Source organism: Vibrio sp. MMH1-50 (assembly GCF_022347645.1).
Lineage (GTDB): Bacteria > Pseudomonadota > Gammaproteobacteria > Enterobacterales > Vibrionaceae > Vibrio > Vibrio harveyi.
Genome location: NZ_JAKRGG010000006.1, coordinates 57,672 through 115,342, shown reverse-complemented (window position 1 = coordinate 115,342; position 57,671 = coordinate 57,672). Strand labels below are relative to the sequence as shown.

At 43.7% G+C, this 57,671-nt stretch carries 48 protein-coding genes, 1 other RNA gene and 1 pseudogene (2 of these 50 cut by a window edge); 30 read left to right on the top strand and 20 right to left on the bottom strand.

What is annotated here, in order from left to right; genetic code table 11:
* The 3 genes from MHO32_RS06925 to MHO32_RS06915 form a co-directional block, all read right to left on the bottom strand.
* Positions 1 to 1,050 carry the 5' portion of an FUSC family protein gene (locus MHO32_RS06925; protein ID WP_239210993.1) on the bottom strand. The gene continues 993 nt to the left of window position 1, outside the view, so only the first 1,050 of its 2,043 coding nucleotides appear in the window; it begins with the start codon at positions 1,048 to 1,050; its stop codon lies beyond the left edge, outside the window.
* A gap of 99 nt (positions 1,051 to 1,149) precedes the next feature.
* Complete coding sequence (locus MHO32_RS06920; RefSeq protein ID WP_172580391.1) at positions 1,150 to 2,043, bottom strand: LysR family transcriptional regulator; 894 nt, start codon at positions 2,041 to 2,043, stop codon at positions 1,150 to 1,152.
* A gap of 295 nt (positions 2,044 to 2,338) precedes the next feature.
* The gene (locus tag MHO32_RS06915; protein ID WP_239210990.1) at positions 2,339 to 2,842 is read right to left on the bottom strand and encodes a hypothetical protein; all 504 of its coding nucleotides are present in this window, start codon (positions 2,840 to 2,842) and stop codon (positions 2,339 to 2,341) included.
* A 232-nt stretch (positions 2,843 to 3,074) separates the two neighbouring features.
* Here MHO32_RS06915 and MHO32_RS06910 point away from each other — a divergent pair, with 232 nt between their 5' ends.
* Positions 3,075 to 3,305, top strand: coding sequence for a helix-turn-helix transcriptional regulator (locus tag MHO32_RS06910; protein ID WP_038890699.1), 231 nt, complete (start codon positions 3,075 to 3,077; stop codon positions 3,303 to 3,305).
* A gap of 975 nt (positions 3,306 to 4,280) precedes the next feature.
* Here the strand turns inward: MHO32_RS06910 and MHO32_RS06905 are convergent.
* From MHO32_RS06905 to smpB, 5 genes and pseudogenes are all read right to left on the bottom strand, one after another.
* Positions 4,281 to 6,578: a tetratricopeptide repeat protein gene (locus MHO32_RS06905; RefSeq protein WP_239210989.1), complete on the bottom strand. Its 2,298-nt coding sequence runs from the start codon at positions 6,576 to 6,578 to the stop codon at positions 4,281 to 4,283.
* Positions 6,579 to 6,906: 328 nt separating this feature from the next.
* Positions 6,907 to 8,610 carry an AIPR family protein gene (locus MHO32_RS06900; protein WP_239210987.1) on the bottom strand — a complete coding sequence of 568 codons (1,704 nt, stop codon included), beginning with the start codon at positions 8,608 to 8,610 and terminating at the stop codon, positions 6,907 to 6,909.
* A gap of 339 nt (positions 8,611 to 8,949) precedes the next feature.
* Positions 8,950 to 10,168 (bottom strand): annotated as a pseudogene (locus MHO32_RS06895) (tyrosine-type recombinase/integrase).
* Positions 10,169 to 10,358: 190 nt separating this feature from the next.
* Positions 10,359 to 10,726: a transfer-messenger RNA gene (gene ssrA, locus MHO32_RS06890) on the bottom strand.
* 68 nt (positions 10,727 to 10,794) lie between these two features.
* Complete coding sequence (gene smpB / locus MHO32_RS06885) at positions 10,795 to 11,280, bottom strand: SsrA-binding protein SmpB (RefSeq protein ID WP_005440253.1); 486 nt, start codon at positions 11,278 to 11,280, stop codon at positions 10,795 to 10,797.
* A 118-nt stretch (positions 11,281 to 11,398) separates the two neighbouring features.
* Here smpB and MHO32_RS06880 point away from each other — a divergent pair, with 118 nt between their 5' ends.
* Complete coding sequence (locus MHO32_RS06880) at positions 11,399 to 11,842, top strand: SRPBCC family protein (protein WP_005447659.1); 444 nt, start codon at positions 11,399 to 11,401, stop codon at positions 11,840 to 11,842.
* Entirely contained in the window at positions 11,832 to 12,188 is a 357-nt protein-coding gene (locus MHO32_RS06875) for an RnfH family protein (protein WP_005447657.1), read from the top strand. Before MHO32_RS06880 ends, MHO32_RS06875 begins: the two co-directional genes overlap by 11 nt.
* Before the next feature lie 135 nt (positions 12,189 to 12,323).
* Here MHO32_RS06875 and bamE read toward each other — a convergent pair whose 3' ends face one another.
* The 4 genes from bamE to nadK form a co-directional block, all read right to left on the bottom strand.
* Entirely contained in the window at positions 12,324 to 12,683 is a 360-nt protein-coding gene (bamE, locus tag MHO32_RS06870; RefSeq protein WP_005447656.1) for an outer membrane protein assembly factor BamE, read from the bottom strand.
* Positions 12,684 to 12,932: 249 nt separating this feature from the next.
* Positions 12,933 to 14,597: a DNA repair protein RecN gene (recN, locus tag MHO32_RS06865; protein WP_005447655.1), complete on the bottom strand. Its 1,665-nt coding sequence runs from the start codon at positions 14,595 to 14,597 to the stop codon at positions 12,933 to 12,935.
* 168 nt (positions 14,598 to 14,765) lie between these two features.
* Complete coding sequence (locus MHO32_RS06860) at positions 14,766 to 15,953, bottom strand: DUF3103 domain-containing protein (RefSeq protein ID WP_005447654.1); 1,188 nt, start codon at positions 15,951 to 15,953, stop codon at positions 14,766 to 14,768.
* Between the two features lie 242 nt (positions 15,954 to 16,195).
* Positions 16,196 to 17,080 (bottom strand): NAD(+) kinase, encoded by an 885-nt coding sequence (gene nadK / locus MHO32_RS06855; RefSeq protein WP_005447653.1) that lies wholly within the window; start codon positions 17,078 to 17,080, stop codon positions 16,196 to 16,198.
* Between the two features lie 145 nt (positions 17,081 to 17,225).
* On the opposite strand from nadK, the gene grpE reads away from it, so the two are divergent.
* The 4 genes from grpE to dnaJ all read left to right on the top strand — a co-directional run bounded on the left by grpE (position 17,226) and on the right by dnaJ (position 23,087).
* On the top strand, positions 17,226 to 17,822 hold the full coding sequence (gene grpE, locus MHO32_RS06850; RefSeq protein ID WP_005447652.1) for a nucleotide exchange factor GrpE: 597 nt from the start codon (positions 17,226 to 17,228) through the stop codon (positions 17,820 to 17,822).
* 421 nt (positions 17,823 to 18,243) lie between these two features.
* Positions 18,244 to 19,518 carry a dicarboxylate/amino acid:cation symporter gene (locus tag MHO32_RS06845; RefSeq protein WP_005447650.1) on the top strand — a complete coding sequence of 425 codons (1,275 nt, stop codon included), beginning with the start codon at positions 18,244 to 18,246 and terminating at the stop codon, positions 19,516 to 19,518.
* 301 nt (positions 19,519 to 19,819) lie between these two features.
* On the top strand, positions 19,820 to 21,736 hold the full coding sequence (gene dnaK, locus MHO32_RS06840) for a molecular chaperone DnaK (RefSeq protein ID WP_005447648.1): 1,917 nt from the start codon (positions 19,820 to 19,822) through the stop codon (positions 21,734 to 21,736).
* A gap of 202 nt (positions 21,737 to 21,938) precedes the next feature.
* Positions 21,939 to 23,087, top strand: coding sequence for a molecular chaperone DnaJ (dnaJ, locus tag MHO32_RS06835; RefSeq protein WP_005447647.1), 1,149 nt, complete (start codon positions 21,939 to 21,941; stop codon positions 23,085 to 23,087).
* Positions 23,088 to 23,219: 132 nt separating this feature from the next.
* Here the strand turns inward: dnaJ and MHO32_RS06830 are convergent, their stop codons facing one another.
* Positions 23,220 to 23,654 (bottom strand): type IV pilin protein, encoded by a 435-nt coding sequence (locus MHO32_RS06830; protein ID WP_017818911.1) that lies wholly within the window; start codon positions 23,652 to 23,654, stop codon positions 23,220 to 23,222.
* A 103-nt stretch (positions 23,655 to 23,757) separates the two neighbouring features.
* On the opposite strand from MHO32_RS06830, the gene MHO32_RS06825 reads away from it, so the two are divergent.
* The 6 genes from MHO32_RS06825 to tadA all read left to right on the top strand — a co-directional run bounded on the left by MHO32_RS06825 (position 23,758) and on the right by tadA (position 29,315).
* Positions 23,758 to 24,273: a GspH/FimT family pseudopilin gene (locus MHO32_RS06825; protein WP_009697707.1), complete on the top strand. Its 516-nt coding sequence runs from the start codon at positions 23,758 to 23,760 to the stop codon at positions 24,271 to 24,273.
* Between the two features lie 9 nt (positions 24,274 to 24,282).
* Positions 24,283 to 24,909, top strand: coding sequence for a PilW family protein (locus MHO32_RS06820; RefSeq protein WP_239210985.1), 627 nt, complete (start codon positions 24,283 to 24,285; stop codon positions 24,907 to 24,909).
* Entirely contained in the window at positions 24,909 to 26,153 is a 1,245-nt protein-coding gene (locus MHO32_RS06815; protein ID WP_239210983.1) for a hypothetical protein, read from the top strand. The genes MHO32_RS06820 and MHO32_RS06815 overlap by 1 nt, the downstream gene beginning before the upstream one ends.
* Positions 26,143 to 26,553: a type IV pilus modification PilV family protein gene (locus MHO32_RS06810; protein WP_005447635.1), complete on the top strand. Its 411-nt coding sequence runs from the start codon at positions 26,143 to 26,145 to the stop codon at positions 26,551 to 26,553. The genes MHO32_RS06815 and MHO32_RS06810 overlap by 11 nt, the downstream gene beginning before the upstream one ends.
* Positions 26,554 to 26,842: 289 nt before the next feature.
* Positions 26,843 to 28,402: an AbgT family transporter gene (locus tag MHO32_RS06805; RefSeq protein ID WP_005447634.1), complete on the top strand. Its 1,560-nt coding sequence runs from the start codon at positions 26,843 to 26,845 to the stop codon at positions 28,400 to 28,402.
* 379 nt (positions 28,403 to 28,781) lie between these two features.
* Positions 28,782 to 29,315 (top strand): tRNA adenosine(34) deaminase TadA, encoded by a 534-nt coding sequence (gene tadA, locus MHO32_RS06800; RefSeq protein ID WP_005447631.1) that lies wholly within the window; start codon positions 28,782 to 28,784, stop codon positions 29,313 to 29,315.
* Positions 29,316 to 29,400: 85 nt separating this feature from the next.
* Here the strand turns inward: tadA and MHO32_RS25750 are convergent, their stop codons facing one another.
* Complete coding sequence (locus tag MHO32_RS25750; protein ID WP_005447629.1) at positions 29,401 to 29,535, bottom strand: hypothetical protein; 135 nt, start codon at positions 29,533 to 29,535, stop codon at positions 29,401 to 29,403.
* A gap of 284 nt (positions 29,536 to 29,819) precedes the next feature.
* The gene (gene mltF, locus MHO32_RS06795; protein WP_050907655.1) at positions 29,820 to 31,424 is read right to left on the bottom strand and encodes a membrane-bound lytic murein transglycosylase MltF; all 1,605 of its coding nucleotides are present in this window, start codon (positions 31,422 to 31,424) and stop codon (positions 29,820 to 29,822) included.
* Positions 31,425 to 31,748: 324 nt separating this feature from the next.
* On the opposite strand from mltF, the gene purL reads away from it, so the two are divergent.
* Positions 31,749 to 35,660, top strand: coding sequence for a phosphoribosylformylglycinamidine synthase (purL, locus tag MHO32_RS06790; RefSeq protein WP_005447626.1), 3,912 nt, complete (start codon positions 31,749 to 31,751; stop codon positions 35,658 to 35,660).
* 232 nt (positions 35,661 to 35,892) lie between these two features.
* Positions 35,893 to 36,195 (top strand): DUF3622 domain-containing protein, encoded by a 303-nt coding sequence (locus MHO32_RS06785; protein WP_005447624.1) that lies wholly within the window; start codon positions 35,893 to 35,895, stop codon positions 36,193 to 36,195.
* 89 nt (positions 36,196 to 36,284) lie between these two features.
* Here MHO32_RS06785 and MHO32_RS06780 read toward each other — a convergent pair whose 3' ends face one another.
* The 3 genes from MHO32_RS06780 to MHO32_RS06770 all read right to left on the bottom strand — a co-directional run bounded on the left by MHO32_RS06780 (position 36,285) and on the right by MHO32_RS06770 (position 40,384).
* Entirely contained in the window at positions 36,285 to 36,707 is a 423-nt protein-coding gene (locus MHO32_RS06780) for a hypothetical protein (protein WP_029789190.1), read from the bottom strand.
* A gap of 179 nt (positions 36,708 to 36,886) precedes the next feature.
* On the bottom strand, positions 36,887 to 39,073 hold the full coding sequence (locus MHO32_RS06775) for a TonB-dependent receptor domain-containing protein (protein ID WP_005447620.1): 2,187 nt from the start codon (positions 39,071 to 39,073) through the stop codon (positions 36,887 to 36,889).
* 240 nt (positions 39,074 to 39,313) lie between these two features.
* Positions 39,314 to 40,384, bottom strand: a complete 1,071-nt coding sequence (locus MHO32_RS06770; protein WP_005447618.1) for a succinylglutamate desuccinylase/aspartoacylase family protein — start codon at positions 40,382 to 40,384, stop codon at positions 39,314 to 39,316.
* A gap of 330 nt (positions 40,385 to 40,714) precedes the next feature.
* On the opposite strand from MHO32_RS06770, the gene MHO32_RS06765 reads away from it, so the two are divergent.
* Complete coding sequence (locus MHO32_RS06765; protein ID WP_005447616.1) at positions 40,715 to 41,254, top strand: DUF3332 domain-containing protein; 540 nt, start codon at positions 40,715 to 40,717, stop codon at positions 41,252 to 41,254.
* Between the two features lie 98 nt (positions 41,255 to 41,352).
* On the opposite strand, the gene MHO32_RS06760 is transcribed toward MHO32_RS06765, so the two are convergent.
* Positions 41,353 to 42,825 (bottom strand): aminoacyl-histidine dipeptidase, encoded by a 1,473-nt coding sequence (locus MHO32_RS06760; RefSeq protein ID WP_009697714.1) that lies wholly within the window; start codon positions 42,823 to 42,825, stop codon positions 41,353 to 41,355.
* Between the two features lie 1,033 nt (positions 42,826 to 43,858).
* Between MHO32_RS06760 and MHO32_RS06755 the strand changes: the two genes are divergently transcribed.
* From MHO32_RS06755 to pgpA, 14 genes are all read left to right on the top strand, one after another.
* Positions 43,859 to 45,148 (top strand): NCS2 family permease, encoded by a 1,290-nt coding sequence (locus MHO32_RS06755; RefSeq protein WP_005447607.1) that lies wholly within the window; start codon positions 43,859 to 43,861, stop codon positions 45,146 to 45,148.
* Between the two features lie 342 nt (positions 45,149 to 45,490).
* Positions 45,491 to 45,955 carry an oxytetracycline resistance phosphoribosyltransferase domain-containing protein Tet(34) gene (gene tet(34) / locus MHO32_RS06750; protein ID WP_005447605.1) on the top strand — a complete coding sequence of 155 codons (465 nt, stop codon included), beginning with the start codon at positions 45,491 to 45,493 and terminating at the stop codon, positions 45,953 to 45,955.
* A 90-nt stretch (positions 45,956 to 46,045) separates the two neighbouring features.
* A complete protein-coding gene (gene frsA, locus MHO32_RS06745) occupies positions 46,046 to 47,293 on the top strand; it encodes an esterase FrsA (protein ID WP_009697716.1) in 1,248 nt (415 codons plus the stop codon).
* A 118-nt stretch (positions 47,294 to 47,411) separates the two neighbouring features.
* Complete coding sequence (crl, locus tag MHO32_RS06740) at positions 47,412 to 47,801, top strand: sigma factor-binding protein Crl (protein WP_005447601.1); 390 nt, start codon at positions 47,412 to 47,414, stop codon at positions 47,799 to 47,801.
* A 122-nt stretch (positions 47,802 to 47,923) separates the two neighbouring features.
* On the top strand, positions 47,924 to 49,063 hold the full coding sequence (gene proB / locus MHO32_RS06735; protein ID WP_005447599.1) for a glutamate 5-kinase: 1,140 nt from the start codon (positions 47,924 to 47,926) through the stop codon (positions 49,061 to 49,063).
* Positions 49,064 to 49,080: 17 nt separating this feature from the next.
* A complete protein-coding gene (locus MHO32_RS06730; protein ID WP_005447597.1) occupies positions 49,081 to 50,331 on the top strand; it encodes a glutamate-5-semialdehyde dehydrogenase in 1,251 nt (416 codons plus the stop codon).
* Between the two features lie 127 nt (positions 50,332 to 50,458).
* Positions 50,459 to 50,908 carry a transcriptional regulator NrdR gene (gene nrdR / locus MHO32_RS06725; protein ID WP_005424846.1) on the top strand — a complete coding sequence of 150 codons (450 nt, stop codon included), beginning with the start codon at positions 50,459 to 50,461 and terminating at the stop codon, positions 50,906 to 50,908.
* 7 nt (positions 50,909 to 50,915) lie between these two features.
* Positions 50,916 to 52,040, top strand: coding sequence for a bifunctional diaminohydroxyphosphoribosylaminopyrimidine deaminase/5-amino-6-(5-phosphoribosylamino)uracil reductase RibD (ribD, locus tag MHO32_RS06720; RefSeq protein ID WP_239210981.1), 1,125 nt, complete (start codon positions 50,916 to 50,918; stop codon positions 52,038 to 52,040).
* Between the two features lie 11 nt (positions 52,041 to 52,051).
* On the top strand, positions 52,052 to 52,705 hold the full coding sequence (locus tag MHO32_RS06715; RefSeq protein WP_029789187.1) for a riboflavin synthase: 654 nt from the start codon (positions 52,052 to 52,054) through the stop codon (positions 52,703 to 52,705).
* A 152-nt stretch (positions 52,706 to 52,857) separates the two neighbouring features.
* Positions 52,858 to 53,967, top strand: coding sequence for a bifunctional 3,4-dihydroxy-2-butanone-4-phosphate synthase/GTP cyclohydrolase II (ribBA, locus tag MHO32_RS06710; protein WP_005447594.1), 1,110 nt, complete (start codon positions 52,858 to 52,860; stop codon positions 53,965 to 53,967).
* A gap of 169 nt (positions 53,968 to 54,136) precedes the next feature.
* Positions 54,137 to 54,607, top strand: a complete 471-nt coding sequence (gene ribH / locus MHO32_RS06705) for a 6,7-dimethyl-8-ribityllumazine synthase (RefSeq protein WP_005440184.1) — start codon at positions 54,137 to 54,139, stop codon at positions 54,605 to 54,607.
* Positions 54,607 to 55,074 carry a transcription antitermination factor NusB gene (gene nusB, locus MHO32_RS06700; protein WP_005440182.1) on the top strand — a complete coding sequence of 156 codons (468 nt, stop codon included), beginning with the start codon at positions 54,607 to 54,609 and terminating at the stop codon, positions 55,072 to 55,074. The genes ribH and nusB overlap by 1 nt, the downstream gene beginning before the upstream one ends.
* 78 nt (positions 55,075 to 55,152) lie before the next feature.
* On the top strand, positions 55,153 to 56,118 hold the full coding sequence (gene thiL, locus MHO32_RS06695) for a thiamine-phosphate kinase (RefSeq protein WP_239210979.1): 966 nt from the start codon (positions 55,153 to 55,155) through the stop codon (positions 56,116 to 56,118).
* A 57-nt stretch (positions 56,119 to 56,175) separates the two neighbouring features.
* Positions 56,176 to 56,679 carry a phosphatidylglycerophosphatase A gene (gene pgpA, locus MHO32_RS06690; RefSeq protein WP_005447591.1) on the top strand — a complete coding sequence of 168 codons (504 nt, stop codon included), beginning with the start codon at positions 56,176 to 56,178 and terminating at the stop codon, positions 56,677 to 56,679.
* 88 nt (positions 56,680 to 56,767) lie between these two features.
* Here the strand turns inward: pgpA and dxs are convergent, their stop codons facing one another.
* Positions 56,768 to 57,671 carry the final stretch of a 1-deoxy-D-xylulose-5-phosphate synthase gene (gene dxs, locus MHO32_RS06685; protein WP_188015369.1) on the bottom strand. It continues 962 nt past the right edge of the window, so only the last 904 of its 1,866 coding nucleotides appear in the window; the start codon falls outside the window, past its right edge; its stop codon occupies positions 56,768 to 56,770.

Sequence of the window (57,671 nt, the reverse complement as noted above, 5' to 3'; positions counted from 1 at the left end):
AGACAGCTCGAATGGTTGCACTTCAAAGGAGCGTTCATAAGCGGGCTCATTGAGCTCAATACGACGAGAAATATGCTTTACCGCGTATGCCCAGTAGCGAAAGCGAGGTTGGTCTTCTAGCTTCACCGCCTCAATCAAATCATGGGCTTCCTGCTCTAGTGAGCTCAAGTGTTCCATCTCTTCATGCGTATTATGCAAAAGCTGCTTGGCTTTGTGTCTTAATCTTTGCTGGCAGTGTTGGCTCCAAACCAAGAGCAGATCTCGTTTCGGTTTATTGGATTGAAATTGCTTAAGCAGATCAGGGTTGCTGGTATGGCTGCTCAAGACGACTTCAAATGTATCGAGCGCCAAAAACAAAGCCTGACGTAGAGAGTTGGCGTCTTCATGTTTCGAGCGAAAAGATTCTGATTGCAGCGCTTGTTGGAACAGTTCAATCAACTGATATTTGATGCGTCGTTTCGGAGCATCGGTTTCGCTTCCAAGTAAGAAAGCTTGGCGATATTGAATGTAGTCCGCTAGCGTCTCGTAAATCGCAGAAAGACAAACACGCAGCGCGTAATGTTTCCATAAGGCAAACCAAAGCCAACTGAACAGCGCAAAAGTGAGTGGTCCCAACACCAACATAGGATAGAGACCAAGTACCGCGCTGGAATTATGTAGTGACAAGCTCACGACCGCGATCAGTAAGCTCGACATGCCAAGACGTCCCCAAAACGGACCATTCACTGCTGTACTTGCCAATATTGCTCCCATCGCGCCGTAAGTCAGCCACAGCGGTAAGCCCATATTCAGCAGAGCATAACTGATGACGAGCGTAATGCTCCATGTAAAAGCGGTAATCGCAAAGCGTGTCCAGCGTCTAGGACCGGCAGTGTCTAAACCGCTGATCAATGCTGCAGGCATGGTCATTAAAGCTGTCATGGCGAGATTGATTTGGTTGAATAGCACACCCAATCCCATGAATAGGACAATCGCGCTGGTGGCACGCAAACCAAGGTTGACAGAAGGGGAGTACCAGATTTTACGCAGAAAGGCAGGAGATAACGTCATAAGCCCTCATTACAGTTGGCAACACCTTCAGTGTAACGCGAATATCTTTAGATGTGCTGGCTTCAACCACAGTTTGAAAAATTGAAGCAGAGTCGTTATCTAACCGACGCCTTCTCCAAGTTGAGTAAATAGCCAATCTTTGAACTGCGAGACTTTTCGCGCCGCTAGACGGTAGTTCGGCACAAATACGTAATAGCCATAATGGCTATGCATACGCAATTGTTGGATGTGGTAGACCTCATCTCTCGACATCGCCTGCTGCACCATAAAATCAGGCAGGAGGGCAAGACCTTTACCAAGCTTTACCGCTTCATAAGAGAGATAGAAATGCTCATGACCGACAGGGTGATAATGAATCGCGCTTTGCAGAGATTGCTCTAGTTTGAACTGCTCCCACAACTGCGGGCGCGTTGTTTGAGGAATAAAAGCGAAATCCGTAATGGATTGTTTGTCATTACACGTTGAAGAACTTGATGAGCCCGTTAGCAGCAGCGTTTCTTGACGCAGCAATCGACCATGTTCGTAGTGACTAGAGAGAGGAAGGCAACGGATGGTGATGTCGCTGTCTACATCTAACTGATTTATTGGACCATCACTGGTGCGAACTTTAACGCGGATGTCAGGATGGGTTTGATGGAATGCATCAATGTTCGGCACCAACCACAAACTGGCGAAAGAAGGCGTGACATCGACCACCAATAACTCTTGTTCTGTATCGGTTTGAATCAGGCTTGCCGTCGCATGTTGGATGATCTCCAACGCTTCGGTCACCTTGGGTAAGTAACGTTTTCCTTCTTCGCTGAGTTCAATACCATTGATACCACGCTGAATCAAAGGTAACCCAACCAGTTGCTCTAACGTCGCAATTTGTTTGCTCACGGCACCTTGAGTTACGCACAAACTCTCTGCCGCTTTAGAAAAACTCAGATGGTTAGCAACTGCAACAAAGGTTCGCAGCGCACGAATAGAAGGGTACTCACTGCCTTTTAGCATAAACTCATGTCCATTGATGAATGCTTAAACACAGACTAAGAGATTTTGGCTAGGAATCAAAGCGATGAGTTGAGGGGAAACACGAATCGCAGATACAAAAAGGGCCAACCCTTTCGAGTTGGCCCTTTCCAAACGTTTGGGCTGGCGGCATCTGAACTTACAAGCTAAATGATTGATTTTTAGTTATTAAATGATTTGTTCTGTTATGTTTGGGTAAATCTTTGGGTAACAAAACAAAATGTCATAATTGTTCTCTAGTTTTGATTGTCATCACAATTCTTGGACGGAACCACAACTACTCGACATTAAAATGCTGATTCAACAATTGTACTTGCCGAGCATACTTCTTGTCATTCAAGAGTAGCTCTACGCCTTCAATGCTCCAGTTAATACGCTGCCGAGGCACATAACTTCCGTCTTTTCTTTTTTTCATTATTGTAGGTGTTTTGTATTTCCACCTTATTAAGTGCCCTAAAACATCTTGATCTGAGTCACCACTGTCTTGTCTGAAAGTAGCGATCTGTTTCATCTTAAATAGATACTGTGCCTCCTTCGTTTTAGGAAGAGTTCCACTATCGTAGCCTTCGAGAAAACTCAGAGTTACAGATACGCAGTAATCAAGAATGAAAGAAGTATTCTCATCTCTATTAAGGTCTTTCTGACTGTATCCAAGTAGTTCAGAAACTTGCTCTAAACCATCAGTTGTGAATTCTGTGAAATAGCATTTTTTCTGTACTAACCCTGATTCTTTGCGTCGCAATGCAACATCTCTTTGTCTTTCTTTTGGTGACTTAGCCATATCGTATCTACGTATGAAAAACTGATATTGGAATTCTAACATGACAAACGATTTTGTTTTGTGAGGCTCACGATAAGGCTGAAGAATATTATTAAGTCCTTGTTTTAATAAAGTTTTGATTTTTGTGAGCCTCACGAAAATGCAACAAAAGAATGTGATGTAGCTGTGGAGATTAGGGACGAATTGAAAACTGTAAATCCCGTCTTGAACTCATACAAGACGGAGAAAAACGATGTCTCTTCCACAACTGGTAAGCATTAACGAAATTTTGAAAGCCATTGGTGTGTCGCGCGCCACTATCTATCGTTGGATGGCTGATGGCACCTTTCCTTCCTCAATTGATGTTTCGGAAGGCAGAGTTGCTTGGTACGAACATGAAATAAAAGAGTGGATAAAGTCTAGGCCAAGAACTCAAGGTTTAAACAAAAAGCACGAGAAACTGATGAATGAGGTTTTGAAGTAATGGCTAGATACTACTCATTAAAACATCTTCCTAAGTTCGAGTCGTACAATGACGCTCTGGAGGAGAACAATATACGCGTAAGCATCTTGCAAAGAGTAGGCGGTCTTGAGAACAACGCCTTAGCTGACAAGCTTATTAGATGCTGTGAGCTGCAAGACAAGTGCAATAGTGTCGCGTGTAAGATCTGTAATCGGGATTTTCGTATAAAACGAGTGGATGAACTCGTAGTTAAGATGCGACGTGACAAAGGACAGTTGTTTGCTGCTACCATAATTGATTATAACCGAGCATTTCATGATGACGCCCTTTTTGACTTTGATTTACGTAAAGCAAAAGATCGAATGAGAAAGCAGATCAGACGAAGTGGCTTTGACGGACCTATGTTTGGAACACTAGAGTTAGACCGACACAGGATTTGTGGACTTTGGCTTCCTCATTTTCACTTGATCTACAAGTCAACGAAGAATAACGAGCGAGCTGTTCGTGTGTTGCGTCGAAAACTCAGAAGGTTGCAAGTGGAGCACATTAAGCAAACTCCAGACGCTAGACCCTCGAAAATTCAGAAGCTTAGGAAGCCATTTACACAAACTAGCTATGCTTTCAAATTAGTATCTTTGGAGGTAGTAGATTACATTTGCTCTCGAAGTGGTAAACGAAGAACAACCAAGCAAAGACTGCTAAATAAAATGTTTTGCGAGCATCTGTGTTGGATTGATAAAATGGGACGACTAGCTTTTCTATTTAGTCTTGGTGAGAGAGGTTGGTAGTACAAAGTGTCCGAGTTTTGAAAGTGCTCTTTAGTATAGACCTATTGAATTATCATCATTGTAACTCACTCATATTGATATAAGTATTTTGTCTAAGAACACTACATTAGTTTGTCTCACACAGTGAAAGCGCCTCTCTAGTTGATGAGGCGTTTTATTTCAAAGCATAGAACAAAAATAGGATGGTAATTTTTCTAGTTAATCATGATTACAACGTGTTTATAAAATTATATGTTGCATAAGAATACGGATGTCTGAACATATTTTTTAGCTTTGATATATCACCCATTTTACTGATGTTAACATCACTTTCTGGTATTATATCCCCAACTATCTCAGATTCCGTTGCTAATATCATTTTAGCGATGGATTTTGTTAAGGCAATCCCGAAACAATCGCCTTTAGAAATGTTTTTTGAGACATTCAAACTCAACACATATGAGTATTTATCGAATGTTCTCCAGCTAGAGCTTATACAACTTGATTTTCTATTTGTTAATATTATCCTTGGAAAGCTAAATGTGTCGTAGGTTTTTATATTATTCAAAGTTCTATCAGTCAAGCTAATTTGTCTTCTCTGTAAATTAGAAGAGCTATGACAAGAGTTTAAAAGACATAGACTATAATTAAACCTATAAAAGTTAGATTGAATTAAATGAGTATTGATTAGGTGATTGCTTCCTAGCGACGCATGTATCGGATCAGAATAATAATCAATAGGATCTCCATGAGTTGTTACATGAATAACGTCAGCAGAATCAATTTCTTTTAAAAAATCTGACACTTTTGATTGGTCATTGAACAGTTTTAGATTGTCACTATTTATATTAGATGAAAATGAGAGAATTTCTTCTTGTGACAGTGTTAGTGATTCATCAGATATGCCCACCACGTTTTTCAACACGGGAATGTTATTGTCTTTACAATAAATTATTGGAGAGATTTGAAAATAAAAACTACCATTAGATAGATTTCTTAGTAAAGTATCATTTCTATAAAAAACACTTGAAATAGGAATTAATTCGTACTTATCAGTCAAGTATATAAGTTTTTCAGGACATTTCTGGCACAAAGAATTAATTACTTCTTTCATTGATTCTTCTAATGATTTTATCGTTTCATTTATAATGTTTGCAAAATATATATTGCTAATCTCATTTGACTTGTATCTGTAAAATGATTCCATAAAATGAATTAATGTATCTCTGTCTAGATTTGATTCTGTAAATTTATCTCCATTAAATAGAACGATTTTATTAGAAACCTCCAAGAAGCTAATTAATAATGAATTAGAGTGTAATGCTGAATTTATTTTGTTTTTTTCTAATGAAAATGGACTGTTTTCTCCATACTTTCGCCTAATATTAGATATAGTATCACCAAGTTCTAGCCAGTCATTATTGTAAGTTTTATCAAGGTGATCATCATACTTTTCGTGCATACCATATTTAAATGGAGAGCCACTTGAAGCAACTGAAGATATTTTTCTCTTAAGATCAGCTTTATCAACTTCTTCAATTTTAGGGTTAAAGTATATTTTATCAGACCAGTCTAGTAAGTGCATCCAATCAGAACACTGATTTTGACGAGTAAAACATAAAATGTTTAGGACTCTTTTATCAAAATAGGAAACTGGAATTTTTATTATCAAGATTTCTATTCTGTGAACATAATACTCTCTTACCCCTCTTCTATAATATATCTTATATATATCTTGAAGTAGTTCTTCAATAGATTCAATGGCTAAAATAACTCTAGAGATTGAGTCATAAAATCTCCCAGTTGATATTAGTGATTTTGCATATACTAATTCGAATTCGATTTGACTATTTATATCTGGCATATAGTAATAATCAAGTTCTTCAAGTATCGATATAGATCTATCGTGCTCGCCAGTTTCTCTGTAACAAATCGCTAAGTTTATTCTACAAGAGAAATTAATTTCACTTAATGGTATAGTTGAATTTTCTATTTCACTAAATATTTCAATGGCTTGTTCATAAAATTCGGCTTTAAGAAGTGCCACGGCCATATTGTGGGCAGTACTTTTTTTAATTAGATTCCATCCTATTCTATCTCTGATGAAACTAGATATGGAGATAGCTGTATTAATATCATTTTCTTTCAAAAGAGTGAACAGGTATAAATCGTAAACTTTAGAAATTAAAGTTATTCTTTTTCTTTTTTTTGCTATTTCTAATAGCTCATCAATAGTTCTATATGCAGATTGGAATGAGCTAAACTCCGCGTAGATATACGATAATTTAAACAGTACTGCTATATAGCTTGATCTTTTATTAAAGCTTAGATAGTAACGACTAGATATTTGTAAAAAGCTTATTAAAACATCATCTTCATAATCATTTTTTCTTAAGCTTAATTCAAATTCCTTGAGCAGTTTTATCCCTCTTCTAAGTCTTTTACTTCTGATACAAAAATATAATTTCTGCTCAAGTTCTAACAGTCTTTTTTCTATGTAATTATTCTTAACATGCTTTGTTTTCAACTTTTAATCCTGCTGTAAAAAATTAATTTGTGATAAATGCAATATTTTAATGTGAAATAATTAGGAGCTAATTTTAAGATTATAAGTAATTCTTACAGATAGCATTTATGTTAGTAGGTATATTATTTTAATTTATTATTTACATGCTGTTACTATTCCAATATAGAGTTTTAACCACGAGCAAGAAATAGTTTTTAACTTCAATAACAAACTAAAGCAAGTTACAAGTTATTAGCGATTAGAAATGTTTATTTTGTAAAATGCTATTTTTTGAAATTAAAAAAATAGAGATAGCCGAAATAAATAGAGACCATTTCGGCTATTTAGACTAGAGAGCTCCTAGTTTATCGTTCACAAAATTCTTAAACCTTAGCTGAATCATTCTGCGAGGAATTGACATTTCGCTTGGTGCATCATATTGCTCAATTACAAACTCTAGGTAACGAATTATGTCTTCAAGACTTTTTTCAGGCCTAAGTGTATGAATATATAAAACATAGTAGTATTTCAATTCCATTGGGATGACACCTGAGGCTTTAAGGCGGGCATACTCGCTCAAGATCTGGTAGTACCTATCAATGATCGAAGGTGCCGTATTTATGTCAAAGTCTATTTTGAATACTTGATCATAATATTTACCAAAGATATGTTGCTTCTCATTTGAAGACTTTTCCGGATATCCTTGAGTTGCAAATAACACTTGCCCAAACTTATCCATAGATATTTTATGTCTGTAGTCTTTGTTATCAGACTTACCGACATCACCGAGTTTACGGGAATAAATAATATCAAAATCTTCTAAATATTGTTCTAACTCAATTTGCTCAAGGCTAAGTGACTTCAGATCAATATTAGAAATGGCATTTTGGCTATTAGTGTATTCTGCAATCTTATTAACTGAATCTATCTCATCGTTACTTGTATTAAATATACGTACTAAGACTTCACTTTTTGATAGATAATCCGAGATGACAGAAGCATCTTCTGAATTAAAATTGTGTATAGTGCGGACTGTTTGACCACCGTTTAGTATTTGGAAATCCTGAAGTTCAAGTATGAACTTTTTACCGCCATTAATTGGTCTAGCTTGAATAGAGTTAGCAACGATTGTAATACCGTTGTTATACATGAAAAACTTACTTGGGTCTTCTTTTAAAGAAGTTGTTATATTAGCATTATATTTTGAGTTCAAGACAAAGCCTCGAACGTTATCAAATAAAACACCGAAGTCTAAACGGGCGTCGCTCAATAAGGATAGATCTTCAATATCGTACTTGTCTCTAAGGCTAGAGTCATGACTAGTTATCCTAACAATCTCACTACTTCTTAGTCTTGTGATGTATGATTTTGAAGAGGACAATTGGTGCTCTTCATATGACATCATTGCGTCTATATCTAAGACCAGCTTTGCATTAATTGGATTGGGTCTAATAGACATTATTTCTGAAATATAAGGTAAAGCAATAGGAACAATTTCAAGCCCATAAGAATCCCTTAAAACAGCTAGGTGTTCATGTGTAGACGATACTGGCTCAACTTCATTACTTACAACATACAACTTGAAGTCCCACAGTCGGTCGCTATCTAAGCAATCAATGATGTCCTGAGCTTTAGATTTGACCCGCCCAGTAAAACCGTCTAGGTTTTCATTAATAATTCCATTAACAAATTTGGCACTTAAAATTGTTTCATTGACACCTTGAGCTTTAGTTGGACTGAATTTGTCTCTGTATTTGAAGTTAAATAACCGAATTACACCTTCGGTTGAATCGATATGTACAGCATCCACCCCCCAATCATCCTCACCTTTACCGTAAAGGCACTTGTTGAACTCTAGATCTGTAATAAGTTCTACTTGATCGTGAACATCCTTTACATTGCATATGTTCTCTAGCATGAAAAGGTAAAAGCCTAATCTAGCTTTTGATGAACTACTTTCTTGTGGGAAACTCAACGGAAGTTCTTTATTTAACATCTCATAATATTTGATGCATCGATTCTGGAGTATCTTGAAATCATTAATAAGCGCCATGACGTCCTCATGCTTTCGACAGTCGATTGTTACTAATCAAACTGCATATTATCATCCATCTCTGCTTATCTTCTATAGTGAAAGCAGCTAAATGGTACCTGAGTATGTAAATTGATTATCCACAGCTTTATTTAACAAGCAGAATTCAGTTCTTGTAAATTGCAAGCTCTCAGTTCAAAAGTAGCTATGAAAATTTATTACATTTGGTGAAGCTATCGTGTAGTGTGACTACAGTATGTTGATAAGTGTTATGTTTACCGTGAAGACAGACTGAAAGGTGTTAAAGAGCTTGTCATTAGGTATGGCTAGCCTAACCTCATAATGTTTAGTTCATGAGAATTAGGAAGCCAGAGCCATCGATAGAGAGCCATTAGAAGCTTTAATAATATGTTCGCTCCACCAATCCATCATTGGTACTCGTCGTTCTAAATAGTCCGTGCGATTATATGAGCGTAGCGTTTTGTTACCAAAGGTATGAGCAAGTGCAGCTTCGACCAAAACGAAGTCATGGCCATTTTCATTGAGTATGGTACTAGCCATTGCTCTCATTCCGTGAGATACCAAGCGATCCTTAAAACCCATTCGTTTGAGTGCCATATTTGCGGTTTGGCTATGCATTGGTTTTTTTGGATCTTTAATTGATGGGAAGACATACTCGCTATTTGCGCTCATTGATCTCATTGTTTTTAAAAGGTTAACTACTTCTTGAGTTAGAGGTATGCGATGCTCCTTTCGTTTTTTCATTCTTTCTTTCGGAATAGTCCATACGCGCTCTAGCAAGTCAAACTCGTCCCATTTCGCACCAGCTGCCTCATTTGGTCTCGTCATAGTATGAAGTTGAAACTCAATAAGACAACGTGTAGAGCGTTTAATACTTGCGTTCGCGAGGGCATTCATTAGATCGGGAAGTTCGTTTGATTCGAGCTTCTTCATATTTTGTGTTGTGGGCTTTTTAAAAGCAGCTAGGATGTTGCTAATCGGATTTGCTTGCAGTAGTCCGCAGTTCATCGCATAGACCATAACTTCATTTAAGCGTTGTGTTAGACGTTTAACAGTTTCCCGTGAACCTTTAGCTTCTACTACCTTTAGAGTTTCGATTACGGACTGTGCTGTAATCATAGATATAGGTTGTGAGCTTAAAGTAGGGAAAACATGAAGCTCAAATGAGCGCCAGATATCCTTCGCGTAGTCTTCGGTGACTTCTGTTCTCTTCAGTTCCATCCACTTCTGTGAAACATTGAATAGTGTGTGCTGATGTATAGCCTCGCTTTTTTCCTTCTCTTCTGTGGTGTTTTGGATCGATTTCGAGTGCAACGAGCTCACGGTAGCCTTCTATTATTTTCCTTGCATTAGCTATCGATAGTTCTGGGTATTTGCCTAAGGTCATATTACTACGTTTTCCCGTAGCAGGACTCTTGTATACAAAACGGCAAGACTTAGTTCCATTTGGCATTATTCTAAGCTGAAGTCCTTTCCCATCACTGGCGATTGTCTCTTTGCCAGTGGGTTTAAGGCTTTTTACTTTTTTATCTGTTAGTGGAGTTACGCGTCTTGCCATTTCTTTATACTCGATTTAGTACCCAAAAATATCTTGGATACGAGTATAGGGTAATTCATTGGGTACTAAAAACGTGAGCAGGTATGAGACGCGATGAGACGGTATAAGACAGAAAAGCAGGGTAACTAATTGAGTTGTAAGATTTTTGGATACAAAAAAGGCCACCCGAAGGTGGCCTTTTCCAAACGTTTGGTGGAGCTGGCGGGAGTTGAACCCGCGTCCGAAAACCTTTCATCATTGGTACTACATGCTTAGTCGATCTTTAAATTCACCACCCACCTGCGAACCGACACGCTAATGAATGACTATCCTGAATTAAAATTCGCCGTTCATCTCTCAGGCGGGAGAATCCGGGCTAGCGCGTTTGGGTTTGATCCCTCGTTGGTCCCCGTCTTACGTGCGGAAGCTAGGGCGAGAGAGCTCTGAGCAGGTTATTAAGCTGCTAGTGCGTAGTTTTCGTCGTTTGCGACTATTTTTTTGCGGTTTGTTAACGAGGCCTACCGCACCTCGGCATGCACCTCAGACTTCTGAATTCCCGTCGAATCCTAAATCAGCCCCAGAGGTAATATCGGCATAGTAACAGAAAAGCCTAAGCTGTCCAGTACTATGCGTCTAAGTGGTCAAGTTTAACGCAGTGAACTCTTCATCACGCGTGCTTTTTCACGAGCCCAGTCTTTTTCTTTCAGATCGGTACGTTTGTCGTGAAGTTTTTTACCTTTCGCAACACCGATTTTGATCTTCACCCAAGAGCGAGACCAGTACAGTGACAATGCGGCTAGCGTCATACCTTCACGGTTGATGCGACCAAGAAGGTTGTCGAGTTCACGACGACTCATCAATAGTTTGCGCACACGTGTAGGGTTTGCGACAACGTGAGTAGAAGCTTGGTTAAGAGGCGTGATGGTCATTCCGCTGACAAAAGCTTCTCCGTCACGCATGAAAACGTAGCTTTCAGCGATATTGGCTTTACCTTGGCGAAGTGCTTTCACTTCCCAGCCTTGTAGCTCCAAGCCTGCTTCAATTTCATCGTCAATGAAGTATTCGTGGCGAGCTTTTTTATTCAGCGCGATAGTGTTGCTACCCGCTTTTTGCTTTGATTTTTTCTTTACCATAATGGACTCATTATACGGGTTGGATATGGGTTAGGAAATCCTTTTATTTGCGCTATCGTGGAATAAAAGTAGAATTGGCACAAGCCTTAAACATGTACGCGTATCGATAGGAGTGTGTATGAAGCAAATCAGCCGTTCTGCCTTGGTGTCTTTTAGTGCAGAGCAGATGTTCGATCTGGTCAATGATGTTTCTAAGTATCCTGAGTTTCTACCTGGTTGTTCAGGTTCACGAATCATTGAGTCTTCGGACGATGGTATGGTGGCTTCTGTCGATGTAGCAAAAGCAGGTATCAGTAAGACATTTACAACCTCTAACGAGATTATTCCGGGTCAAGCGATCATGATGAATTTGGTCGATGGTCCATTTAAGACACTGCGTGGTGGTTGGATCTTCACTGCTTTGGATGAGCAGGCGTGTAAAGTGGAACTGAAGCTTGAGTTTGAATTCTCAAGCAAGATGATCGAAATGGCTTTCGGCAAGATTTTTAATGAGCTAACCAATAACATGGTGAATGCTTTTACCAAACGCGCGAAACAGGTGTACGAGTGCTATGAGTATTGAGTCGGACATGATTCACGTGGAAGTGGTTTATGCGCTTCCTCAAGAGCAGCGTGTATTCAATTTGGTGGTAAACAATCAAGCAACGGTTGAAGATATTATCCGCCAGTCAGGTGTGCTTGAGCTATACCCTGAGATTGATTTGAAGAAGAATAAAGTCGGTGTTTACAGCCGTAACGTGCGATTAGATGCAACGGTACGCGACAAAGACCGTATCGAGATTTACCGCCCACTATTGGCAGATCCAAAAGAGATTCGTCGTAAACGAGCGGAGCAAGCAAAAGCCGCTGGTAGTGCAGACCCTGTGACAGGCGGTAAGCCCAATGCTTTGAGAAAAGCTGAGGAATAATGCTTTTGATTACGAACAACACCTCCCAATTGGGAGGTGTTGTTTTTTGTGAGGCTAACTTTCCTTGCTCTGTTGAGCAGAAATAAAAAAGCCTCCGTCAGGAGGCTTTAAGAATACTGTGAAAATAAAGGTTGCTTACTGAATCTTCTCGTAAAATGCATCGCTTTTCGGGTAGTCACCAGTGATGTCTGCCAGCGTGCCTTGGTCGTTAAACTGAACGATAAGATCTTTTTGCACTGAGTCACCGTGACCAGGAGTGTGGTGGTAAATGTAGTACCACGTATTCGGGTAGCCATTTTCAACCAACATAGGTGAACCAAGAACGTAGCGAACCTGTGCTTTAGTCATCCCAAACTTTAATTTATCAACCGCACTTTGTTCTACGTAGTTGCCTTGGTTGATATCAATGCGATAAACCAGTTTTTCCAATACCGAACATCCTGTCAGCAATGTCATTGCTAATGGTACGGCAACTAACCACTTCTTTAATTGCATAATAATTTCTTAGTAACCTTTAAAATACTGCGCTGATAATAAACAAGCTCGACGCAGATGTAAAAAGCTATGCGTCGTATGGTAGGGAATCTGACAACGAATTTTGAGTTGAGTTGCATTTATTCGCTGAGATTGAACAATAATTGGCGGAACATTGCGCATTCGTTTAGCGAAAAGCAAAAGTACTGGGGCAGTTGAAATGGGAGAGAGCCACTGAACTGATTGATATGCGGTGGCTCAGTAATAATCTTAAGCGGCGATAAGCAGTTCTTTAGCATTTGCCAATGTGGAATCTGTAATTTGACTACCACCAAGTAGACGAGCTAATTCTGCCACACGTTGCTCTTTATCTAGTGAGCGCATTTGTGTTTCAGTTTGACCACCTTTGGTGTGTTTTGCGACAAACATTTGCTGATGACCACAACCTGCGACTTGAGGTAAGTGGGTGACACACATTACTTGGGTCGACTCTCCTAGTTTGCGCAGCATCTTACCGACAACAGCGGCGGTTGGACCACTGATACCTACGTCTACTTCATCGAAGATCAAGCTTGGAGTATCTACTTTCTGCGCGGTGATCACTTGGATGGCTAATGAGATACGTGATAGCTCACCACCCGATGCCACTTTAGCGATGGGTTGCAATGGCTGACCTGGGTTGGTTGAAACCAAGAAGCAGACGCTGTCCATTCCCAGCGGTGATGGGTGGGTATTTTCGTTGTTCACTTCAATGCTGAATACCGCTTTCTCCATGCTCAATTCGTGCATGCTTTGTGTGATCAGTTTGTTCAACTCTTTTGCGTAGCGACTGCGTGATTTGTGCAGTTTTTCCGCTTGGGTCAAGAAGCTTTGATATTTTTGTTCAACTTCTTGAGCGAGTTCATCCAAACGTTCATCAGAGCAATCGAGCGCTTCGATTTGAGCCAACAGATCTTGATGGTGTTGATATAGCTCATCAGGCATAACGTGGTGTTTACGAGCCATTGACATCACTTTAGAAAAGCGTTCTTCGACATAAGCCATGCGACCCGGATCGACATCAATGCCATCAAGGTAGCTGCGAAGTTCGTTTTTAGTTTCTTCTAGCTGGATCATTGCTTCTGCCAGCATATTTGGTAGCTCTGCTAATTTCTCATCCAATTCAGCTAATTGAATTAGGGAGTGATTGGCCGATTGCAAAATACCAAGCGCATTGACTTCTTCACCTTCGTAAATAAGTTCGATGGCTTGCTGACAGGTAGCGGCAAGTTCACCGCTATTGGACAGTCGTTTGTGCTCTTGTTCGAGCTCTGCGAATTCTTCTTCACCTAGCGATAACTCATTCAGTTCTTTGATTTGGTATTCGAGCAACTGCTTTTGTGCCTGATTTTGCTGGCTGTTCTCTTTTAGTTGCTTGAGGTTATTGTCTGCCTGACGCCAATGCTGGTAAGCACTGCGTGTGCCTTTTAATAGGTTTAAATGTCCTGCATATTGGTCAAGCATTGCCATTTGGTGCTCGCTCTTCATCAATTGATGATGTGCGTGCTGTCCATGGATGTTGATCAACAACTGCCCAAGAGATTTGAGTTGTGAAAGTGGGACTGGGCTGCCGTTGATGAAGGCTCTAGAGCGACCTTCTTTGGTGATGATGCGACGCAAGATACACTCGCTGCCATCAAGCAGGTCGTTATCTTCTAGCCAACGCGTTGCGTGTAGATTGTTATCCAGTAAAAAGGCAGCGCTGACTTCTGTTTTCTCTTCGCCTTGGCGCACCATACCTGCATCGGCACGTCCGCCTAAACAAAGACCTAACGCATCAATTGCAATAGACTTACCTGCACCTGTTTCACCAGTAATGGTGGTCATGCCCTTTGAAAGCTCGAGCTGTAAAGACTTAACAATCGCAAAATTATTAACACTTAGATGAGCCAGCATTTTTATTTACCTGTATAACTGAACAATACTGTATAAGAAAACAGTATATACTGTTTCTTTATACAGTAAAGTCAGGTGCGGTATTTTTTCTTAAAGAAGCGGCTTTTTGTGATGGAGAGAAGAAAAATAGGTCGTGCAAAATGCAACGACCTATTTAAATTGAACAAGTTACGGACGAGTTGGGTTAATGGTGAGCGGTTCTAATGTGACGACTGCATTGACTCCCGCGCCCGGATGGTCGACGTAAGATGTGTCTTGCATCAGGGTGTAGTAAACATCAACGAAATCGTCATCATTGGTCAGAACCCCATCCGGAATTGCATCAATGATCTTGTTGGTGATCTGAGGAATAATGGCATACGCCTGCACCTCTGGATCTGGAATCGCCTTTAATACTTCTTCAGCAACTTGAACGAGCAGTTTTGCCAACTGTTTGTAATCCGTACCGTCATCTTGTTCCATCAATACAATGTCAGCCGCGCCCCAACGGTAACGAGACCAATGAATGATGATTTGATTCGGGTAATAGTCTTTGTTGTCATAATCCAAATATGGAAGCTCGACTAAATCTAACGTCGGCTCGTCGCGACTTGGGTTCACCCCTGTGACGATGGCGTAGATTTCTGCTTTACCCGAGATCCATGGTTCTTGATCATCAGAAAGACGGATCTTTTTCAGTTGCGTAGTCTGAATTGGTTGAACTGAACTTTCAGCGCTAGCGAGAAGTGGGGAATTAACTTGCTGTTTGTCCGCTAGGTATGGCTGAACCATCGTGGCTTGCCCTAAGCTCTTCATCTCAGCTTGCATCGCTTGCAGACCTGCTTTTAGTTCTGCAGAGCTGTTATTGTCGACAACCAATACTGGTACGTCAGGAAGCTGATAGACATCGAGTTGGTGGATTTGACCATATACATCGTACGCTTCGATATACTGCCATTGCGAGTCATCACCGCTTGGCTCGAAAGCGAATAGGGGATCGACTTTCCCTTCTTGCCATACATTTAGCATCTCTTCATTCGCTAGACGGACTTCTAGTAACTGATCTGAGTATTGTTCGATGCCTTTCCATGTGCGGATTTGGTTGTCGGCTTGTACAAGCTGTTTACTGAAAGCAGCTTGAGGCGTTTGTTCAACAAAGGAAGATACTGGGACGCTAGTGTGCTCCGCGGTAATGTCCCTACGTAGCATTGGTTCCATGCTGGTATAGCTCTCACTAAGTTGCTGAGCGAGTGCGCGTTTTGTGTTGGTTATATCCTCGGCTTTTGCGTTTGATATATTGTTAACCTTTGCCTCCTCAGACTGGCAGCCCATAAGCGCTAAAGTACTGAGAGCGGACAATATAATTGTTTTTTTCATAGTGTGTCCTTTGAGATAGTTTGTATGAAATAGAGTTAATATTCTATTCATGGCAAGAATATCACCAGACACCTATCATTCAATTTGCTCTCCAAGATTTGTATAAAATCTGCCCACAAGATCAAATTTTATAAATCTAGATTTAGTAGGTTTTTATTTTGTGTCGCCTTAATCGGGATAGAGTAGAAAGCTGAAATATGAGCAAAGAAAAAAGGTTGATGCTTTCACACCAACCTTTATTGCTAAAACAGTTTGCTCGACCATCCAAGCTTATTTCTTAGTACGTGATAGTAGCTATAGTCTTTCGGGTGGATAAGTTTGAGAACGTTCGGGCTCTGGTAGATGTGTATTTCATCACCTGGAGAGACGGGGAGCGAAACTTGTCCGTCACAACTTACTTCCTGAGTACCGCGGTTTTCTGGTGACACGACCAGTTTGATACGACGTTTGCCATCGACGACTAATGGGCGGCTAGACAATGTGTGCGGGAACATTGGCACTAAAGAAATCGCGTTTAAGCTTGGTGACAAAATAGGTCCACCACCTGACAGGGAGTAAGCCGTAGAGCCTGTTGGAGTAGAGACAATCAAACCATCGGCACGCAGCGAAAACGCAAAGCTGTCATCAATATAAACTTCAAACTCAATCATGTGCGCCACTTGTCCTGGGTGGAGCACGGCTTCGTTTAATGCCGCGTTATGGCTCTTGATCTGACCGTGACGATGGATCTCTGCTTCCAATAAGAAACGCTCTTCTTCTATATATTCGCCTTTTAATACGGCTTTTAATGCTTCTTTGAAATCGTCGGGGTTTAGATCCGTCAGGAACCCCAAGTTACCTCGGTTGACACCAATCACAGCAACATCGAAACGAGATAGAATACGAGCAGCACCCAGCATGTTGCCATCACCGCCAACTACGATAGCGAGATCGGCGTTTTTACCTAGCTCTACGAGGCTAGCAAACTGGCTTTGCGGGATTTCGTCTAAAATTGCAGCAAGGCGATCATCGATAAATACTTGGTAACCTTCGGATGTCAGCCATTCGTATAACTCTCTATGAGTTTGAATTGCCTGCTGATCTCGTGGTTTTCCGATAATCGCGATCACGTTACATGGGTTTTTCATAGCATTTCCGCATTAAAGAGGCTTGAATCAGGAATCTTCATCCCCATAATAATGGCAAGTTACCTAAATATGCGAATTTTTATGTGGTTAAAGCCCACAAAACGTGAGTGGCTTTAAGGACATTAAGTTGAATTCTGGAGATATCATGAGCAACGAAGAAAACAAAGTTACAGAAGAAGAGCTTGATCAAATCATCGAAGAAGCTGAGAAAGTAGAAGCCGCAGCGCAAGAAGCTGAAGCAGAACTTGAAGAAATTGGTGATGAGAAAGACGCTAAGATTGCTCAACTAGAAGCAGCACTACTGTCTAGCGAAACAAAAGTGAAAGACCAGCAAGATGCGGTTCTTCGCTCTAAAGCTGAAGTAGAAAACATGCGTCGTCGTACTGAGCAAGAAATCGATAAAGCTCGTAAGTACGCTCTGAACAAATTCGCTGAAGAACTACTTCCAGTTATCGATAACCTTGAGCGTGCAATCCAAGCTGCAGATGCAGAGCACGAAGTGGTTAAGCCAATTCTTGAAGGTGTTGAGCTAACACACAAGACGTTTGTAGACGCAGTATCGAAATTTGGTTTGAAAGAGATCAACCCAGAAGGTGAAGCATTCAACCCTGAATTCCACCAAGCTATGTCTATTCAAGAAAGCCCAGATCACGAATCAAACACAGTTATGTTTGTGATGCAAAAAGGCTATGAGCTAAACGGTCGAGTTGTTCGTCCTGCAATGGTTATGGTTGCTAAGTAATCAAATAAATCATTGATATAAATATATTAAAACGCCTGCTATTCAATAGCGGGCGTTTTTGTTTCAAACATCTCTATCAACATATTCATCTCTCTGAATATGTGCGCAAAATGAAATTTGATCCCCTTCAAATTTTTTCTTATTGGTAAAAAATTTTCCAATAAGGGATATCCTTTCTTTATCTTGCTTACTTATGGAATGGGTGTGTCTATAAGTACCTGTTATCACTCGCAATCAAAATTTAATTCTGAATATGAATGTAGATCTAGTGGTTTACTTTTAATGTTATTTATTAACAATCCCGTAAAGAAAGTCTTTATTTTGTAACTGTGGTGTGTATTATTCGCGAGGTCTGCCGTAAAAAACAGCAGATGTAACTATAAAAGCATAAATAGCAAACACAACATTTTGGAGATTTATGATGGATAAATCGCTTTCTAGCAAGATTTTTATCGGCTTGTTTGCGGGTCTTCTGATCGGTACTGCAATTCAGTATCTTTTTAGTGGCGTTGCTCTCTTTGATACATATTTACTTGGCGCAGCGGAAGGCGCTGGTGGTATGTTCGTATCATTGATTAAGCTGTTAGTAGTACCTCTTGTTTACGTATCTATCGTATGCGGTATCGTGGACCTAAAAGACATCACGGCTTTTGGTCGTCTTGGTGGTAAAACCTTTGCTCTATACATTATCAACACCATCATCGCGATTACTGCGGCACTGACTGTTGGTCTTATTTTCCAACCGGGTGCTGATGCAAATCTGGCAGGCACGATTTCAGAAACTGTTAACTTAACAACAACTGAAACACCTGACATTTTCTCGTTGGTTGTAAACATCGTTCCAAGCAACCCTGTACAAGCGTTTGCAAATGGCGACATGTTACAAATCATCTTTATGGCAATTTTGACAGGTCTTGCTATTCAAGCTTTGGATTCTCGAGGCGGTCCGGCAATTCGTACGTTTAAAATGGCGAACGAAATCATGATGAAGCTGGTTGGTCTAGTAATGAGCCTTGCACCTTACGGTGTATTTGCTCTGATGATTCAACTAGGTGCAACACTGGATGCAAACACGCTGATGTCTGTTGCTGGCTACGTAGCACTTGTTGTTGCAATGCTAGTGTTCTGGATTTTCTTCTTCTACCCAATGGCGGTAGGTATTGCGACGGGCACTTCACCAAAAGCGTTCCTACGTGCAACTCGAGAGCAGATCCTATTCTCACTATCAACTGCAAGTTCAAACGCAACTATCCCGGTAACAATGCGCACGCTAACTGAGAAGCTTAAGGTTTCTAAGTCGGTTGCTGGTTTCGGTGTACCGCTGGGCGCAACAATGAACATGTCTGGTGTTTCTATCTATATCGCACTAGCAACTATGTTTGTCGCAAACGCGTTTGGTCAGCCAATCAATACTGCTGATATCTTTACTCTTGGTCTAACTATCTTGCTACTTTCTATCGGTGCTGGTGGTGTTCCGGGCGGCGGCGTAGTGATGGTAGGTGTTCTATTACACCAACTAGGTCTTCCACCAGAAGGTTTAGCAATCATTGCAGCTGTAGACCGTATCAATGATATGTTCTGTACTTCATCTAACGTAGTTGGTGATACAGCAGTAAACACTATTGTTGCGAAGTCTGAAGGCGAGATTGGTAAAGAAGAAGTCGTAGACGCAGAGCCTGCACAAGCAAGCGCATAATTTGCAATACACTCTTAGTTGAAAAGCGAGGCTATATGCCTCGCTTTTTCTTTTATAGAAACGAGAATCGAGATTGAAGAGTCGAAGGGGGCTGAGTTGCGCTCGTCTCTCGCCTTTTGCGCAACTTTTTTTTGTTTTTTTTCACTCTCTCCCTTGAAAAGCCATTTGCAGCCCTTATCTATTGGGCATAAGAGAAGCAAACAACATTACTTTAGTTTGTGAGCAAGGGTTGAAACCCGATTCTAAGTCCCCACATAGGGGATATAGCAAAACAAAATAGAATTTATTCGGAGATAGCCTGATGGGTAAAATCATTGGTATTGACTTAGGTACTACTAACTCATGTGTTGCTGTACTAGACGGCGACAAACCACGTGTAATTGAAAACGCAGAGGGTGAACGTACTACTGCATCGGTTATTGCTTACACTGACGGTGAGACGCTAGTAGGTCAACCAGCGAAACGTCAAGCAGTAACTAACCCAACTAACACGCTATTTGCAATCAAGCGTCTAATTGGTCGTCGTTTTGAAGACGAAGAAGTTCAGCGTGACATCGAAATCATGCCTTACAAAATCGTTAAGGCTGACAACGGTGATGCATGGGTAGAAGCAAAAGGCCAGAAAATGGCGGCTCCTCAAGTATCTGCTGAAGTACTTAAGAAAATGAAGAAAACTGCTGAAGACTTCCTAGGTGAGGAAGTAACTGGCGCAGTTATCACAGTTCCTGCTTACTTTAACGATGCTCAACGTCAAGCTACTAAAGACGCTGGTCGTATTGCAGGTCTAGAAGTTAAACGTATCATCAACGAACCAACAGCGGCTGCTCTAGCATACGGTCTAGACAAGTCAGGTGGCGACCGCACTATCGCGGTATACGACCTTGGTGGTGGTACATTCGATATCTCTATCATCGAAATCGATGAAGTTGAAGGCGAGAAAACATTCGAAGTTCTAGCAACTAACGGTGACACTCACCTTGGTGGTGAAGACTTTGATAACCGTCTAATCAACTACCTAGTAGACGAGTTCAACAAAGAGCAAGGCATCAACCTTAAGAACGATCCACTAGCAATGCAGCGTGTTAAAGAAGCAGCAGAAAAAGCGAAAATCGAGCTTTCTTCTACTTCTCAAACTGACGTAAACCTACCTTACGTTACTGCTGATGCAACTGGTCCTAAGCACATGAACATCAAAGTGACTCGTGCGAAACTAGAATCTCTAGTTGAAGACCTAGTACAACGTTCTCTTGAGCCACTAAAAGTTGCTCTAGCTGACGCTGACCTATCAGTAAACGACATCACTGACGTAATCCTAGTTGGTGGTCAGACTCGTATGCCTATGGTTCAAGCGAAGGTTGCTGAGTTCTTCGGTAAAGAAGCTCGCCGCGATGTAAACCCTGATGAAGCAGTAGCAATGGGTGCTGCAGTTCAAGGTGGTGTACTTGCGGGTGAAGTTAAAGACGTACTTCTACTAGACGTTACTCCACTGTCTCTAGGTATCGAGACAATGGGCGGCGTAATGACTAAGCTAGTTGAGAAAAACACGACTATCCCAACTAAAGCGAACCAAGTTTTCTCTACAGCAGAAGACAACCAGAGCGCGGTAACTATCCACGTTCTTCAAGGTGAGCGTAAGCAAGCGTCTTTCAACAAATCTCTAGGTCAATTCAACCTAGAAGGTATCCAAGCTGCACCACGTGGTATGCCACAAATCGAAGTTACTTTCGACCTAGATGCGGATGGTATCCTACACGTTTCAGCGAAAGACAAGCAAACTGGTAAAGAGCAGAAGATCACTATCCAAGCTTCTGGTGGTCTAAGCGATGACGACATCGAGAAAATGGTTCAAGAAGCAGAAGCTAACAAAGAAGCGGACAAAAAGTTCGAAGAGCTAGCAACTGCACGTAACCAAGCTGACCAAATGATTCACGGTACTCGTAAGCAAGTAGAAGAAGCTGGTGAAGCTCTACCTGCAGAAGAGAAAGAGAAGATTGAAGCAGCTATCTCTGAGCTAGAAACTGCACGTAAAGGTGATGACAAAGAAGCGATCGACGCTAAAGTTCAAGCGCTAATGACTGCAGCTCAAAAGCTAATGGAAATCGCTCAACAACAAGCTCAAGCGCAACAAGCACAAGGTGCTGACGCTGGTGCACAACAGTCTCAAGAAGACGATGTTGTTGATGCTGAGTTCGAAGAAGTTAAAGACGACAAGAAATAATATTTCTTAACTAGGCGGCTTATGGTCGCCTAGAGTCGATAAGACTTTTGTGTGCGGGCGTTTGGGGTAACTCTTACGCCCGTCTGTTTGTCCAAGCTGTCTTTCTAGTTAAGTATTTTGCAATAAGTGCACTTACCTAGAACGATACAAACACCAAGCGGTAAATCATGCCGTTTGCAGTAATTAATTGGTGACGAAGAACATGTCAAAACGTGATTTTTACGAAGTATTAGGCGTAAGCCGTGATGCCTCTGAGCGCGATATCAAAAAGGCGTACAAGCGTCTAGCAATGAAATACCACCCAGACCGTAACCAGGGTGATGAATCTGCTGCGGATAAGTTTAAAGAAGTAAAAGAAGCGTACGAAATTCTCACTGACCCTCAAAAGAAAGCGGCGTACGATCAGTATGGTCATGCTGCTTTTGAACAAGGCGGTGGCGGCTTCGGCGGCGGCGGTTTTGGTGGCGGTGGTGCTGATTTCGGCGACATCTTTGGTGACGTTTTTGGCGATATCTTTGGTGGCGGTCGTCGTGGCGGTGGTCAGCAACGTGCACAACGTGGCGCAGATCTACGTTACAACATGGAACTGTCGCTAGAAGAAGCCGTTCGTGGCGTATCGAAAGAAATCGAAGTACCAACGCTTGTTCATTGTGATACCTGTGACGGTAGCGGTGCGAAGAAAGGTTCTTCAGCTGAGACTTGTGGAACCTGTCATGGTCACGGTCAAGTTCAAATGCGCCAAGGTTTCTTTGCTGTGCAGCAAACTTGTCCTACCTGTCATGGTAAAGGTAAGATCATCAAAGACCCATGTAACGAATGTCATGGTCAAGGTCGCAAACAGAAAACTAAGACACTTAACGTTAAGATCCCAGCAGGTGTTGATACTGGCGATCGCATTCGTCTATCTGGCGAAGGCGAAGCTGGAGAAATGGGTGCACCAGCAGGTGACCTATACGTACAAGTTCACGTGAAAGAGCACCATATCTTCGAACGTGAAGGCAACAACTTGTATTGTGAAGTGCCAGTTAGCTTTGCTATGGCTGCTCTAGGTGGTGAAGTTGAAGTTCCGACACTAGATGGTCGTGTGAACCTTAAAGTACCAACAGAAACGCAAACAGGACGTATGTTCCGTATGCGCGGTAAAGGGGTGAAAGGCGTTCGTGGTGGCGGTGTTGGTGACCTAATCGTTAAGCTTGTAGTAGAGACTCCAGTTAACTTGAGCGCTCGTCAGAAAGAATTGCTTAAAGAGTTTGATGAATCTTGTGGTGGTGATGCCGCAACTAAGCACAAACCAAAATCTGAAGGCTTCTTCAACGGCGTGAAGAAGTTCTTTGATGATCTAACAAGCTAATTGCTGGTTAGTTGAATCCAATAAAAAGCCTGCTGTGATGCAGGCTTTTTTGTATCTGCTTTCTTTTTATTTAAAGTGACTTTATGGCATCGAACTTGTCGTCTAAGTTGTCTTTATCTATTCTCGAAAGGGCTAATCCCAACATGCACTCGGTGACTCTATGTTGGTGGACGTTAGGGTTATTTTATTTACCCCACTAGGGAAACAGTTATCACCGTTTTGCCCTAAATCGGCTTTTGCCGTTGCTTCGATAACATAAGCTGCGCTGGATGTGCTTGCGATATTAAATGAAAAGCGATTTGAATCGGAGTCGCAGATCGTACAAGTCCCGCCAGAGATGATACTACTCCAATCGTACCCACCGTTGTAAGAGGTTTCTAGCTCCAGCTGTATGCGACTGATATCGCTTAGAGCAACGGTGCGGTGTGCCGTAATGGTGTGGTTGGTATATGACGGATAAGCGATAGCCGCGATGATTCCAATAATCACAACTGCTATCAGTATTTCGATCAATGTCATCCCTCTAAATCGTTTGTTGTATCCGTTACAACCAGAAATTCGAATCATGACGAGTAGTTTCCTTTTCACTTTTCCGCCTATTCTTCTCAGGTGATAGCATCTGCGCAAGATGAATTACGGTCCTCTTGCCGTTTGCATAGGAATTTGGGAAATGCCTCGCGGGTTTACATTATTGGAGCTTCTGATCACTATCGCCGTGCTGAGTGTTTTGCTCACGGCTGCTGCTCCTTCTTTCCAAAATGTTTTTGAAACCAACAAAATGCAGCGCTTAGCGAATGAACTGCATGGTTTTGTTATTCAAGGTAAGTCAGAAGCGGTATTGCGCCGAGAGAGGCTTTGGGCACACCTGATCATGTCTGGAGGTTCATCCAGTGATGGTAATTGGCGCATTGAGCTCACAGATAATAGCTCCGAGGGAGCCGGTACGGTTTTATTCTCGTTTTCAGGCGCGCCTTACAAGGGCATTGTGGTTACTCCGAGCTACGCTTCAGACCAAATCAGTTTTGATGACGTCCATGGTCGCCCTTCTTCAGGCAACATTCGCTTTTACCCGGTCGGAGAGTCTTCTAAAGCCTTAAAACTTATCTCTCACACTTTGTCTGCGCGTGTCCGGGTATGCAGCGACAACAACAATACCGAGTTCTTCGGTTATTCAACCTGTTCTTGAGGAATGAATATGTATAAGCAGAAAGGCGCGAGCCTTGTCGAGTTTATGATTGCATCCTCTTTAGGGCTGATTGCTCTAGCTATTGTTGGATCGCTTTACATCAGTGGACAAAAAGTGGCGATGGAGCGTTCCAAAGAGCTGATGTTACTGCAAAACACGGGCAGCGTATTAGCGATGTTAAGAAACGATATCCAACGAGCTGGCTTTAATGAAAGTGGCAGTGATTCAGTCAAAATTTCAGGTGCGACCGATACGATTTACACTCTTGATACTCCGGGGATGGGGTTGATTGCATACGCCTATCAAGTTGGGACTTCAGGTGCAGCGCCACTTTATAAAAGTGTCGTATATGAGCAGCGGATTAATACGCCCGAGTCTTTGTTTGTCTGTGAGAAAAAACAAACGACGATATGGAACGTCAGTCAAGTTATTGCGCTTTCTGGTACCGGTACATGCAATACGCTTTTTGATAAGAGAGCGATTCATATTAACCGCTTTGATCTTGCCGCTCGCACGCTGAAAAACACAGATGCTGAAAGCGCGGTAGTCACCATTACCTTAGGAACGGAATTAGTTGGCGCAACAAGTGTTCATACAGAACAGTCGTTTACCGTGAAGCAGAGGAACTGGCAGTAATGAGAAATCAACAGGGAGCCGCAGCATTATTAGTTGTGAGCGTGTTGCTGGTTGCGGCATTAATGATGTCACTGGGAAGCTACAAGTCCCTTTTCTATCAAATCAAACGTGCCAACAATCAAATTGAATCCAGACAAGAGCATTGGTTAGCTGAAGGGGCTGTTGAATGTGCGTGGGCACAATTTAAATTAAGTAAAAGTGTTCCTGCAGTGGTGACTGATTGTGATTCCGGGTTTGCGACTATTCCCCGTTTTGCGAGTACTTTAAAAGGGTATTTGGTTACTTCTACTGTTGGTTTTGCGAGTGTTAAAAAAGAAATAATGATGGGGGGAGACTTAAGTTTTGGAGCGATGCAATCCAGTGCTGATGTGTATTTTCACTCCAGTGCAACGTTCTCTACTCCAGATCCAGGCGAATTGAGCAGCGATGGATGGGAGTGTATTGCTTTAAGGTATAAAAAGCGTTTTTACTCTGCCTCGGTTGATAATAAAGGGGTAATTCATGGTGAGTCTCCATATTCGGACTTTAACAACCCAACAAATAAAGATTGCGCGAACACGGCGACAAATCGTCATCTCTCATCAAGTTCTGGTGGGGTTGGTGCTGGTGATGACTTTACTCAAGATACGGATTTAAAGCCATTTGAATCCTTCTTTGGAGTAAAGGCTGAAGATCATAATGACATACGAGATAATGGTGTTTTTCATGTTATGACAGGCTCGATAACTGGTGGTATACCTAATTGTGGTGCCGCTTTAACAGCAAAAATTCAGTCAGGGAAGCACCATTTATGGGTTGAAGGGAGCTGCGAAATAAAGCAATCAGAATACAATGATTTAGTGAATGCGACATCTTCGACTAACGGCGTTACGGTGCTCATTCATGATGGTCTTTTCTCCGTTATGGGACCTCCAAGCGCGGGTGCGACATCAAACAAGTTTAAAGGTGTGTTGTTTCATTTCAATCATGAATATACCCCAACAACAGCTGATTGGGTTGGCTTCGAAGCTAATGGGCATCTGAATCATGTCCCTAGTGTTGTTGAAGACTCTTACCGCACTATCGCATCTTATTATCAACACGGTTCTTTCACGGTGTCTGGAGGACAGTATTTTGATAGTGAAGACCAGGCTGCCGTATTCTTTGACTCTCTCGACTTTAGATACAATAAAGATGTAATAGATAACTCAAGAAATGCGAATACTATCCCTAGATGGAGAAAGGGGTCTTGGAATGATCTCTAGACAACAAGGCTTTAGTTTAATTGAGGTGCTGATTTCTTTTCTTTTATTGGGCATTGGGGCGCTCGGACTCACTAAACTACAAATTTACATGGAACGTGAATCGGATTATGCGATTCATAGTATCGAGGCGTTGAGACTGGCTGAAAATCAACTTGAGTGGTTCCGCTCTCGTGGTGCTTCTGAGGCGATGTCTACCATTACGCCTGCCAATTTTGCTTCGATTGCAACCGGATCTTCTGCTAGTGGATCTTATGTTGTTGAGTGGGAAGTTCCAGCAGCTACGGTTTCAGGATCGCTTAAGACCATTACTATCAAATCGAGTTGGGTTGACCGAATGGGGGAAACGCAATCAGTTGAATTGAAAACTATGATTTCGCGTCATAGTGAATTCGAAAAGTGATGGATTAGGTATTCCTCTTATAATTACTTTTATCGTTAATATTGACGCTTTTTATTGCTAAATTGCGTGGTTAATGGGTGGTTTTACAACTGTTAATGCGAATGGTGTGCTACTGTTTTTTTTATGTTTAATTGATATGGCGTTTTTGCAAAATATGTCTCCAAATATGGAAAAAAACATAGAACCTTGTGCTTTCTGAGGCGCTATTTACTAGAATGCTCTGTTGAAAATAGGCCGTTATAATTATTCAAATAGGCCATGGCACCAACATCATTCATATGGAGTTACGATGAGTAACCAAGCAGTAAATAAGGCACCGTCACCGAAGCCGAGCGGGATGGATCGCTTCCTGAACTTTATCGAACGAGCAGGTAACAAAATTCCTGATCCAGCGATTCTGTTCTTCTGGGCACTAATCATTACTTGGGCTGCGTCTGCACTTTTGTCGAATGTTTCTTTCGACCTTCTAAATCCTCGAACTGGCGAAGCTCTCACAATCACTAACCTTCTAACAGGCGAAGCACTAGCAAGTTTCCTTGCTAACATGGTGACCACGTTCACTGGCTTTGCACCACTTGGTATCGTTCTTGTAGCGATGTTGGGTGTAGGTGTTGCCGATTCTTCTGGCTTCATCACCACTGGTCTTAAGAAGATGCTGAACTTCACGCCAGCCAAACTTCTTACTCCAATGCTCATTCTTGTAGCAATCGTATCGCACACTGCGGCGGATGCGGGCTACGTTCTAGTTATTCCTCTTGGTGGTATCATCTTCCACGCGGCTGGTCGTCACCCTCTAGCGGGTATCGCGGCAGCGTTTGCAGGTGTATCGGGGGGGTTCTCTGCAAACTTCATCCCTTCAGGTATCGATCCTCTATTGGCTGGTTTCACGCAAACAGCTGCGCAGGTTCTAGATCCTGAGTACGTGGTTAACCCTCTAGCGAACATCTTCTTTACTGGTCTATCTTCAGTAATTATTGTGGCTATCGGTTGGTACGTAACTGAGAAAATCATCGAACCACGCCTAAAGAACACACCAATCGACGAAGACGCAGAGAAAGCACCAGATCTAGGTTCTTTCACTGAGCTTGAGTCTAAAGCGTTCCGTTACGCTGGTTGGGCAATGATGGCGGGTATCGCTCTTCTTGTTGTGGCGCTTATTCCAGAAAACTCTGCACTGCGTTCACCTGAGGGTGAGATCACTGCGTTCTCTGCGCCAATCATGAAGTCTATCGTTCCGTTGATCTTCATCCTGTTTATCATTCCGGGTTACGTTTACGGTCGCGTTTCAGGCACGTTCAAGACAAGTAACGACATCATCAAAGCGATGGCGGATACTATGTCTACTATGGGCGCATACATCGTAATGTCGTTCTTCTGTGCACAGTTCCTATCAGCATTCGCGCAATCAAACATCGGTACGATGCTAGCGCTTTACGGTGCAGAAGGTCTGAAAGCAATGAACCTACCTGGTGAAGCTACTATCATCGGTATGATTCTTCTAACAGCTTCTGTAAACCTTCTAATCGGTTCTGCATCGGCGAAATGGGCTCTTATCGGTCCAATCCTAGTTCCTATGCTAATGGCTGTGGGTATCTCTCCTGAGCTATCTCAGGCGGCTTACCGCGTAGGTGACTCTGTATCGAACATCATTTCACCTCTGATGGTATTCTTCCCTCTAGTCGTGGTTTACTGTCAACGTTACGTGAAGTCGACAGGTATCGGTACGCTAGCATCGCTAATGATGCCATTCTCGATTGCAATGCTAATCGGCTGGTCAGTATTCCTAGTGGTTTACTGGATGCTAGGCATTCCTCTAGGTATCCAAGCGCCATACACTTACACAATGTAAATACCGTCATATTTGGCGCTGTAGCGTTGTTAACTGCGCAAGTTCACCCTAATCACATAGAGCCTCTATGCTCATAGGGCTGAACTTGCTTGTTGCCTAGCTACAACACCAACTATTTAGGTATTGGTAATTCGAAAGCGCTGCTCGAGAGACTGGCGCTTTTTTTTGTTTTGGGAGTCGGAACGGACTTTGCCCTTCGGGATACAAAATAAAGAGATCCCCAACTCGCTCGTACCTCGCTCTTGAGGATGACGATCAAACTGCTTTGAATCACGGTATTTGTGCCCTAACAGGCAAAATCATCCCGCTTCCACTTCCCCTCTTTGAAGGTTAAAATCCACTTTCAATCACGATCTATCCCAAATTCCGGAGCCTCCTTTTGTCAGATTCTCAGTTTTCTCCTCAAGACGAACTATTTATGCGCCGTGCGATGGAGCTTGCCGAGCAAGCCGAAGCTGAAGGGGAAGTGCCAGTTGGCGCTGTGTTGGTAAAAGATGGAGAGGTTATTGCGGAAGGTTGGAACCGTTCTATTTGCGCTCACGATGCAACCGCACACGCCGAGATCCAGACATTACGAAAAGCAGGAGAAGCACTAGGTAACTATCGACTGCTTGATACGACTTTGTATGTCACGTTAGAGCCTTGTCCTATGTGTGCTGGTGCGTTGCTACATAGCCGAGTAAAGCGAGTGGTTTACGGTGCGCCTGATTTAAAAGCAGGGGCAGCAGGGACGGTATTGAATTTGTTCGAAAGCCAAGCGGCATACCATTACGCAACAGTAGAAAATGGATTGCTAGAAGAGGAGTGCCGTGCTCAGTTGCAAGCGTTCTTTAAGCGTCGTCGTAAAGAAATTAAAGCCAAAAAACAAGCGCAGAAAGCGTTAGATAATGAGCAGGATACAAAGGGCGAATAAATTCAGGCGAGTAAATTAAGGTTCGCAGCAATAATTCATCTCTTTAGCAAACACCTACTCGGAAGTAGATGTTTGCTTCAAGTTCTCAGTGATTCACTAGGTGAACGAAAACACGGTTACGTGCACTGACTTTCTTTTTCATACACGTAAGCTTGCGCTTACGGCGGTTAGCAGCCACTGTCTTATTCAAACGTTTTGACTGCACTCTGCGTTTTCTCATAATCAGAACCTCTTGCAGACAACGAACACACTCTCCGACACTCGCATAGCAAAGCGTCCGATTCATTATCAATTGATGACATTCTGGTGATGCACACTTCCGATGAAGGTGACATCGAGTGAGGAGAGGTGACCAAAAGAACTTACTTTTCTGCGCGCTTCGTATTGGTATGGCACCAAATAACAACGCAAACTACATAAGCTCGAAAGACCGGATTCTAGATAACTTTTTTTGTTGACTCAACAAAAAAATAGCGAGCTGTGAGCTCGCTATTTTCGAAAGGTTTATTCCGCCCCTGAAACAGGAATAGGTTCGGCTTTAGTCTCTGGTTTTTGCATTTCATTTGGTGTTGTGCTTTCAGCCCCTGAAACTTGTTCAGCCAAGGTTTCAACCGCCCCAGAAACCAATAGGTTTGGATCGAGTGGCGGAATGACCTGAAGATCTTCCGTATCTTCGTCAATGGCTGGTTTCTGACTGACATGACCAATGATCGATTGATAGTAACGGCGGATGTTTTCTACGTAGTTACGTGCTTCATCACCACGGGCATAACCGTAACGGGTTTGGCTGTAATAACGTTTCTGACGCAACAATGGTAGACGCTCTTTTACATCTGCCCATGCGTTTGGATCGCCGCCTTGCGCTTTAGTTAGGCGTCGTGCGTCCATCATATGACCATAGCCAACGTTGTAAGATGCCAACGCAAACCAAATCTTTTCGTGTTCATTAATGGAATCTGGTACACGAGCGACAATACGACGCAGGTATTCCACACCACCTCGAACAGACTGTTCTGGGTCAAGTCGGTCCGTTACTCCAACGCTCTTCGCAGTAGGCAATGTAAGCATCATCATTCCACGTACACCCGTCGGTGATTTTGCTTTTGGTTTCCAGTGGGACTCTTGGTAAGCCAATGCGGCGATCAAGCGCCAATCAAACTCTTCGCTGTATTTTTGGAATAGTGGTGCCCACTTAGGCAGGCTGTTGTCTAGCGCTCGGATAAAGGCGCGAGTATCGACATAATCAAATGCTTCAATATGACCGATGTACTTTTCTTCTAGTGTCGCCAACTCGCCTGACTGCTGGATATTGCCAAAGAATTCAATCAGCATCGCGTATAAGCTTTCATCTTCAGAGCGGCGAGTAAACCAAGAGACGGGTTGGTCTTCTGTTAGCTCAAAAGCAAGTGCAAGATCTGGGTATAAACGTTGAGCTAAAGATAATTCAACCGAGTCAGTTACAGTAAAACGCAGTTCACCCGTCGATACGTGTTTTAGCAAATCGCGAGTGTCTGCATCGCCAACAATCTCGAATTGAAGCTCTGGATATTCTTTTTGTAGTGACGTTAGTGTCGGAACAAACTGTGATTGTTCAACGATCTGTAGCGTTTCTGCACCTGCATTGGCATTTTCATCGACAGCCTTTTCATCTTTTGATTCTTGATACTTGATGAGCTGATCAATGTCGCGAGGACGAAGTTGTCCTTTCTTATATACCACCTGTTGGCTTACGTAGTAGTAGGCAGGTCCCGGACGGAAACGTTGCACCGCTTGCGAAGTTTGATTCAAACCTGTCGCAATGATGTCGATATCGCCTTTTTTGAGGGCAGGGAATAACTCGGCTTGACGGAAAGCAGGTTTGATTTCCAACTTCACGCCTAGTTGTTCTGCAAATTTACGTGCCAGTTCGTAATCCAAGCCAGCAGGACCGTCTGGACCAATGTAGTAGGAGAGTTGGTTATTTAGCGTGCCAACACGTAGGACACCACGCTCTTGGATTTGCTCGAATTCACTTTTAGGTTCCGACTCAATCTGACAGGCAGAAAGTAAAAGCACAGAAGCGAAAAGTAGGGCGCTGCGCTTGAGTCGGTTGAACTGACTTATTTGCATTAATTCGGTACGTCTCGATAAATTTCTAGTTGCCTTTATATCAAAGCGCGCTGGTGGGGCAAAGTGAATCAGACAGATAGAGTGCGACATTGTGTGATTTATCGACATTTTAGTCGTAATTCAAATTTGGCAAAAAAAAATGACGCAAACGGTTGCTTTTGGTGTTACATCACAAAAACAATTGCTATATAATGCGCTCGCAACGAAGAGGTGGCATCGGCATAGGTTTGAAAAACCTTCGGGAATAGCTTCGAAGAAAACAGTATAACCCACTGAATTTATTCCAATATTACCTTAATCACTTGCAATAAGAGACCTAAGCACATGAGAATTTTGCGTGGCTCCCCAGCTCTTTCTGAGTTTCGTGTTAATAAACTACTGGAACTATGTCGTGAACAAGATCTGCCTGTCACTGGCATTTACGCAGAGTTTATGCACTTTGCGGATCTAAAGTCTGACCTTGATGACCAAGAGTTGGAAAAACTGGAAAAATTGCTGACTTACGGTCCAACGATCGAAGAGCATGAGCCAGAAGGTCTTTTACTTCTTGTGACTCCTCGCCCGGGCACTATTTCGCCTTGGTCTTCTAAATCTACAGACATCGCCATCAACTGTGGTCTAGACAAAGTAAAACGTCTTGAGCGCGGCACAGCATACTACGTAGAAACAGCGACGCCTCTTAACGATGCTCAAATTGCAGATGTAAAAGCGCTCATCCATGATCGCATGATGGAAGTTACTTTTACTGACTTCGACGACGCAAGCGCATTATTCCAAGCTGCAGAACCTGCACCAGTGGCAGACGTTGACCTATTAAACGGCGGTCGTGCTGCGCTTGAAAACGCAAACGTTACCCTAGGTCTTGCACTTGCAGATGATGAAATAGAATACCTTTACGATGCGTTCGTAAATAAGCTTGAACGTAACCCGACTGATATTGAGCTAATGATGTTTGCACAAGCGAACTCAGAGCACTGTCGTCACAAGATCTTCAATGCAGATTGGACTATCGACGGTGTTAAGCAAGAGAAGTCTCTGTTCAAGATGATCAAAAACACGTTTGAAACCACACCAGAAAACGTACTGTCTGCGTACAAAGATAACGCGGCAGTTATGGTGGGTTCAGATGTAGGTCGTTTCTTCCCGAACCCAGAAACTCGCCAGTACGGTTACAGCCAAGAGAAAGCGCACATCCTAATGAAGGTGGAAACGCACAACCACCCAACTGCTATCTCTCCATGGCCGGGCGCTTCTACTGGTTCAGGCGGTGAGATCCGTGATGAAGGCGCGACTGGTATCGGTGGTAAGCCAAAAGCAGGTCTTGTTGGCTTCACTACTTCTAACCTACGTATTCCTGGTTTTGAGCAGCCATGGGAAACAGATTTCGGTAAGCCGGGTCGTATCGTTAACGCTTTAGATATCATGCTAGAAGGTCCACTTGGTGGCGCGGCGTTCAACAACGAATTTGGTCGTCCAAACCTACTTGGCTACTTCCGTACTTACGAAGAGAAAGTTAACTCTCACGCAGGTGAAGAGGTTCGTGGTTACCACAAGCCAATCATGATTGCTGGTGGTATGGGTAACATCCGTGACGAGCACGTTCAGAAGAAAGAGATCCCCGTAGGTGCAAGCCTAATCGTACTTGGTGGTCCTGCAATGAACATCGGTCTTGGCGGTGGTGCTGCTTCTTCAATGGCATCTGGTCAATCAGCAGAAGACTTAGATTTCGCTTCAGTACAGCGTGAAAACCCAGAGATGGAGCGTCGCTGTCAGGAAGTGATCGACCGTTGTTGGCAACTTGGTGATGCTAACCCAATCGCATTCATCCACGATGTGGGTGCGGGCGGTATCTCTAACGCACTTCCAGAGCTTGTCGACGATGGCGAACGTGGTGGTATTTTCCAACTGCGTGACGTACCAAATGACGAACCAGGCATGAGCCCACTTGAGATCTGGTGTAACGAATCTCAAGAACGCTACGTAATGGCGGTTGCGCCAGAGAACATGGAAGTATTCGATGCAATCTGTAAGCGTGAGCGCGCACCATACGCAGTAGTAGGCATCGCAACTGAAGAGCGTGAGCTTAAACTTGAAGATTCACACTTCGAGAACACGCCAATTGACATGCCAATGGATGTGCTTCTTGGTAAGACGCCTAAGATGCACCGTGATGCGAAAACGCTAAAAGCAAACAACCCGGCGGTTAACCGTGACGGCATCGAGCTGAACGAAGCCGTGGATCGCGTTCTACGCCTTCCAACGGTTGCAGAAAAAACATTCCTAATCACTATCGGTGACCGCACGGTAACAGGTCTTGTCGCGCGTGACCAAATGGTTGGTCCGTGGCAGGTTCCAGTAGCAAACTGCGCGGTAACTGCAGCAAGTTACGACACTTACCACGGTGAAGCAATGTCGATGGGTGAGCGTACACCAGTTGCTCTATTAGACTTTGGTGCATCGGCTCGTCTAGCGGTTGGTGAAGCAATCACAAACATTGCAGCGACAAACATCGGTGATATCAAACATATTAAACTGTCTGCAAACTGGATGTCTCCAGCCGGTCACCCGGGTGAAGATGCAGGTCTTTACGAAGCAGTGAAAGCTGTGGGTGAAGAGCTATGTCCAGCACTTGGTCTGACTATCCCTGTGGGTAAAGACTCAATGTCGATGAAGACCAAGTGGGAAGAGAACGGCGAACAGAAAGAAGTAACCTCTCCGCTATCTCTCATCATCACTGCGTTTGCTCGTGTTGAAGATGTTCGTAAGACAATCACACCGCAATTGCGCACAGATAAAGGTGACACGTCACTGGTTCTTATCGACCTAGGTAACGGGCAAAACCGTCTAGGCGCAACAGCACTTGCGCAGGTTTACAAGCAGCTTGGTGATAAGCCAGCAGATGTAGACAACGCAGCACAACTGAAAGGTTTCTACGAAGGAGTTCAAACTCTAGTAGCAAACGATCAAGTAGTGGCTTACCACGATAAAGGCGATGGCGGTCTATTTGTAACGCTTGCAGAGATGGCATTCGCTGGTCACTGTGGTGTTAAAGCAGACATCGCCGACCTAGGTGAAGATGTACTAGCAGCACTATTCAACGAAGAGTTGGGTGCAGTGCTTCAGGTTAAAAACGATGACCTAGATGCTGTACTTTCAACGTTAGCAGCGAACGGTCTTGAAGCATGTTCTCACGTAATCGGCTCAGTCGAAGCATCTGATGAGCTAGTGATTACTTCTGGTGACACAGTGGTTCTTGAGCGTAACCGTACTGAACTGCGTACTATCTGGGCTGAGACGACGCATAAGATGCAAGGTTTACGCGATAACCCAGCATGTGCTGACCAAGAGCATGAAGCGAAGAAAGACAACTCTGACCCAGGTCTAAACGTTAAGCTAAGCTTCGACGTAAACGAAGACATTGCAGCGCCTTACATCGCGGGTTCTATGGTAAATACCGGTGCGAAGCCTAAGATGGCTATTCTGCGTGAGCAGGGCGTTAACTCTCACGTAGAAATGGCAGCAGCGTTTGATCGTGCAGGTTTCGAAGCGACTGATATTCACATGAGCGACATCCTAACAGGTCAAGCGGCTCTGGATGAGTACCACGGTCTAGTGGCTTGTGGTGGCTTCTCTTACGGTGACGTACTTGGTGCGGGTGAAGGTTGGGCTAAGTCTATTTTGTTCAATGCACAAGCTCGTGAACAGTTCCAAAGCTTCTTTAATCGTGACAACACATTTTCTCTAGGTGTGTGTAACGGCTGTCAGATGTTATCGAACCTGAAAGAGCTAATCCCAGGTGCAGACCTATGGCCACGCTTTGTTCGTAATGAATCTGAGCGTTTTGAAGCGCGCTTTAGCTTAGTTGAAGTTCAGAAGTCTGATTCTGTATTCTTTGACGGCATGGCGGGTTCTCGTATGCCTATCGCAGTTTCTCACGGTGAAGGTCGTGTAGAAGTACGTGATGCTGACCATCTAGCAGCGATTGAAGCATCAGGTACCGTTGCGGTTCGTTACGTGGACAACCACGGTAATCCAACACAGCAATACCCGAATAACCCGAACGGCTCGCCAAACGCTATTACGGGTCTAACGACTCAAGATGGTCGTGTCACAATCATGATGCCGCACCCTGAGCGTGTGTTCCGCACAGTAGCGAACTCATGGGCTCCAGAAGGTTGGGGCGAGAATGGTGCTTGGATGCGTATGTTCCAAAACGCACGTAAGAACATCGGCTAATTACGGCGTAGTCCAAGGTTAACGAAAAGAATAAAGCGCTGGTTGAAAGACTGGCGCTTTTTTATTTAAGGGAATCGAGAACGTCTCCCGTCTCCCTTAAAAAACTTGCAGCGTTTCGGTAACTTTTATGCTCTAATACCGCGCTTACCAAGGGATGGTGTTAAACAGCTCAGCTTAGATGGAGTTATCAAGTTGACCGAATCCCTGATTAATCCCTTAGGAAATGAAAGAAATGTCTAAAAATCCAAAATTTGCTATCCGCGTAACTGAAAAACGTAACGGCTGGAGCGCAGAGATCACTCGTCAAGTGACATCTCGTAAGACAGTAGTATCAAAACGTGAAACTGGTTTTGACAGCGAAGAGAAAGCACAAGCTTGGGCTGAGCAAGAACTAGCGGGTTTTGTTCAAAACCAAGTTGTTCGTAACGAGCGTAAAGCAGCACAGCGTCAAGAGCGTGAAGCTGAGCAACTAGCGGCGAAAGTTCGCAAAGAAGAAGCTCGCAAAGCGCGTGAAGTAGAAGCTGACGAAGAGTAATCTCAGCCTACTAGATGGCTTATCTGTGCCGTCGATTATGAATTAAAAAATGCCCTGAGATCATCTCGGGGCATTTTTGTTTGTGTCGTTTAAAAGCAGTCCGAAGATACCGAAAAGCTCACCGAACCTTCTGCAGGGGCTGCAAATTGTTTATTACCAGCAAGCAATTGAGGATTATTCGAATAGGTTCGATACTTGTGGCTGTTTTTGGGAGTATGTACGGGCGGCAAATCGATGTTATGCAAGCCGTCAGAAAGATCTTTGGCTTCCCCATAATCATAATCTCTCGCTTCCGTTATCTCTCCTTTTGTGTATTGGCAATGATCGGGTTTGCCATCTTCTTTCCACGTTAAACCATCTGTTTGAGCATCAAGATCTAAGTTGTCTGTCACAGTGGCAGCGTAATGATCTTCTAATTGCTGGCGCTTACTGTGTTCTTCCAAATATTGAGAGATATTGTCTTGTGAAATACTCGCTGCATGCGGAGAGGCTAGGGCAGCGACAAATAACATTTGTTTCCATGTCAGCGTTTTTTTTCGAAGGCTCATAAGTCTCGTATGTAAAATGAGGGTGATAGACCCAAGTCACTCTGGCTGAATCAAGCATTTTGAGGTTACTTGGATATAAACGAAAACTCGGAGCCATTCATAGCCCCGAGCTGGTTGAAGACCAATACAGATAATGTGATTAATTAGTACTGGTAAGTCAGTTTAAGTTTAACTTCACGACCCGGTGAAGGCACGCCGTTAGATAGGTAGGCTTCATAGTAACGGTCAGTTAGGTTTTTCACGACCGCTCCAACGCTCAAGCCTTTGACTTGTTGCACATCCCAAACGACATACGCATTTTGCAGCGTATATTGCTCACTAGGCGATTTTACTTTCAGGTTGTTACCCTCTGCCTTCGTTTTGGTTTGTGCATCGTACCAACGTACTTCCCAACCTGAGCGTAGACCTGGGAGCCATTCGTAACCGAAGCCTAGGTTGATGTTCAATGGTGGTACATCTGGGTGATCGTCATCAGAACCAGTGGAGTCAGATAGACTACCTTTGTTTTTACCACGTACGTAACTCGCTGAAAAATCAGTATAGAAATCTGAAATACGGTACTGTGAAATCAACTCAAAACCGTAGTTTTTGAACCCATCTAAGTTCGTATTCCAGCTTTGGTTTTCTGTACTGTTTTTATCTAGATTTGCACCTGTTCGGATATCGACCGTGTCATTTACGTCGTTGTAAAACACGGTAAACTCCGTTGCAAGGTTGTCACGGTCACTGACTAGACCTTCGGTTAAATTGATCACGCTCGCTTGGTAGGCATGAATACGCGAAACATCCAGATCTCTTGCCGTTGCTGTCGCCGTAGCGCGGGCATATTGTACAGAGTAGATGTTATCGACCGTTGGCGCTTTTAATGCGTATGCGTAAGAGAAATTCAAACGCGTATTATTAGTGGCATCAAAATCGATATCGAGACGCGGACTAAAGCCTTTGTGGCTCGTCTCACTGTAGTCATGCCCAGCCGCCGGGTCGTTGTAGTCTGGCGCTGCATTGCCTTTACCTTCGCTGGTGATGTATTCATAACGCAAAGATGGTGTGATGGTTAGACGATCGGTCGCTTGGTAATGGTCTGCTACATAAGCGGCGTAAATCGTCTGTATACCCGATGGTTCGTAATAAGGCGTGTACCAGCCGTAGTTCTTTGCTTCTTTTTTGGCATACGATTTATTGAAGACCAGTGAATCGCGGTCAGTTTTTTGGTACTGAAGACCGGTGACTAGTGCGTGATCTCCAATTTGTGCTTGGTTGAAGACATCAACATAATCGCGTTCGTAACTTAGCCAAGACTCGTGACCGTAGCTGCCGACAGAGACGAACATTTTTTCGAATGCAACATCAGGGCGTACCCAGTGGCGATCGTTTTCAGAGCGTGCCATTTTGATGTTGAAATCAATGTAAGGATTGGAAGGCATGTAATGGTAAGAGAGCGTCGTCGTATTGTCGGTGTATTTGTTGTCGACCGTGTACGCGTATTTCGCCTTCTCTAATGAGCCATATTTTTTGATGTTGTAGTCGGAAATATTCGGCATTTTTCCACGACGGTTCGCCCAAGGTTTGCGGCCTTCGTCTTTGTAGCGCGTATGACTGATTTCGAACTCGTGGTCGTCATTTTCATAGCCGACTTTCACCAGCATGTTTTCTTGCTCGTAACCCGAGTAATCCAACGTTTCACCGCCGCCAACTTGGATGTCATCTGAATCTTTTACCGAGCCATTGGCTAAGAAGTAGAAGCCGGCGTCGTTCTTGCCGTATAAGGACAAGGTGTATGAGTTTTCATCACCATTATTGTTATAGCCAGTGGAAACACGAGCACCAAAGTTACGATCGCCATCGAGGAGATCATCGACACTTTTCGTTTTGATACGGATGGAGCCACCAAATTTACCATTCAATGCGCGATAGTCGTGCGCGCCTTTGATGATCTCTGCCTCACCAATTAAGAACGGGTCAAAGAAGAAGGTTCCGTAACGGTATTGTTGGAAGCCGATAGGTGCGCCATCAACAAATACAGCGATGTCACTTGGGTCATCAAAACCGCGGATATTGATACGTTCCCCCCCAGAGCGAGCACCACCATCTAATGTTGCTCCTGGCACGGAGTCGATCATATCTGCAAAATTGGAATACTGCTGTTCCTCGATAAGAGACCAATCAATGGTCGTTTGAGCAGGTTCTGCAACAGTGATTGGTTTCGCGTAATGCACACCAATGACTTCAAGCTCTTCATCTGAGCCTTCTGCTGCATAGGAAGCAAGGGAGTTGAGCACTGCGAGCGAAACAAGGCTTACCTTGAAGCCATGAGTGGATAAACGTTTCATATTCGTCATTTATAGTAATTTGATTAGGCGAGGATTATATGAATGCTGCACAAATTAATAAATGATAATGAGATTAATTATCAATGGTGTTTTTTTGAATGCCTGTAAAGTTTTATATCCACCAAATGACGGTAAAACAGATTTTGATAGGGATTAAGATATGTAGGGGAGTGAATGTGTCTATCTTTTCGCCACAAAAAAGCCCAGATGAATTTCTGGGCTTTCAGTTTATGCAAAAACTTATTGCTGAGTTTCTAGCGGAATTTGCCCTGTCGTGACTTGATCAACATCGAACTCTGTTAGCTCTTCAATATAGCTTTCTACGGTTTGTTCAACGACATCATCGTCTTGTTTGAAGTAAGCAATGTGGAAGATTGCATCACCTTCGTTAACGAGAGGCAGTGTTTGCTGACCGATCACGATACCGCCTTTTGGTGCAACCAGTTCAAGTTCGTCGTGACCAAGCGGCGAGCTGATGTATGCGAGTGTTTCACCTTCTTCAACTTTGTCACCTAGGTTCACGACAGTACGCAGAATACCGTTACCTGATGCACGTACCCAACTGGTGGATTTTGCGATAATTGGTTCTGGTAGCTTTTTGCGGCTTGCGCGAAGCATGCCGATGGCTTGCATGACGCGCTGCACGCCAAGTACACCTGCGCTGATAGATAGAGGGTCAAAGCGCAGAGCTTCACCAGCTTCATAAGTTAGCACTGGGATATCGCATTTTTCAGCTTCACTACGCAAAGAGCCATCACGCAGTGCCGAGTCTACGATCACTGGTGTGGCAAACGCTTTTGCGATTCGCAGTGTTTCTGGATTACTCAGGTTCGCACGGATCTGCGGTAGGTTAGTACGGTGAATCGCACCCGTATGAAGATCCAAGATGTAATCACAGCGTTTGGCGATATTGTTAAAGAACCCATGCGCCATGCGAGATGCCAATGCACCTTTTTCGCTTCCTGGGAAGCAACGGTTTAGGTCGCGGCGGTCCGGTAGGTAGCGTGACTTATGAATAAAACCAAATACGTTCACAATAGGAACCGCAATCACGGTGCCTTTCAGCTTTTGCGGATCCAGTTGGTTGATCATCTGACGAACGATTTCTACGCCATTAAGCTCATCACCATGGATCGCCGCATTCACCATTAGCACGGGACCTTCTTGTTTACCATGGATGATTTCCACAGGAATAGAAAGTGGTGAGTGCGTGTAAAGCTGTGCTGCTTCAAATTCGGTTTCTAGTCGTTGTCCTGGTTGTACTTGATGCCCGAGTAGCTCAAATACTTTGCTTTTTTTACTTCTGGCCATAAACCATCTCTGTCAAATACGTTAGCAACAATGTAACAACTGGTTCAAAATCACACTAATCATTCTTCTTTAGGTGACGAAAAATAATTTTTATTGAAAAGATTAAAGTTTCACCAGATGTATGAGTTGTGTAAGCACATTGGGTTAATTTCTGTGTTTATTGAGTGGCTGTACGCTGTGTTTTAAAGTAGCACATTCATCGAATAAATAAGGCTGTGTTAAATTTAATACTCATATTTTTTTGAAGAAAAACTGACTTTTACCTATGGTTTTAATCCGCTAATATCCCCGCCGAATTTTTGACCTAATACTATTTAACTAGAGGTTTTGATGAAAAAGGCGTTCGCTAAAATTGGCGCATTGACTGCAGTCGCAGTTTCTCTTTCTGGCTGTGTGGGCAGTAATGCAGTGACAGGTTACGTAATGGGCTTTAACCTAAAAGCAGTAGATAACCGTTACGCTCGTGGTGGTCTAAACATGCTTTTGGCGCCTGTTTATGGTGTTGCTGTTGCAGCGGATTACATCGTATTCAACTCTCTAGAATTCTGGACTGGTAAAAACCCACTAAACGGTAAGCCACACATCTTTGATACCAAGATGGATACTTACATCGACGTGAACCACCAGTTAGACAAATCTCTAACGACTGCACCGATCGGTCCTCTAACGCACAACCGTGTTATCGAGCAAGGTCAAATGCAACAGATCGACGAGAACACCGTTCAGATGGACATTACATACAACAACGGTGACAAAGCGACACTAATGGGCGTTCGTGAAGGTGACTTCGTTACTTACTACATCGATGGTGAAGTGGTTGCTAAAACTTCTATGGATGAGCTAGCGGCATACGCGCAAACTCGCGCATAGTTTGCGATACTCTTGTTATAAAGAGTCTGTAATAAAAAGCTCACAATAAAAAAAGGGTGCCGAGGCACCCTTTTGTGTTTTTCGCGTATTGGTTTGAATTACGCTTTTTCAGGAATGGCTTCAAGAAGCGCAACCATTTGGTCCCAGAACAGTTGAACGGTATCGATCTTCACTTTCTCATCTGGAGAATGAGGGAACTTGATGGTTGGACCGAAAGAAACCATATCCATGTTCGGGTAAGGTTCTTTGAACAGACCACATTCAAGACCTGCGTGGATAACCATGATGTTTGGCTTGTGACCGTAGATGCCTTCGTACATATCACGGAAAATTGCCATGATCTCTGAATCAGCATCTGGTTTCCAGCCTGGGTAAGCGCCAGAGAATTCAATTTGAGCACCAGCCAATTCAGCGACAGATTGAAGCATACCTTCAACTTGGCTACGACCTGAGTCGATCAGGGAACGAATTAGGCATAGAACGGTTACTTTGTTCTCTTCTGTTGTGATAACACCAACGTTAAGTGATGTTTCAACCACGCCTTCAACTTCATCACTCATACGCATTACACCGTTTGGACAAGCGTTCAATGCTGCGATGAAACGTTGTTGGTCTGCAATCGCAAACACTTGTGCATCTGTTGCAACTTCTTCGTTGAAAGTCACGATGTCTGTTTCAATTTTACCAAGCTCTGTTTTTAGTAACTCAGTGTAGTAGTTGAACAGTTCCGCTAGTTTATCTTGATTTTCTGCCGGTAGTGCTACAGTTACAAAAGCTTCACGAGGAATCGCGTTACGTAAACTACCGCCACGGAATTCAACCAGGCGAAGATCCAACTCTTGCGCGTGACCAGCGAGGAAGCGACCAATTAGTTTGTTTGCGTTACCGCGACCTGTATGGATGTCACAGCCAGAGTGACCGCCTTTTAGACCTTTCAGTGTTAGTTGACGAGTAATAAAGCCCGCTGGAATTGCGTCACGAGTAATATCGAAGGTCATTGCGCCATCGATACCGCCTGCACAACCCATGTACACTTCGCCTTCTTGTTCTGAGTCTGTATTTAGAAGGATATCGCCTTCCAACCAGCCAGCTTCAAGACCAAATGCACCTGTCATGCCTGCTTCTTCATCAATAGTCAGTAAAACTTCAATAGGACCGTGCTTGATCTCTTTAGAAGCAAGTACAGCAAGACAAGAAGCCATGCCGATGCCGTTATCTGCACCTAGCGTTGTGCCCTTTGCTGTTACCCATTCACCATCGATGTATGGCTGAATTGGATCTTGAGTGAAGTCGTGATCAGTGTCTTCGTTCTTTTGTGGCACCATGTCGATGTGTGCTTGAAGCACTACACCTTTTTTGTTTTCCATACCTGGTGTCGCAGGTTTTTTAATGAACACGTTGCCAGTTGGATCGCGGCGTACGTCAAAACCTTGCTCTGTTGCCCAAGTAACAATGTACTGTGCTAGAGCTTCTTCATGTTTTGAAGGGTGAGGGATTGAACAAATCTTATCGAAAAACTGCCAAAGTGGAGCAGGTGATAAGGTACTGATTTCAGAATGGAATTCAGACACGGAAGACTCCTTTTGATGTGCTTTGCCAAATTTAAACCGTAAATTTAATGAGTGTTTAGCAGTAAATGCTAATCGGTATTGGCTTGGAATTGCCCTCAGCATACCACCAGAAAAGCGGTTCTAGTAGTTGTGGTGAAAAGGATTTGCCCTAGAACTGTCACAGATTATGAACACAACGTAATACACCAATGCAACGAGCTTAGTATGTTCTGAAAGTTTGTTTAATTTTTAATTTACTAAACTGTAATTTAATTACAGTTAATTCTTGATGGAGGTCAATTTATTAAGTTTTTGTGATTCTGGTCACTAAAATGCTTGTAATTAAATTTCTGGGTGGTATATTTGTAACCAGCTTCTGAGAGAAGAATGAAATGCTCAAAGGATGAGTCCGTTTATCGCCTCCAAGGAACTGAGAAATCAACCAAATTAACAGTATTAATTGATTTAGAAGGTGATATTTATGAAAGGTTTACCAAGTGCAATGTTCTGGAACAGCAAATCTGTTTACACCGGTAACTTTGTATACCCAACAAGCTTTGGTTACTAATTGAAGCCAACGCATGTGACTCGAACAAGTTTGTTCACCCCTATAAATTGGAATTTTTTTTCAGTGCATAGTGCTGACATGATTCACCGCCACTCAAATTGAGTGGCGTTTTTTTATCTTCTGATCCCAATCTCGCCTATTTTATCGCCACCAAGCTTCAATTCTCCGATTGCTTATCTCACTTGTTTCATTTTCTGACCAATTCTTTGGGTATTTAGCGTCCAAAACGATGACTTTGCGTTTGAAAGTTTAATACATTGCTCAGTTTATACATATACGTTTGTTTTCAGTACAAGTTCGTTAGTTATTGTTTATTAAGACCTAAATTTATTTGCTGTTTAAAACGCTAGCGAATGGGTTTCATATCCCAAGAAAAAAATCCCTTTAGAGTGAAAATTCTATCTGGAATTTGTTATTTGATAACTTTATAATTCGAGCCAATCGATTACGCAACCGTTTACTTTTTACCTTTTACAGGATTCGATCATGCTCGAAAGGCTCTTTAAACTTAGTGAAAATGGCACCAATGTGCGCACTGAGATCATCGCAGGTGTTACTACCTTCCTAACTATGGCTTACATCATCTTTGTAAACCCAGCTATCCTTGCAGATACAGGTATGGATCGTGGTGCCGTGTTCGTTGCGACGTGTCTTGCTGCCGCTATTGGCTGTTTCATCATGGGCTTAGTAGCAAACTACCCAATCGCTCAGGCTCCAGGTATGGGGCTAAACGCGTTCTTTACCTATTCCGTTGTGTTGGGCATGGGTTACACATGGCAAGTCGCGCTAGCAGCAGTATTTGTTTCCGGTCTGCTATTTATCGTCTTGAGTGTGTTTAAGATTCGCGAATGGATCATCAATTCGATTCCACTTTCTCTTCGTACTGGTATCTCAGCAGGTATCGGTCTGTTCCTTGCTTTCATCGCACTGAAAAACGCAGGTATTGTTGTAGATAACCCAGCAACGCTAGTTTCAATGGGTAATATCACTTCTCTACCATCTGTACTTGCAGCGATTGGCTTCTTCATGACGATTGCATTGGTTCACCGTGGTGTGAAAGGTGCGGTTATGATCGCAATCCTAGGCGTAACAATTCTTGGTCTGATCTTTGGTGACGTTCAGTGGGGCGGCATCATGTCAACACCACCAAGCATCGCGCCAACCTTCATGCAGCTAGACTTCTCTGGCTTGTTCGAAGTAGGTATGATCTCTGTAGTATTTGCTTTCCTATTCGTTGACTTGTTCGACACTGCAGGCACGCTAGTTGGTGTTTCGCAAAAAGCGGGTTTGACTGACGAAAACGGCAACATTCCACGCCTAAATAAAGCGCTACTTGCAGACTCAACAGCAACATCTGTCGGTGCTCTACTAGGTACATCAAACACGACGTCATACATTGAGAGCGTTTCTGGTGTAGCCGCTGGTGGTCGTACAGGTCTAACCGCTGTGGTTGTTGGCGTATTGTTCCTTCTTGCTCTATTGTTCTCGCCACTAGCGGGAATGATTCCAGCTTACGCAACGTCTGGTGCACTATTTTACGTGGCTATCTTGATGCTTTCTGGTCTTGTTGGCATCGACTGGCGTGACCTAACAGAAGCGGCTCCTGTTGTCGTAACGTGTTTGGTTATGCCTTTGACTTTCTCTATTGCAGAAGGTATCACGCTTGGTTTCATTGCTTACGCTGCGATCAAACTGTTCAGTGGTAAAGGACGTGAAGTTTCAATGAGTGTATGGGTTATGTCCGCTATCTTCATTGCGAAGTACATCCTAGGCTAACTCTGACGATTAAAAGAAAAGCCAGTGTGGGCACTCGTTCACACTGGCTTTTTGTTTGTGGGCTTTTGCTGGAGGGGAATTTCTCCTTGTTTATGGAGCATTTCTTCTCAAATTCATTCCCTTCTTTATTTTGCCGTGTTCACTGAATTCGATTTTTCTGCGTAATAGACGGAGAATTTTGATATCAGCGTTGGTATTAATCATGGGTTTCGGTAGAATAATCGTTTGCGTAGCTTGAAACCCCCATTTCCTCTGGTGTGGGAAATCTAGATTGATGAGTCCATTTCAGCGCCATCAGCTAGGTCACGGGGATGCATATTTTGAAATTATTAGGTTATTACAATGAGTAAAAAATTCATTATCACTTGGGATGCGATGCAGTCTTACTGCCGTGAACTGGCTGAGAAACAAATGCCAGCTGAGCAATGGAAAGGTATTTGGGCGGTAAGCCGTGGTGGCTTGGTTCCTGGTGCTATCTTGGCTCGTGAGCTAGGTATTCGCTACGTAGATACAATTTGTATCTCAAGCTACGACCACGATCATCAACGTGACATGACAGTGCTTAAAGCGCCAGAAGGTGACGGTGAAGGTTACCTAATCATTGAAGACCTAGTAGATAGCGGTGATACAGCGCGTAAACTTCGTGAAATGTACCCGAAAGCAAAACTGATTGCTGTATGTGCTAAGCCTTCTGGTAAAGAGCTACTTGATGACTACGTAGTAGACATCGCACAAGACACTTGGATCGAGCAACCTTGGGATATGTCTATCCAGTACGCTGAGCCAGTAAATCGTAAGCAAAAATAAGTTTGCACTAAGAATATTGAGAAATGCCCCTTTATAGGGGCATTTTTTTTATTATTATTACGCTATTGCAACCAGCCTAGAGTCCTTCCTATGTCAGAAGACGTCAGTAAAAACCTCTCCGAAACTTTGTTTGTCAAACACAAACAAGCGAAAGAAACCTCTGCACTTACTCAATACATGCCGACCAGCCAAAAGATTCTTGATGAGCGAGAAGAGCATGAAGATCGTGCTTGGTATCGTCATTTGAGACGTCTTCAATGGGCGTGGCAGGGCTTATCTCCTATCGAAATGGAAGGGGTACTTTCTAAAATCGCGTCATCGAATCATTCTCGTACCGAAGATAAATGGCTTGATACGGTCATGGGTTACCACGGTGGTAACTGGACGTTTGAGTGGATTAAGTTAGGCATGGAGCATCAACGCCGCGCGAATGAAATGAAGGGGGAGGAAGCGGCTGATGAGCTGTTTACGGCTTCATTGTGTTTTAGCATTGCAGGCTATCCACATTTAAAGAATGATAACTTAGCCATTCAAGCACAGGTATTGGCGAACAAAGCGTATTCAGAAGGCTCAGAAAAAACTAAATACGTGATCAAGCAGATCGAAGTGCCTTACCAAAAACGCAAGATCATCGCGAACCTACATCTTCCTCGCACAGATAAACAATTACCAGTTGTAATGGTCAGTGCTGGTTTGGACAGCTTGCAAACGGATATGTGGCGCTTGTTCAGAAACCACTTAGCTCCAAAAGACATTGCGATGGTGACTATTGATATGCCGTCAGTCGGTCATAGTTCACATTGGCCGCTGACTGAAAACTCCAGTTGCCTTCATCAAGCGGTTTTGAATGAACTGTATTCTCTACCTTGGGTTGATCACCACAAAGTTGGATTGATTGGCTTCCGCTTTGGCGGTAATGCCATGATTCGTCTTTCGTTTGTTGAGCAAGAAAAGATCAAAGCTTGTGTGGCTTTGGGAGCACCAGTGCATGATCTGTTTACGTCGCCTAAAAAGTTGCAGCAAATGCCGAAGATGTACCTTGACCTATTAGCGTCTCGCCTTGGTAAGAGTGCTGTTGACATCAATAGCATGGCCGGACAGATGATGGCATGGTCACTCAAGGTACAAGGTTTCCTAAGTAGCCGTAAAACTAAGGTGCCAATTTTAGCATTGAGTCTCGAAGGGGACCCAGTTTCACCTCATAGTGATAACCAGTTGGTAGCACTGTTTAGCCAGTACGGACAAGCCAAGAAAATCAGTTCCAAGACAATTACAAAAGGTTATGAGCAATCCCTCGATTTAGCCATAAAGTGGTTGGAGGACGAATTATTAAGATGACAAATCTCCTAATTTAGTTAAGAGTGATATATGTGAGCAAAAAATAAGCTCATGATAATTAAAAATAATAATCATTCTTGGATAGCTAAATATCCTTACTATGGAAACGGAGATTCTTATGTCAGAGACGACACAAGGGCCGACTCACTTTCGCTTGATGTCAAAGTTGAAGGCGATAGGTCCGTACCTGCGCGAACCACAATCACAAGAAGGGCACTACTATTTTGACTGTCTATCTGTCTGTGTAGACGACAAAAAGTCACCTGAGAAACGTGAATTTTGGGGCTGGTGGATGGACTTGGAGTCCATCGAAGGTGGCTTTACGGCAAAATACCATATTGGTAAATACAACAAAGAAGGGGAATGGACCTCAGAACCATTACCAAATAAGGTAGTAGAGGAAGTGTACTTGACACAAAGTACCTTCCATCAAAAGCTTATTGATACAGTGGCTGAGCATTTCAAACTGGAAGTGGAATATCACACCGAATCGTTTGATTTCGCCTAATTTGGCTGTTTTCTTCCCTGATAAGACAAAAAGGTGCGTTTTCGCACCTTTTCTGCTTGTTAAATCCCCATTTGATTGCTAAAACATCCACTCTTTATTTGTTTTTCATTTCAGAAGACATCATGACAACGAATCAACAGAATGCAGTTGTTTCACAACCACAGACCGTCGTTGTGAAACTGGGTACAAGTGTGCTGACAGGCGGCACTTTGGCGTTAGACCGTGCTCATATGGTAGAGCTGGCTCGTCAATGTGCTGAGCTTAAAAAACAAGGCCATTCAGTAGTAATGGTTTCGTCTGGTGCGATTGCAGCAGGCCGTGAGCATCTTGGATACCCCGCACTGCCCAACGCGATGGCGAGCAAACAGTTGCTTGCAGCCGTGGGTCAGAGCCGTCTGATTCAAACATGGGAGTCTTTGTTTGGTATTTACGGTATCAAAATTGGTCAAATGCTACTGACTCGCGCTGATTTGGACGATCGTGAACGTTTCCTTAACGCACGTGACACCATTAATGCGTTGGTTGCGAATGACATTATCCCTATCGTTAATGAAAACGATGCTGTCGCAACAAATGAAATCAAAGTAGGTGATAACGATAACTTGTCTGCTTTGGTGGGGATTTTGTGTGGTGCAGACAAATTGCTGCTCCTGACTGATCAAAAAGGTTTGTTTACCGCAGACCCACGTAAAGATCCGAATGCTGAGCTGATCAAAGAAGTGAAAACTATCGATGATACTTTGCGTAAAATTGCAGGTGGTAGTGGCACAACGCTAGGTACGGGCGGCATGGCAACCAAACTTCAAGCGGCAGACATAGCTCGCCGTGCAGGTATTGAAGTTATTATCGCCGCTGGTAGCGCACCAAATGTTATCTTTGACTCATTGAGTTCAGAGCCACAAGGCACACGTTTCCTACCGTGTTCTGAAGCACTAGAAAACCGTAAGCGTTGGATCTTAGCCGGTCCTGCGGCGTCTGGTGACATCATTATTGATGACGGTGCCGTTAACGCGGTTGTAGGTAAGGGCAGTAGTCTGCTTGCGAAAGGCGTTATTAAAGTAAGTGGTGATTTTGCTCGTGGCGAAGTCGCCCGCGTGACAAATTCCCACGGTAAACTGGTTGCTCGTGGTATCAGTGCCTACTCAAGTGAAGACCTAGCGAAAATTGCAGGTAAGCACAGTAAAGATATCATCTCTATTTTGGGTCATGACTACGGCTCAGAAGTGATTCATCGCGATGATCTTGTCGTCATTCAAGAATAGAAATTGAGGGAAGCAAAGTGGATTTAACGAATATGGGTAAAGCTGCCAAAGATGCAGCTTTCGAATTGGCGACAGCGTCAACCGCACAAAAGAACCAAGCACTAGCCATTATTGCCGATGAGCTAGAAGCAAATGCAGCAACCATTTTGGCTGCAAACGCAAAAGATATTGAGTTAGGTCGCGAAGCGGGTCTAACGGATGCATTACTTGACCGCCTTTTACTGAATGAAGAGCGCTTAACCGGTATTGCTAACGATGTTCGTAATGTGATCAGCCTTAACGATCCTGTGGGCAGTGAAATTGACAGCAAAGTGCTAGAAAACGGCATGTCTCTGTCTCGTCGTCGCGTGCCACTTGGTGTAGTTGGTGTGATTTACGAAGCGCGTCCGAATGTAACTATCGATATTGCTGCTTTGTGTCTAAAAACAGGTAATGCAAGCATCCTACGTGGTGGTAAAGAGACATTTTTCTCTAATATGGAGCTGGTGAAGGTTATCCAATCGGCGCTTGCAAAAGCAAACTTGCCAGCGGCTTCTGTTCAGTACATCGAAAAACCGGATCGTGAGTTGGTTTCTCAATTACTTAAGCTAGACGACTACGTCGATATGATCATTCCACGTGGTGGCGCTGGTCTACACAAAATGTGTAAAGAGAACAGCACCATTCCAGTGATCATTGGTGGTTTTGGTATTAGCCACATTTTTGTTGATGAATCAGCAGAGCTAGATAAATCACTCAATGTTGTTGAAAACTCAAAAGTTCAACGTCCGTCCGCATGTAACTCGCTAGATACTTTGCTGGTTCACGAGAATATCGCTGCGCAGTTCCTGCCAATGATCGTAGAGCGCATGAACGAAAACGTAACTTTTGTCGCAGAGCCAAAAGCAAAAGCACTGATGGCACAAGCGAAACAAATTCGCGATGCGGGTGAAGGTGATTTTGATACGGAATGGCTAAGTTATACGCTAGGTGTAAAAGTGGTTGCTGATGTGAAAGAAGCGATTGATCACATGCGCGTTCACAACGCGAGCCACTCAGATGCGATCATGACAAACAGCCTACAAAACTCAGAATTGTTCATTAACTCTGTCGGTTCTGCGGCGGTTTACGTAAATGCCGCAACACGTTTTACTGACGGTGCTCAGTTTGGTTTAGGTGCTGAAGTTGCGGTATCAACTCAGAAACTGCATGCTCGTGGTCCTATGGGTTTGGAAGAACTGACCAGCTACAAATGGGTTGGTAAAGCGAACTACTTAGCACGCAGTTAACAGAAACCGTTTGATATTGATTGAAAAAGGGGCAGCGATGCCCCTTTTTGTTTTCTCTAACATAGCAATTCCGCTACACTAGTCTTGCTTTTGGGACGAACCCAATTGCAAGCTATTTGGAGGTGATATGCATTGTCCTTTTTGTTCTGAGAACGATACAAAAGTAATTGATTCACGCTTGGTTGCTGATGGGCATCAAGTGCGTCGTCGTCGTCAATGCCTTGCGTGCAGTGAACGTTTTACAACGTTTGAGACCGCAGAGTTGGTGATGCCGAAAGTGATTAAATCTAACGGTAACCGTGAACCATTTGATGAAGATAAAATGGTTGGTGGTATTCAACGTGCCTTAGAAAAACGTCCAGTCAGTGCTGACTCTATTGAGCTAGCCATCAGCATGATTAAGTCCCAACTGCGTGCAACTGGTGAACGTGAAGTACCAAGTGAAATGATTGGTAATTTGGTTATGGATCAATTGAAAGAGCTGGATAAAGTCGCTTATATCCGCTTTGCATCGGTTTATCGTAGCTTTGAAGACATCCGTGAATTCGGTGAAGAAATTGCTCGCCTAGAAGACTGATTGAATCATGGCTCAACAATCTCTCTCTTCAGAATTTACCTCTCAAGATTTCGAAATGATGTCGCGTGCGCTCAAGTTAGCGAAGCGCGGCATTTATACAACGGCACCTAACCCGAATGTAGGCTGCGTTATTGTCCGTGACGGTGAGATTGTTGGCGAAGGTCATCACCATCGTGCGGGGGAACCTCATGCTGAAGTTCACGCGATGCGTATGGCTGGTAATAAAGCTGAAGGCGCAACGGCATATGTGACACTGGAACCTTGCTCTCATTATGGTCGTACGCCACCTTGTGCAGAGGGGCTAATCAAAGCCAAAGTCGCACGTGTTGTTTGTGCAATGGAAGATCCAAACCCGAAAGTTGCAGGACGCGGTTTTCAAATGCTGCGCGATGCGGGGGTAGACGTTCAAGTTGGCTTATTAGAAAGCGATGCGATCGAGCTGAACAAAGGGTTTATCAAGTTCATGCAAACTGGCATACCTTATGTTCAGTTGAAAATGGCAGCCAGCCTCGATGGGCAAAGTGCACTCAATAATGGTCAGAGTCAATGGATCACCTCCCCAAAGGCTCGCCAAGATGTACAGCGTTATCGAGCGTTGAGTGGCGCTATTCTCTCTACCAGTAAGACAGTCATTGATGACAATGCATCGCTGAATGTGCGTTGGGATGACCTGCCATGCAGTGTGCAAGCTCAATATCCTCAAGATGAAGTTCGTCAGCCTCCTCGTGTGATTTTCGATCGCCAGTCTCAACTTAGCGATGATCTAAAACTATTTAATACTGACGGTGAGCGTATTATTGTTAGTCACGACGGCGATATTGCGCCTGAGCTGACGGAAAATGGTCAAATTGACTTAACGGCGACATTAAAAGCTGTGGCGAGCGAATATCATATTAATCACTTGTGGGTTGAAGCTGGCGCTACACTCGCGAGTTCATTAATCAAAGCTAACCTTGTAGATGAACTGATTGTTTATCTTGCTCCTAAATTAATGGGCAGCGATGGGCGAGGTTTGATTGGTGCTCTTGGGTTAACCGATATGGCACAAGTTATCGATTTAACTATTACCGACGTTCGAATGGTAGGGATGGATATTCGCATTACCGCAACCGTCAAACGCAACCAAAGCTAGAAAGAAGCATTATGTTTACAGGAATTGTAGAAGCAGTTGGCAAACTAACTGCAATCACGCCAAAAGGCGAAGACATCACCGTTACGGTCGAAGTTGGCAAGTTGGATATGTCTGACGTTAAGTTGGGGGACAGTATCGCAACGAATGGTGTGTGCTTGACGGTCGTCGACTTCGGTAGCAACTATTACAGTGCCGACTTATCACTGGAAACGCTGAATAAAACAGGTTTTGCCGCTTACCAAGTTGGCGATAAAGTGAACCTGGAAAAGGCCATGTTACCAACGACACGTTTTGGTGGGCACATTGTGTCTGGTCACGTCGATGGCGTGGGCGTGATTGTTGAGCGCAACCAAGTTGGTCGAGCGATTGAATTCTGGGTAGAAATGCCTGCTGAAATCAGTAAGTACGTCGCAGAAAAAGGCTCGATCACAGTGGATGGCATTAGTCTGACCGTCAATGACCTACGTAAAAATGGTTTTAAATTGACGATTGTTCCTCACACCAGTGAAGAGACCACGATTGATCAGTTCCAGGTGGGTCGCAAAGTGAACCTAGAAGTGGATGTACTGGCTCGCTACATGGAACGCTTGCTACAAGGTCAAAAAGAAGAATCGCAAGAGTCACGTATTACCATGGACTTCTTGCAGCAAAATGGTTTTGCGTAGGCGAAACCGACAATAATCACAGAACGTTATCAGGTTAATTGACTTAATAAGGGTTGGCTGCAAACTGCGCTAAAGCCAGTAGACATGGCTAACCGAAACGTTAAACGTATTGCTGCTGCAATAATAAATTTATGAATAACGGGAAACAGAATATGCCTATCAGCACGCCTCAAGAAATTATTGATGACATTCGCGCGGGCAAAATGGTCATCCTGATGGATGATGAAGACCGCGAGAATGAAGGTGATTTGATCATGGCTGCCGAGCACATTACGCCGGAAGCAATCAACTTTATGGCTACGCATGGTCGTGGCTTGATCTGTCTAACCATGACAAAAGCTCGTTGTGAAAGCCTTGGTTTACCGCCAATGGTGCAAGACAACAATGCGCAATACACCACGAACTTTACCGTTTCTATTGAAGCGGCTGAAGGTGTTACGACAGGTATCTCTGCCGCAGACCGTGCTCGCACTGTACAAGCTGCCGTTGCGCCAAATGCGAAAGCAGCTGATTTAGTTCAACCTGGTCATATCTTCCCTCTAGCAGCACAAGATGGTGGCGTTCTAACTCGCGCTGGTCATACAGAAGCAGGCTGCGATTTGGCTCGCCTTGCAGGTCTAGAGCCAGCATCGGTTATCGTTGAGATCCTAAACGACGACGGCACGATGGCACGTCGTCCTGATCTTGAAGTATTTGCTGAAAAGCACGGCTTAAAGCTAGGTACTATTGCGGACTTGATTGAATACCGCAATAACACCGAAACAACGATTGAACGTGTTGCTGAGTGTGCATTGCCAACAGAGTTCGGTGAGTTCACGCTTGTGACTTACAAAGACACGATTGATAACCAAGTGCACTACGCAATGTGTAAGGGCGACCTTGCTTCTGAAGCGCCATTGGTCCGCGTTCATTTACAAGATGTATTTACCGATGTCCTTCGAAGTGACCGCAACGCAGAGCGTAGCTGGACACTTGAGAAAGCAATGAAGCGCATTGGCGAAGAAGGTGGTGTTCTGGTTGTACTTGGCAACGAAGAGTCAACCGATCTGCTTATTCACCGAGTGAAAATGTTTGAAGCACAAGACAAAGGCGAAGCACCAACGCTTGCTAAGAAGCAAGGTACGTCACGCCGAGTGGGTGTCGGCTCTCAAATCCTTGCTGATCTGGGCATTCACGATATGCGCCTGCTTTCTTCAACCAACAAGAAGTACCACGCACTCGGCGGTTTTGGTCTGAATGTGGTTGAGTACGTCTGCGAATAATAACTGACCAGCGAGTTCCTAGTCTTACACGCACTTATCGTCGCTAAGGCGAGGAACTCGTGATTCGTCCCCAATTTCCATTAGATATTGCTCACAAAATTGTGATAGAATCCGGCGATTCTCACTTGATGAACAATTTTCACTTATAAATAGAGTTAAAGGAAAGCTTATGAAAGTGATCGAGGGTGGCTTCCCAGCGCCAAATGCAAAAATTGCTATCGTTATTTCTCGTTTCAACAGTTTTATTAACGAAAGCCTACTATCTGGTGCGATCGATACACTAAAGCGTCACGGACAAGTAAGCGAAGACAACATCACTGTTGTTCGTTGCCCAGGTGCCGTAGAACTACCTCTAGTAGCTCAACGTGTTGCTAAAACTGGTAAGTACGATGCAATCGTATCTCTAGGTACAGTAATTCGTGGCGGTACACCGCACTTTGACTATGTTTGTAGTGAGTGTAACAAGGGTCTTGCACAAGTTTCTCTGGAGTACAGTCTTCCAGTAGCATTTGGTGTATTGACTGTTGATACTATCGATCAAGCGATTGAACGCGCAGGAACCAAGGCTGGTAATAAAGGTGCAGAGGCTGCACTAAGCGCACTTGAAATGATTAATGTACTATCTGAAATTGATTCCTAATGGGGGCCAGTGTGAAACCAGCCGCACGTCGTAACGCACGTCAATTCGCTCTACAAGCGATCTATTCATGGCAAATTACTAAAGATAATGTTGCCACGATCGAAGAACAGTTTTTGTCTGGCGACAAATACGATGAAGAAGAACTTCACGCATCTGAGCCTGCACTTGCTGCTCCAGAAACAGACGTAGCTTACTTCCGTGAACTACTAAGCGGTGTTGTACTTAGCCACTCTGAGCTAGATAGCAAAATCCGTCCATACGTGTCTCGTCCAATGCAGGACCTAGACATGATGGAACTTGCTCTTCTTCGTCTTGCTATGTACGAGATGACTCGTCGCGAAGATGTTCCTTACAAAGTGGTAATCAACGAAGCGATTGAACTTGCAAAAGTATTCGCGGCAGAAGACAGCCACAAATTTGTGAATGGTGTGCTAGATAAAGCGGCGCCACACGTACGTAAGAAATAACGATTTCTTCATTAAAAAGGTCAGCAGATGCTGACCTTTTTTGTATCAAAAGCTTTTCCATCAAAAAGTAAGTGAATAATGTCTGGTGAATTCAATCTGATCGATAAGTACTTTGTTGGACGTCAAAGCCAACGCAAAGACGTACACCTAGCGGCGGGTGACGACTGTGCGTTAGTGAAAGCGCCAGATAACGTACAAATTGCCATTAGTACTGATACGTTAGTGGCTGGAACCCATTTTCTTGCGGATGCAAACCCTGCTTGGGTCGCACATAAGGCGTTGGCATCAAATATTAGTGATCTCGCGGCAATGGGTGCAACGCCGGCGTGGGTGAGCTTTGCATTGACGATGCCTAAGCCTGATGAAGCTTGGCTCGCTCCTTTTTGTGATGCATTTTTTGAGCTGGCGAATTATTTTGGTATTCAACTTATTGGTGGTGATACCACAAAAGGTCCGCTGAGTCTGACGCTCACCGTGCAAGGGTTTGTACCAGAAGGGAAAGCACTGACTCGCTCTGGGGCGAAAGTCGGGGACTGGGTTTACGTTACGGGTAACCTTGGAGATGCTAAAGCTGGTCTGGATGTGATTCTGGATGACTCACTGCGCTCACGTATTGCTGCGCAGGAACTTGAGACAGCGCATTATCTTAGCTCACCTCGTGTTTTGGCTGGTCAATCGCTCGTTGGGTTGGCTTCGGCTGCGATTGATATCTCTGATGGTTTAATCTCTGATATCAAACACATCCTCAAACGTTCTGATGTTGGTGTGAGCTTAGATGTTTCCCAATTGCCAATTTCTTCAGAACTGGTTCAGTTTTTAGATGATAAGGTCATCGCACAGCAGTATGCTCTATCAAGTGGCGAAGAATACGAACTGTGCTTTACTGTGCCAGAGCAAAACCGTGGCTCATTACAAAGCGCTTTGTCTCATATCGGATGTAAAGTCACGTGTGTTGGTCAGATTCGACCAAAAGGTACCTTCGAGCTGCATGATAACAATCAACCGCTTGATTGGGATCTGAGTGGCTTTGACCACTTTAAATGATATGAGCTAGGCTCTAGCCTAAGATTGAAACCAAACTTGCAGTATAGGTTTAAGGAAATGACCAACCCTCTCTCTCTGATTTCATTAAAGAACCCGTGGCATTTATTGGCGACAGGTTTTGGTAGCGGTTTATCACCTGTAGTGCCAGGCACAATGGGCACACTGGCATCTGTACCATTATTTCTATTGTTAGCCCAATTGCCTTTTCCACTATACGTGGTCGCCGTACTTGTCTCTTGTGTGATTGGCATAAAGATCTGCCAAGTGACATCAGACGACATGGGCGTTCATGACCATGGCTCAATCGTGTGGGATGAATTTGCGGGCTTTTGGATCACCATGAGCTTAGTGCCTGCACTGAATATTCCCTTAACAGAATGGAAATGGTTACTTACTGGTTTTATCTTGTTCCGCTTCTTTGACATGGTAAAACCGTGGCCTATCGGTTGGTTAGATAAACGTGTTCATGGCGGCTTAGGTATCATGATTGATGATATCGTGGCGGGCATTATGGCGGGTATCGCACTGTTTTTTGTGGCGAAATACGCAGGTTGGATGTAGTACCTACCACTGACCATCGACAAATAAACAAAAGGGATGCCAGAGCATCCCTTTTTTGTGTTTACGCGATTTTATTGCTTTACGCTATTTACTTGGCTAGGTAATCGTTGATTGATTTCTCGATGCCTTTTGCGTCTAAACCAAGTTCTTCGTGCAGCTCCTCTTGCGTACCTTGAGGTATAAAGCGATCTGGCAAGCCAAGATTTAGTACTGGCTTGATGATCTTATCTTGCATCATAAACTCAATTACACCTGCACCAGCGCCACCTGCAATCGCATTCTCTTCTAGTGTGACCAGAACATCATGCTCAGCGGCGAGCTGACGGATCAAGGCTTCATCAAGAGGCTTAACAAAGCGCATATCAGCTACTGTTGCGTTGAGGTTTTCAGCCGCCTCCAGTGCGTTACCTAAGAAGGTACCGAAGCTAAGAATTGCCACTTTCTCGCCATTACGCACGATACGACCTTTACCGATTTCAAGTGCAGTGAAGTCTTTTTCGATTTCAGTGCCCATACCGCTACCGCGTGGGTAACGAACCGCGCTTGGACCCGTGTGTTTGTGGCCTGTGTACAGCATCTGACGACATTCGTTTTCGTCACTTGGTGCCATGATTACCATGTTCGGGATACAACGCATAAAGCTGAGATCGAACGCACCTTGGTGAGTTTGACCATCTGCGCCAACCAGACCTGCACGGTCGATAGCGAACATCACTGGCAAATCCATGATCGCAACGTCGTGGATCAGTTGATCATAACCACGCTGTAGGAAGGTAGAGTAGATTGCTACGATCGGGTGATCGCCCGCAATTGCCATACCTGTTGCAAGTGTCACGGCATGCTGCTCTGCGATCGCTACGTCAAAGTACTGCTCAGGGTACTCTTTTGAGAAGCGAACCATACCAGAGCCTTCACGCATTGCTGGTGTAATCGCCATCAGCTTAGGATCTTGCGCTGCCATGTCACATAGGAAATCACCAAAGATCTTAGAG

What these genes read in the sequence shown, in the direction of transcription:
- MHO32_RS06785 (WP_005447624.1), top strand. Translation starts at nt 35,893, where the DNA reads ATGTCTAAAAATCCAAAATTTGCTATCCGCGTAACTGAAAAACGTAAC.
- mltF (WP_050907655.1), bottom strand. Translation starts at nt 31,424, where the DNA reads ATGCAAATAAGTCAGTTCAACCGACTCAAGCGCAGCGCCCTACTTTTC.
- dnaK (WP_005447648.1), top strand. Translation starts at nt 19,820, where the DNA reads ATGGGTAAAATCATTGGTATTGACTTAGGTACTACTAACTCATGTGTT.
- recN (WP_005447655.1), bottom strand. Translation starts at nt 14,597, where the DNA reads ATGCTGGCTCATCTAAGTGTTAATAATTTTGCGATTGTTAAGTCTTTA.
- MHO32_RS06845 (WP_005447650.1), top strand. Translation starts at nt 18,244, where the DNA reads ATGGATAAATCGCTTTCTAGCAAGATTTTTATCGGCTTGTTTGCGGGT.
- MHO32_RS06715 (WP_029789187.1), top strand. Translation starts at nt 52,052, where the DNA reads ATGTTTACAGGAATTGTAGAAGCAGTTGGCAAACTAACTGCAATCACG.
- ribH (WP_005440184.1), top strand. Translation starts at nt 54,137, where the DNA reads ATGAAAGTGATCGAGGGTGGCTTCCCAGCGCCAAATGCAAAAATTGCT.
- MHO32_RS06755 (WP_005447607.1), top strand. Translation starts at nt 43,859, where the DNA reads ATGCTCGAAAGGCTCTTTAAACTTAGTGAAAATGGCACCAATGTGCGC.
- MHO32_RS06805 (WP_005447634.1), top strand. Translation starts at nt 26,843, where the DNA reads ATGAGTAACCAAGCAGTAAATAAGGCACCGTCACCGAAGCCGAGCGGG.
- MHO32_RS06910 (WP_038890699.1), top strand. Translation starts at nt 3,075, where the DNA reads ATGTCTCTTCCACAACTGGTAAGCATTAACGAAATTTTGAAAGCCATT.
- MHO32_RS06825 (WP_009697707.1), top strand. Translation starts at nt 23,758, where the DNA reads ATGCCTCGCGGGTTTACATTATTGGAGCTTCTGATCACTATCGCCGTG.
- MHO32_RS06780 (WP_029789190.1), bottom strand. Translation starts at nt 36,707, where the DNA reads ATGTTATTTGTCGCTGCCCTAGCCTCTCCGCATGCAGCGAGTATTTCA.
- ribD (WP_239210981.1), top strand. Translation starts at nt 50,916, where the DNA reads ATGGCTCAACAATCTCTCTCTTCAGAATTTACCTCTCAAGATTTCGAA.
- thiL (WP_239210979.1), top strand. Translation starts at nt 55,153, where the DNA reads ATGTCTGGTGAATTCAATCTGATCGATAAGTACTTTGTTGGACGTCAA.
- MHO32_RS06775 (WP_005447620.1), bottom strand. Translation starts at nt 39,073, where the DNA reads ATGAAACGTTTATCCACTCATGGCTTCAAGGTAAGCCTTGTTTCGCTC.
- purL (WP_005447626.1), top strand. Translation starts at nt 31,749, where the DNA reads ATGAGAATTTTGCGTGGCTCCCCAGCTCTTTCTGAGTTTCGTGTTAAT.
- MHO32_RS06820 (WP_239210985.1), top strand. Translation starts at nt 24,283, where the DNA reads ATGTATAAGCAGAAAGGCGCGAGCCTTGTCGAGTTTATGATTGCATCC.
- MHO32_RS06920 (WP_172580391.1), bottom strand. Translation starts at nt 2,043, where the DNA reads ATGCTAAAAGGCAGTGAGTACCCTTCTATTCGTGCGCTGCGAACCTTT.
- grpE (WP_005447652.1), top strand. Translation starts at nt 17,226, where the DNA reads ATGAGCAACGAAGAAAACAAAGTTACAGAAGAAGAGCTTGATCAAATC.
- MHO32_RS25750 (WP_005447629.1), bottom strand. Translation starts at nt 29,535, where the DNA reads ATGAGAAAACGCAGAGTGCAGTCAAAACGTTTGAATAAGACAGTGGCT.
- MHO32_RS06765 (WP_005447616.1), top strand. Translation starts at nt 40,715, where the DNA reads ATGAAAAAGGCGTTCGCTAAAATTGGCGCATTGACTGCAGTCGCAGTT.
- bamE (WP_005447656.1), bottom strand. Translation starts at nt 12,683, where the DNA reads ATGCAATTAAAGAAGTGGTTAGTTGCCGTACCATTAGCAATGACATTG.
- dnaJ (WP_005447647.1), top strand. Translation starts at nt 21,939, where the DNA reads ATGTCAAAACGTGATTTTTACGAAGTATTAGGCGTAAGCCGTGATGCC.
- crl (WP_005447601.1), top strand. Translation starts at nt 47,412, where the DNA reads ATGTCAGAGACGACACAAGGGCCGACTCACTTTCGCTTGATGTCAAAG.
- smpB (WP_005440253.1), bottom strand. Translation starts at nt 11,280, where the DNA reads ATGGTAAAGAAAAAATCAAAGCAAAAAGCGGGTAGCAACACTATCGCG.
- nadK (WP_005447653.1), bottom strand. Translation starts at nt 17,080, where the DNA reads ATGAAAAACCCATGTAACGTGATCGCGATTATCGGAAAACCACGAGAT.
- pgpA (WP_005447591.1), top strand. Translation starts at nt 56,176, where the DNA reads ATGACCAACCCTCTCTCTCTGATTTCATTAAAGAACCCGTGGCATTTA.
- MHO32_RS06860 (WP_005447654.1), bottom strand. Translation starts at nt 15,953, where the DNA reads ATGAAAAAAACAATTATATTGTCCGCTCTCAGTACTTTAGCGCTTATG.
- nrdR (WP_005424846.1), top strand. Translation starts at nt 50,459, where the DNA reads ATGCATTGTCCTTTTTGTTCTGAGAACGATACAAAAGTAATTGATTCA.
- proB (WP_005447599.1), top strand. Translation starts at nt 47,924, where the DNA reads ATGACAACGAATCAACAGAATGCAGTTGTTTCACAACCACAGACCGTC.
- MHO32_RS06815 (WP_239210983.1), top strand. Translation starts at nt 24,909, where the DNA reads ATGAGAAATCAACAGGGAGCCGCAGCATTATTAGTTGTGAGCGTGTTG.
- MHO32_RS06830 (WP_017818911.1), bottom strand. Translation starts at nt 23,654, where the DNA reads ATGATTCGAATTTCTGGTTGTAACGGATACAACAAACGATTTAGAGGG.
- nusB (WP_005440182.1), top strand. Translation starts at nt 54,607, where the DNA reads ATGGGGGCCAGTGTGAAACCAGCCGCACGTCGTAACGCACGTCAATTC.
- MHO32_RS06875 (WP_005447657.1), top strand. Translation starts at nt 11,832, where the DNA reads ATGAGTATTGAGTCGGACATGATTCACGTGGAAGTGGTTTATGCGCTT.
- MHO32_RS06810 (WP_005447635.1), top strand. Translation starts at nt 26,143, where the DNA reads ATGATCTCTAGACAACAAGGCTTTAGTTTAATTGAGGTGCTGATTTCT.
- MHO32_RS06900 (WP_239210987.1), bottom strand. Translation starts at nt 8,610, where the DNA reads ATGGCGCTTATTAATGATTTCAAGATACTCCAGAATCGATGCATCAAA.
- MHO32_RS06770 (WP_005447618.1), bottom strand. Translation starts at nt 40,384, where the DNA reads ATGGCCAGAAGTAAAAAAAGCAAAGTATTTGAGCTACTCGGGCATCAA.
- MHO32_RS06915 (WP_239210990.1), bottom strand. Translation starts at nt 2,842, where the DNA reads ATGGCTAAGTCACCAAAAGAAAGACAAAGAGATGTTGCATTGCGACGC.
- ribBA (WP_005447594.1), top strand. Translation starts at nt 52,858, where the DNA reads ATGCCTATCAGCACGCCTCAAGAAATTATTGATGACATTCGCGCGGGC.
- MHO32_RS06880 (WP_005447659.1), top strand. Translation starts at nt 11,399, where the DNA reads ATGAAGCAAATCAGCCGTTCTGCCTTGGTGTCTTTTAGTGCAGAGCAG.
- frsA (WP_009697716.1), top strand. Translation starts at nt 46,046, where the DNA reads ATGTCAGAAGACGTCAGTAAAAACCTCTCCGAAACTTTGTTTGTCAAA.